General features: G+C 31.1%; 50 protein-coding genes. 43 read left to right on the top strand and 7 right to left on the bottom strand.

Translation table 11 applies throughout. The features are described 5' to 3' along the window. The first annotated feature begins 158 nt into the window (after positions 1-158). The 10 genes from RT714_RS11195 to RT714_RS11240 all read left to right on the top strand — a co-directional run bounded on the left by RT714_RS11195 (position 159) and on the right by RT714_RS11240 (position 9737). Entirely contained in the window at positions 159-1532 is a 1374-nt protein-coding gene (locus RT714_RS11195; protein WP_313757684.1) for an NCS2 family permease, read from the top strand. 67 nt (positions 1533-1599) lie between these two features. Continuing rightward, a complete protein-coding gene (locus RT714_RS11200; protein ID WP_072974056.1) occupies positions 1600-2463 on the top strand; it encodes a xanthine dehydrogenase family protein subunit M in 864 nt (287 codons plus the stop codon). After that, positions 2460-2933 (top strand): 2Fe-2S iron-sulfur cluster-binding protein, encoded by a 474-nt coding sequence (locus RT714_RS11205; protein WP_313757686.1) that lies wholly within the window; start codon positions 2460-2462, stop codon positions 2931-2933. The genes RT714_RS11200 and RT714_RS11205 overlap by 4 nt, the downstream gene beginning before the upstream one ends. Next, positions 2933-4204 (top strand): molybdopterin cofactor-binding domain-containing protein, encoded by a 1272-nt coding sequence (locus RT714_RS11210; protein WP_313757687.1) that lies wholly within the window; start codon positions 2933-2935, stop codon positions 4202-4204. Before RT714_RS11205 ends, RT714_RS11210 begins: the two co-directional genes overlap by 1 nt. Then, the gene (locus tag RT714_RS11215; RefSeq protein ID WP_313757689.1) at positions 4201-5196 is read left to right on the top strand and encodes a molybdopterin cofactor-binding domain-containing protein; all 996 of its coding nucleotides are present in this window, start codon (positions 4201-4203) and stop codon (positions 5194-5196) included. The genes RT714_RS11210 and RT714_RS11215 overlap by 4 nt, the downstream gene beginning before the upstream one ends. A gap of 25 nt (positions 5197-5221) precedes the next feature. After that, positions 5222-6799: a methyl-accepting chemotaxis protein gene (locus tag RT714_RS11220; protein WP_313757690.1), complete on the top strand. Its 1578-nt coding sequence runs from the start codon at positions 5222-5224 to the stop codon at positions 6797-6799. A 12-nt stretch (positions 6800-6811) separates the two neighbouring features. Then, a complete protein-coding gene (gene yqeC / locus RT714_RS11225; RefSeq protein ID WP_313757692.1) occupies positions 6812-7534 on the top strand; it encodes a selenium cofactor biosynthesis protein YqeC in 723 nt (240 codons plus the stop codon). Between the two features lie 10 nt (positions 7535-7544). Next, positions 7545-8123, top strand: coding sequence for a nucleotidyltransferase family protein (locus tag RT714_RS11230; RefSeq protein WP_313757693.1), 579 nt, complete (start codon positions 7545-7547; stop codon positions 8121-8123). 24 nt (positions 8124-8147) lie between these two features. After that, the gene (gene yqeB / locus RT714_RS11235; RefSeq protein WP_313757694.1) at positions 8148-8945 is read left to right on the top strand and encodes a selenium-dependent molybdenum cofactor biosynthesis protein YqeB; all 798 of its coding nucleotides are present in this window, start codon (positions 8148-8150) and stop codon (positions 8943-8945) included. Continuing rightward, entirely contained in the window at positions 8946-9737 is a 792-nt protein-coding gene (locus tag RT714_RS11240) for an XdhC/CoxI family protein (RefSeq protein ID WP_313757695.1), read from the top strand. A gap of 41 nt (positions 9738-9778) precedes the next feature. On the opposite strand, the gene RT714_RS11245 is transcribed toward RT714_RS11240, so the two are convergent. Together RT714_RS11245 and RT714_RS11250 are read right to left on the bottom strand one after the other, a co-directional pair. After that, positions 9779-11131, bottom strand: a complete 1353-nt coding sequence (locus RT714_RS11245; RefSeq protein ID WP_313757697.1) for a sigma-54 dependent transcriptional regulator — start codon at positions 11129-11131, stop codon at positions 9779-9781. A gap of 1 nt (position 11132) precedes the next feature. Further along, a complete protein-coding gene (locus RT714_RS11250; RefSeq protein WP_313757699.1) occupies positions 11133-12740 on the bottom strand; it encodes a transporter substrate-binding domain-containing protein in 1608 nt (535 codons plus the stop codon). A 232-nt stretch (positions 12741-12972) separates the two neighbouring features. Here RT714_RS11250 and RT714_RS11255 point away from each other — a divergent pair, with 232 nt between their 5' ends. From RT714_RS11255 to RT714_RS11275, 5 genes are read left to right on the top strand one after another with little or no spacing between them, the layout of a single operon-like run. Further along, positions 12973-14112, top strand: a complete 1140-nt coding sequence (locus RT714_RS11255; RefSeq protein ID WP_313757701.1) for an ABC transporter substrate-binding protein — start codon at positions 12973-12975, stop codon at positions 14110-14112. A 54-nt stretch (positions 14113-14166) separates the two neighbouring features. Then, positions 14167-15039 (top strand): branched-chain amino acid ABC transporter permease, encoded by an 873-nt coding sequence (locus tag RT714_RS11260; protein WP_312668112.1) that lies wholly within the window; start codon positions 14167-14169, stop codon positions 15037-15039. A 13-nt stretch (positions 15040-15052) separates the two neighbouring features. After that, positions 15053-16123: a branched-chain amino acid ABC transporter permease gene (locus RT714_RS11265; RefSeq protein WP_313757703.1), complete on the top strand. Its 1071-nt coding sequence runs from the start codon at positions 15053-15055 to the stop codon at positions 16121-16123. After that, positions 16104-16871 carry an ABC transporter ATP-binding protein gene (locus RT714_RS11270; protein WP_313757704.1) on the top strand — a complete coding sequence of 256 codons (768 nt, stop codon included), beginning with the start codon at positions 16104-16106 and terminating at the stop codon, positions 16869-16871. Before RT714_RS11265 ends, RT714_RS11270 begins: the two co-directional genes overlap by 20 nt. Next, positions 16871-17578 carry an ABC transporter ATP-binding protein gene (locus tag RT714_RS11275; RefSeq protein ID WP_313757706.1) on the top strand — a complete coding sequence of 236 codons (708 nt, stop codon included), beginning with the start codon at positions 16871-16873 and terminating at the stop codon, positions 17576-17578. Before RT714_RS11270 ends, RT714_RS11275 begins: the two co-directional genes overlap by 1 nt. 52 nt (positions 17579-17630) lie before the next feature. Here the strand turns inward: RT714_RS11275 and RT714_RS11280 are convergent, their stop codons facing one another. Together RT714_RS11280 and RT714_RS11285 are read right to left on the bottom strand one after the other, a co-directional pair. Next, complete coding sequence (locus RT714_RS11280) at positions 17631-18293, bottom strand: ABC transporter ATP-binding protein (protein ID WP_313757708.1); 663 nt, start codon at positions 18291-18293, stop codon at positions 17631-17633. Then, positions 18293-19501 carry an FtsX-like permease family protein gene (locus RT714_RS11285; RefSeq protein ID WP_313757709.1) on the bottom strand — a complete coding sequence of 403 codons (1209 nt, stop codon included), beginning with the start codon at positions 19499-19501 and terminating at the stop codon, positions 18293-18295. The genes RT714_RS11280 and RT714_RS11285 overlap by 1 nt, the downstream gene beginning before the upstream one ends. 229 nt (positions 19502-19730) lie before the next feature. On the opposite strand from RT714_RS11285, the gene RT714_RS11290 reads away from it, so the two are divergent. The 6 genes from RT714_RS11290 (at position 19731) to RT714_RS11315 (ending at position 24670) form a co-directional block, all read left to right on the top strand. Beyond that, positions 19731-20147 carry a DUF4418 family protein gene (locus RT714_RS11290; protein WP_313757711.1) on the top strand — a complete coding sequence of 139 codons (417 nt, stop codon included), beginning with the start codon at positions 19731-19733 and terminating at the stop codon, positions 20145-20147. Positions 20148-20206: 59 nt separating this feature from the next. Continuing rightward, on the top strand, positions 20207-21001 hold the full coding sequence (locus RT714_RS11295) for an ABC transporter ATP-binding protein (protein WP_313757713.1): 795 nt from the start codon (positions 20207-20209) through the stop codon (positions 20999-21001). Between the two features lies 1 nt (position 21002). Then, entirely contained in the window at positions 21003-22133 is a 1131-nt protein-coding gene (locus RT714_RS11300) for an ABC transporter substrate-binding protein (protein ID WP_313757715.1), read from the top strand. 46 nt (positions 22134-22179) lie between these two features. Continuing rightward, complete coding sequence (locus RT714_RS11305) at positions 22180-22953, top strand: ABC transporter permease subunit (protein ID WP_313757716.1); 774 nt, start codon at positions 22180-22182, stop codon at positions 22951-22953. A 65-nt stretch (positions 22954-23018) separates the two neighbouring features. Further along, positions 23019-24368 (top strand): acyclic terpene utilization AtuA family protein, encoded by a 1350-nt coding sequence (locus RT714_RS11310; protein WP_313757718.1) that lies wholly within the window; start codon positions 23019-23021, stop codon positions 24366-24368. A 2-nt stretch (positions 24369-24370) separates the two neighbouring features. After that, entirely contained in the window at positions 24371-24670 is a 300-nt protein-coding gene (locus RT714_RS11315) for a hypothetical protein (protein WP_313757719.1), read from the top strand. 150 nt (positions 24671-24820) lie between these two features. Here RT714_RS11315 and RT714_RS11320 read toward each other — a convergent pair whose 3' ends face one another. Continuing rightward, positions 24821-25351: a nitroreductase family protein gene (locus RT714_RS11320; protein WP_313757720.1), complete on the bottom strand. Its 531-nt coding sequence runs from the start codon at positions 25349-25351 to the stop codon at positions 24821-24823. A gap of 126 nt (positions 25352-25477) precedes the next feature. On the opposite strand from RT714_RS11320, the gene RT714_RS11325 reads away from it, so the two are divergent. The 9 genes from RT714_RS11325 (at position 25478) to RT714_RS11360 (ending at position 30901) form a co-directional block, all read left to right on the top strand. Next, a complete protein-coding gene (locus tag RT714_RS11325; protein ID WP_313757722.1) occupies positions 25478-25633 on the top strand; it encodes a hypothetical protein in 156 nt (51 codons plus the stop codon). Positions 25634-25920: 287 nt separating this feature from the next. Next, positions 25921-26481: a DNA-3-methyladenine glycosylase I gene (locus RT714_RS11330; RefSeq protein WP_313757723.1), complete on the top strand. Its 561-nt coding sequence runs from the start codon at positions 25921-25923 to the stop codon at positions 26479-26481. 48 nt (positions 26482-26529) lie between these two features. After that, a complete protein-coding gene (locus RT714_RS11335; RefSeq protein WP_313757724.1) occupies positions 26530-26661 on the top strand; it encodes a hypothetical protein in 132 nt (43 codons plus the stop codon). After that, a complete protein-coding gene (locus tag RT714_RS15970) occupies positions 26658-26867 on the top strand; it encodes a GNAT family N-acetyltransferase (protein WP_399326795.1) in 210 nt (69 codons plus the stop codon). The genes RT714_RS11335 and RT714_RS15970 overlap by 4 nt, the downstream gene beginning before the upstream one ends. A gap of 17 nt (positions 26868-26884) precedes the next feature. Further along, positions 26885-27046: a rubredoxin gene (locus RT714_RS11340; protein ID WP_313757726.1), complete on the top strand. Its 162-nt coding sequence runs from the start codon at positions 26885-26887 to the stop codon at positions 27044-27046. Between the two features lie 11 nt (positions 27047-27057). Further along, complete coding sequence (locus RT714_RS11345) at positions 27058-29181, top strand: stalk domain-containing protein (RefSeq protein ID WP_313757727.1); 2124 nt, start codon at positions 27058-27060, stop codon at positions 29179-29181. A 182-nt stretch (positions 29182-29363) separates the two neighbouring features. After that, complete coding sequence (locus tag RT714_RS11350) at positions 29364-29621, top strand: hypothetical protein (RefSeq protein WP_313757729.1); 258 nt, start codon at positions 29364-29366, stop codon at positions 29619-29621. 25 nt (positions 29622-29646) lie between these two features. Beyond that, a complete protein-coding gene (locus RT714_RS11355) occupies positions 29647-30180 on the top strand; it encodes a cysteine hydrolase family protein (RefSeq protein WP_399326745.1) in 534 nt (177 codons plus the stop codon). A gap of 106 nt (positions 30181-30286) precedes the next feature. After that, positions 30287-30901, top strand: a complete 615-nt coding sequence (locus RT714_RS11360) for a peroxiredoxin (RefSeq protein WP_313757835.1) — start codon at positions 30287-30289, stop codon at positions 30899-30901. 44 nt (positions 30902-30945) lie between these two features. Here the strand turns inward: RT714_RS11360 and RT714_RS11365 are convergent, their stop codons facing one another. Both RT714_RS11365 and RT714_RS11370 read right to left on the bottom strand, forming a co-directional pair. Beyond that, entirely contained in the window at positions 30946-31530 is a 585-nt protein-coding gene (locus RT714_RS11365; RefSeq protein ID WP_313757730.1) for an SOS response-associated peptidase, read from the bottom strand. 190 nt (positions 31531-31720) lie between these two features. Then, complete coding sequence (locus RT714_RS11370; RefSeq protein WP_072974103.1) at positions 31721-32263, bottom strand: GNAT family N-acetyltransferase; 543 nt, start codon at positions 32261-32263, stop codon at positions 31721-31723. A gap of 353 nt (positions 32264-32616) precedes the next feature. Here RT714_RS11370 and RT714_RS11375 point away from each other — a divergent pair, with 353 nt between their 5' ends. The 13 genes from RT714_RS11375 to brxC form a co-directional block, all read left to right on the top strand. After that, positions 32617-33303, top strand: a complete 687-nt coding sequence (locus tag RT714_RS11375; RefSeq protein ID WP_200778137.1) for a Crp/Fnr family transcriptional regulator — start codon at positions 32617-32619, stop codon at positions 33301-33303. Positions 33304-33365: 62 nt separating this feature from the next. Next, positions 33366-34427 (top strand): BMP family ABC transporter substrate-binding protein, encoded by a 1062-nt coding sequence (locus RT714_RS11380; RefSeq protein ID WP_313757732.1) that lies wholly within the window; start codon positions 33366-33368, stop codon positions 34425-34427. 79 nt (positions 34428-34506) lie between these two features. Further along, a complete protein-coding gene (locus RT714_RS11385) occupies positions 34507-36045 on the top strand; it encodes an ABC transporter ATP-binding protein (protein ID WP_313757733.1) in 1539 nt (512 codons plus the stop codon). 1 nt (position 36046) lies between these two features. Then, complete coding sequence (locus tag RT714_RS11390; protein ID WP_313757734.1) at positions 36047-37123, top strand: ABC transporter permease; 1077 nt, start codon at positions 36047-36049, stop codon at positions 37121-37123. Next, positions 37116-38039, top strand: coding sequence for an ABC transporter permease (locus RT714_RS11395; protein WP_313757736.1), 924 nt, complete (start codon positions 37116-37118; stop codon positions 38037-38039). Before RT714_RS11390 ends, RT714_RS11395 begins: the two co-directional genes overlap by 8 nt. After that, positions 38032-39369 (top strand): NAD(P)/FAD-dependent oxidoreductase, encoded by a 1338-nt coding sequence (locus tag RT714_RS11400; RefSeq protein WP_313757738.1) that lies wholly within the window; start codon positions 38032-38034, stop codon positions 39367-39369. The genes RT714_RS11395 and RT714_RS11400 overlap by 8 nt, the downstream gene beginning before the upstream one ends. Further along, positions 39366-40103, top strand: coding sequence for a nucleoside phosphorylase (locus tag RT714_RS11405; protein ID WP_313757740.1), 738 nt, complete (start codon positions 39366-39368; stop codon positions 40101-40103). The genes RT714_RS11400 and RT714_RS11405 overlap by 4 nt, the downstream gene beginning before the upstream one ends. A gap of 117 nt (positions 40104-40220) precedes the next feature. Further along, the gene (locus RT714_RS11410) at positions 40221-40535 is read left to right on the top strand and encodes a diguanylate cyclase (protein ID WP_313757741.1); all 315 of its coding nucleotides are present in this window, start codon (positions 40221-40223) and stop codon (positions 40533-40535) included. Between the two features lie 384 nt (positions 40536-40919). After that, complete coding sequence (locus tag RT714_RS11415; RefSeq protein WP_313757743.1) at positions 40920-41351, top strand: hypothetical protein; 432 nt, start codon at positions 40920-40922, stop codon at positions 41349-41351. Between the two features lie 101 nt (positions 41352-41452). Further along, the gene (locus RT714_RS11420) at positions 41453-41671 is read left to right on the top strand and encodes a TIGR04540 family protein (RefSeq protein ID WP_313757745.1); all 219 of its coding nucleotides are present in this window, start codon (positions 41453-41455) and stop codon (positions 41669-41671) included. A 13-nt stretch (positions 41672-41684) separates the two neighbouring features. Then, positions 41685-42275 (top strand): DUF1819 family protein, encoded by a 591-nt coding sequence (locus RT714_RS11425; protein ID WP_313757747.1) that lies wholly within the window; start codon positions 41685-41687, stop codon positions 42273-42275. A gap of 20 nt (positions 42276-42295) precedes the next feature. Continuing rightward, positions 42296-42868, top strand: a complete 573-nt coding sequence (locus tag RT714_RS11430) for a DUF1788 domain-containing protein (protein WP_313757748.1) — start codon at positions 42296-42298, stop codon at positions 42866-42868. A gap of 12 nt (positions 42869-42880) precedes the next feature. Further along, a partial coding sequence (brxC, locus tag RT714_RS11435; protein WP_313757750.1) for a BREX system P-loop protein BrxC occupies positions 42881-44398 on the top strand: 1518 nt, incomplete at its 3' end.

Below are 44398 nucleotides of genomic sequence, written 5' to 3' on the forward strand. Positions count from 1 at the left end.
TAAGGGGCTTATTGATGTAAACAATTTCAACATTCTATCTCCAGTTATTAAATAAGAATTCAGTATAGTTATCCTTGAAAATTTAGTATAATAACTAAATAGAAGTATTAAAAGAAAGGAGGATAGTTTTTTTAATAAAATCAATAAGGAGGAATATTATGTCTAGTGAAAAAGCTTCAAATGTTGGATTTTTTGAGAGGCGATTTAAGCTAAAGGAACACAATACAGATGTAAAAACAGAAATAATGGCGGGGATTACTACATTTATGACCATGGCCTATATCTTGGCAGTAAATCCAGGGATACTTTCAGATTCAGGTATGGATTATGGTGGAGTATTTACAGCAACTGCACTTTCCGCATTTATTGCTTGTGTGATGATGGCATTCTTAGCCAATTATCCTTTTGCACTTGCACCAGGTATGGGACTTAATGCATTTTTTACTTATACAGTAGTTTTTGGTATGGGACATTCTTGGCAATTTGCTTTAACAGCAGTATTTCTTGAGGGGATTATATTTATAATATTATCATTTTTCCAGGTAAGAGAGGCAATTTTTAATTCAATCCCTATGAATCTTAAAAAGGCTGTATCTGTAGGTATAGGTCTATTTATAGCATTGATTGGGTTAATAAATGCTGGAATAGTAGATACAGGAAAAATGTTCATGGAAAATGGAGTTAATGTATTAAATGAAGGAGGATTAATAATTACTCTGGGAAATTTAAAATCTCCTTCAGCATTATTAGCATTAATAGGTCTTGTTATAACAGGAATTCTTTTAGCTAAAAACATTAAGGGAGCATTGTTCTTTGGTATAATAATAACCACATTGATTGGAATACCAATGGGAGTAAGTTATATGCCTAATGGAGAATTTCTAGGTATATTTTCTCTACCTCCATCTCTTAAGGATGTAGCATTCCAATTTGAATGGAGTAGAATATTCTCATTTGATATGCTTATAGTAGTATTTACATTCTTATTTGTTGACGTATTCGATACTGTAGGTACTTTAATAGGAGTATCATCAAAGGCTGGAATGCTTGATGAAGAAGGGAAACTACCTAGAGTAAGACAAGCCCTATTAGCAGATGCTATAGGAACAACTTTTGGTGCATGTTTAGGTACATCTACAGTAACTACTTTTGTAGAGTCAGCTTCAGGTGTTTCAGATGGTGGTAGAACTGGACTTACTGCTTTATCAACAGGAGTTATGTTTGCATTAGCATTAATATTATCCCCACTATTTGGTATGATACCAGGAGCTGCAACGGCACCAGCATTAATTTTAGTTGGATTATTTATGATGAGTCCAATTAAGGAAATTGACTTAGATGATTTTACAGAAGCGATACCAGCATTTTTAACAATAGTTATGATGCCTTTCGCCTATAGTATAGCAGAAGGTATTGTATTTGGTATGGTTTCATATGTAGTATTAAAAGTATTAGCAGGAAAGCAAAAAGATGTATCACCAATTATGTACGTATTAGCATTTCTATTTGTATTAAAAACTATATTTATGTAACAACTACTAGCCGCCTTCTCTATGGAGGCGGCTTTCTAAAACAAAAAATCCTATGTGAGGTGTAAATATGACCTTAAATCAAGTATATAATGGAAATAATATTGATGAAGTAGTAGAAATTCTTGGCAAATATGGTAGAGATGCAAAAATAATAGCTGGAGGTACTGATATTGTAATTGCCTTGAAAAATGAGAAAATATCACCTAAGGTGTTAATAGATATTACTAAAATTGCAGACTTGAAGGACATAGAGGATGATGGGGAATATATTAAAATAGGTGCAGGTGTGACCTTTACACAAATTATTAGAAATCCTTTATTTCAAGGGAATTTATATGGATTGTATAAGGCGTGTAGAATGGTAGGCTCACCACAAATAAGGAATAAGGGAACCATAGGAGGAAATATTGCAAATGGATCTGCAGCAGCAGATTCAATACCACCACTAATTGCATTAGGAAGTAAGGTTAAACTTTTAAGTATAGATGGAACTAGGGAAATAGCAATAGAAGACTATTACAATGATCCTATAAAAGAAAATGAAATACTTACAACTATTACATTTAAAAAGCCAAAGGAAAATCAAATTCTTACCTTTGCTAAACTTGGACTTAGAAAGGCATTAGCCATATCAAGGCTCACTTCTGCTACTTTTATTGAATTTGATGATGAAGATTTTGTTAAATCCATTAGGGTTGCTAGTGGAGCATTGGGGAAATACCCTATGAGAGAATATGAAGTGGAAAAATATTTAATTGGAAAGAAAATTGAAGCAAAAACCATAGAAGGAGCTATAGGTACAATACAGAGTTCCATGGATGAAAGATTAAAGGGTAGAGCCACTTTGCCATATAAAAGAGTTGCCATATCTGGCATATTGAAAGAAGCTATGGAATTAGCAGTAAAAAATAAAGGTGGTGTAAAGGAATGATAGATATTAGTCTAAGGGTAAATGGTGAATATTTTGAAGTTTCTATAGAGGAAAATTTAAGATTAATAGATTTATTGAGAGATGAACTTAAACTTTTAGGTACCAAGGAAGGTTGTGGAGAAGGGGAATGTGGGGCTTGTACTGTTATTATGGATGGGGAGACAGTTAATTCTTGCCTTATAATGGCATTTCAAGCTAATGGAAGTAATATTTTAACCATAGAAGGAATGGAGAAAGATGGCAAGCTTCATCCAATACAACAAGCATATATAGATGCAGGGGCAGTACAATGTGGATTTTGTATTCCGGGAATGGTTTTATCTACTAAAGCATTGTTAGATAAAAATCCTAATCCTACAAGGGATGAAATTAGAGAAGGTATATCTGGAAATTTATGCAGATGTACAGGATATAATAAAATGCTAGATGCAACTGAAAAGGCTATAAAATATATGGAGGGGGAAAAGTAATGGAGCTAAATGTAATAGGAAAAAGTATAGTCAGAGTAGACGCATATAGTAAAGTTACAGGTAAGGCAGTTTATCCTCAAGATATATATTTAGATAATATGGCATATGGGAAAACCTTAAGGTCAAAAAAACCTCATGCTAAAATCACAGTAGATATCAGTGAGGCAGAGAAGGTTGATGGGGTATTAAAGGTATTCACATATAAAGATGTTCCAAGAGAAAATAGCCATGGAGTAGTGTTTAAAGACCATGAAGTATTTGCAAGTGAAAAGGTTATAAGAATAGGAGAGCCAATAGCATTTATAGTAGGAGAGACCCAAAAAGCTTGTGATGAGGGTTATAAAAAAGTTAAAATTCATTATGAAGAAATACCTGCAGTATTTGATCCAATAGAAGCTATGAAGGAAAATTCACCAAAGGTACATGGAGATTCTAACATTATATTTCATTATAAATTAAGGCATGGAGATATAGAAGAAGGAAAGAAGAAATGTAGATATATAGTAGAGAATATATATAAATCACCAATGGCAGAACATGCTTTTTTACAACCAGAAGCAGGAGTTGCTTATCTTGAAGAAGATGGAACAGTAGTTGTGGCTGTAGCTACTCAGTATCCGCATTATGACAGAGAGGAAGTAGCTATAAATTTAGGTTTGCCAGAAGAAAAGGTTAAGATAATAAATACAGCAGTAGGTGGAGCCTTTGGAGCTAGGGAGGATATATCGCCACAGATTCATTTGGCATTAGCAGCTATGGTATTAAAAAGACCAGTAAAGGTTATATATTCAAGGGAAGAATCGTTTTTGACACATTCAAAACGCCATCCGATGATTATGAAGTATAAAACTGGTGCAGATGAAAATGGGATTCTTCAATATATGGAAGCAGAGATAATAGGTGATTCAGGAGCCCACTGCTCTTGGGCAATAAATGTACTAAGAAAGGCAGGAGTTCATGCTACTGGACCCTATGTCATACCAAATGTAAAGGTAGATACCTATGCAGTATATACCAATAATCCATTTACTGGAGCCATGAGGGGGTTTGGTGCAACTCAGGTACCTATGGCTCATGAGCAACAAATAGATATGCTGGCAGAGAAACTAGGCATGGATCCCGTTGAAATTAGGATGAAAAATATATTTAGAAAAGACTCCATGACGGCAACAGGTCAGATACTTACAGATAGTGTTCCTTTAGATAAATGCATTGAAAAAGTAGAAGAAGATTTTCAGTTCTCAAGAAGATTTGAGGAGGTGCTTGCATGAAAAAAAGAGGTATAGGTATGGGAGTTTCTTTTTATGGAACAGGCTATGGTAATGGATTTCCAGATATATCAAGGGCGATTATTAGGCTTCTTCCAGGTGGGAAAATAGGAGTATATTGTGGAGTAACAGAGGTAGGTCAAGGAGCTAAAACAGCTATGAGACAAATAGGTGCTGAGGTACTAGGTCTAAATATAGAAGATATTGAATTAGTTCATGAAAATACATCTTTGATGCCTGATTCTGGAACTGCAGCAGCAACTAGGCAAACATATAATACAGGCAATGCTATAAAAATAGCTTGTGAGAATATGAAGAATGAGTTATTTGACAAAGCTAAAATAGAGCTAAACTTAAACTCCACAGCAGGATTAATATTAAAAGACGGTGAAATAGTGCTAAGCTTTTTTCCCCAAAAGAGAATATCCTATGCTAAATTGGCGGAAATATATAATGGTGATAATACAATAGAAGCTAAGGGAGAATTTATTGCCCAAACCACTGAAATGGATCCAGAGACAGGACAAGGAGCACCTTATTGGCCTTATACATTTAATGCTTGTGCAGTAGAAGTGGAAGTGGATACGGAAACAGGAATAATTAATCTCATAAGATCTACATTTGCACAAGATGCAGGTCGTGCAGTAAACCCAAAGATATTAGAAGGTCAAATGGATGGGGGATTTGCCATGGGTCTTGGATATACATTGCTTGAAGATTTGAATCTTGAAAATGGAATAATGAAGAATAATAAATTTTCAAAGTACCTAATACCAACAGCTATGGATATGATAGATATAAATAATATTATAGTTGAAGATCCAGAAACTACTGCTCCTTACGGAGCAAAGGGGATTGGGGAACCTGTTATGATTCCAATGGCTCCAGCAATACTAAATGCAATATACGATGCTACGGGAGTTAGGATTACAGAAATGCCTGTTACACCAGAAAGATTTATTAGAGCTTTAAAGGAGGCAGAAGATAAAAAATAAGATAAGGATATGGGAGGTAGCATTAGTGAAAAAAGGAATTAGAGATTTTTTAAATATATTCATAATTTCTATTGTATTTATGGGAATGAATTATTTTTCAAATTTATATTTTACAAACCCAATTATACAAATTAGTCTAATTTTTCTATTTTCAATAGGATTATCTCTGGGAGTATTAAAAATCAAAAGCAACAGGGGAGTAGACGAGATAATAAAATGTCTATCTAATATTAATGATTTGGACTTTTCTTTGTCAGAAGATGTGAATATACCTATGGAAGCAAAAGAAAAGATTAATAAAGCTTGTCAAGAAATAAGAGGAAATTTAAAAACTCAAGTAGAAATATCCACTGAAATATTTAATATATGTGAAAGTTTAAGCATATTAGCTACGGAGTCCTTATCTAGTTCAGAACTAATAGCTTCTTCAACAGAATTAGTTGATACCAATGCATTACAGCAAAGCAAAATGCTTAATGAAACTAATAATTTAGCTGAGAGAATTTATCTATCTATGGAAAGGATAGACAAGGATATAATTGATAAAATTCAATTTATATCAAATTCTATTACCTCAGCTCAAAAAGGAATTGAAGAAATAGGTCATATAGAAGATAGAATAATAAATTCTAAGAATATGGTAGAGAAAAGCTCTAAGAGAATAATGGAGTTGCGAAATTATTCAGATGAAGTAGGAAAGCTTATAGATTTTATAAATGCAATATCTAATCAAACCAAAATGCTTTCATTAAATGCATCTATAGAAGCAGCTAGAGCTGGAGAGCATGGTAAAGGATTTTCCATAGTTGCTATGGAAGTAGGTAAATTAGCTAATGAAACAGAGGTTGTATCTAAAAAAATAGAAGAAGTAATTTATAAACTACAAGATGAAATAGTTCTTATCTCAGAATCTATGGTAGAGGAAATGAAATATATGGATGAAAATTGTGAAATCATTGAATTTACAAATAGAGAGTTCATATCAATAATAGAGACTTTAAGTTTAGGTAAAGAAAGTTTAGAGGGAATAAAAGAATTCACCAGCGAAAATAACACTATGATAGAGGAAATAGCTACAAATATAACCAAAATTGCTGAATTTTCACAGGAAACAACTGCTCAAATAGAATTAACTACAGAGAAAACAGCAGAACAGCGTAATATAGCAAGAGACTTAAATATGGTAGTAGAGAAAACAAGAGGACATGTATATAATATGCAGCAATTTGTAGTAGGTAAAGTAATGGAAGAAAAAATGTTAAAGCAAGCCTATGCAGTAAAAGAATATTTTAAGAGAAATCAAAATGTAACTGATAACATGATAAATGAATTTATTAAAGAAGTAGGAGTAGATGCAGTATATATTACTGATGAATCAGGAGTAGTGAAATTTACCAATGAGAAATCCGCTGTAGGTTTGAATTTATATGAAGCAGACCATAGCTTTTTACAACTTAAAAGAGGTAAAACGGAATATATAGTAACTCCAGTTAAGAAAAGAGTAGAAGATGGAAAATTATTTAAGTTTCTAACTCTTACAGACGAAATAGGGAGACTATATGAAATAGGTCTTGCATTAAACTCAATGATAAAAAACATATAAATGGTGACTGAAATGTTTATATATGAAGCCATGGAATTGAATATAGATGATAAAGAGATGATTTCTTTCGTTGGAGGTGGAGGGAAGACCACTACGATTTTTCAATTAGCTAAAGAATTTATATTTTTAGGTAAAAAGGTACTTATATCCACTACTACTAAAATAGGTGTACCTTTAAAGGATGAATATGATTATCTCTTTTTAAAAGATATAGATCATAATTTCAATCCACAAAACTCTACTATTACAATATTAGGTGAAGAAATAAAAGATAAAAAGCTAATAGGTATTTCTCCAGAGAAGTCAGATGAGATTTTCGGAAGAAATATATTTGATATCATTCTAATAGAGGCAGATGGTGCCAATAGAAAAGCTATAAAAGCACCAGCGAGTCATGAACCAGTAGTACCCATAAGTAGTACTAAAACCATAGGGGTTATAGGTTTAGATTCATTGGGAAAGTCAATAGATAAAAATAGGGTTCATAGGGCAGAAATATTATCAGCAATAGTAGGAAAAGCATTATTAGATATAATTGATGAAGAAACTATTATAAAACTTGTTTTAGATGAAAATGGATTATTTAAAAATACATATGGAAATAAAATTCTATTGCTGAATAAAGCTAATGATGAAATAAGAATTTTTAGGGCAATAAAAATTAGAAAGATATTAAAGAATAATGGATTTAAAGATGTAATTATATCAAATATCAAAAAAAAGGAATTTTATTAGGTGAATAATCATGATAACAGGAATTATCTTAGCATCAGGTTTTTCAAGAAGAATGAAAAAGGATAAGCTATTAATAAAAGTAGATGGAGAAAGTATAATTGAAAGAGTAATAAAAGCCTGTATAAATTCAAAATTAGATAATGTAATTTTAGTCTATAGAAGTAAGGAAGTAAAAGAAATAGGAGAAAAGTATAATATAAAGACTATTTATAATAAAGATGCTTATCTAGGACAATCACAGGCACTAAAACTAGGTATGAATGAAGCCATAGAAGCAAATGATTATATGTTTTTAGTAGGGGATCAGCCTTTTCTTACATCAGAAATTATAAATATACTAATAGAAGAATACAATAATTCACACTTACCTATTTTAGTGCCTTATTATAATGGAATTAGAGGAATGCCTATGCTTATTTCTTCTATCTTTAAAGAAGAACTTCTAAAAATCACAGGAGATAAAGGTGGAAGGGATATAGTAGAAGATAATATTTTTAGAGTAAAAAAAGTTTATATAAAAGAAGAAAAGCTAGGTATGGATATAGATAGACCAGAAGATTTAGATTTATTAAATATGAATAAAAAATGATAAGTTCTAAGTAGGTGTTAATATATGGATACAATAATTATTCGTGGTGGTGGCGATATAGCTACAGGTATAGGACATAGATTATATATGGCAGGATTTAAAGTAGTGATGTTAGATATAGAAAAACCATTAGCCATTAGAAGAAAAGTATCATTTTGTGAGGCTATATACATGGGAGAAATTGCAGTAGAAGGGGTTAAAGCCGTTTTAGCAAAAAATTTAGACGAAATTTATAATACTATTGATATAGGAGCTATCCCAGTATGTGTAGATGAGAAGGGTGAGATAATAAACAGATTAAATCCAATGGTAGTAGTAGATAGTATACTTGCTAAGAAAAATCTTGGAACTACAAAAAATATGGCTCCAATAACCATAGGAGTGGGACCTGGATTTGAAGCAGGAGTAGATGTGGATTTGGTTGTAGAAACTAAGAGAGGTCATTTTTTAGGAAAAGTAATACATAATGGAAAAGCGGAAAATAATACTGGGATTCCAGGGGATGTTATGGGATATAAGGAAGAAAGAATAATTAGGGCTAGTGCTAATGGAATATTTAAATCGTATTATGATATAGGCAGCAAGATTGAAGCAGGAGAAATAGTAGGTGAAACTGGAGGGATAAAAATACCAGCAAAAATCTCTGGTATATTAAGAGGCATTATAAAAGAAGGACTTTATGTAAAGGAAGGATTAAAAATAGGAGATATAGATCCTCGAGGAATAGAGGATTATGCCTATACAATATCTGATAAAGCTAGGGCAGTAGGAGGCGGAGTCTTGGAGGGAATAATGTATCTAATGAGAGGAAGGAGATTTTAAATGGGAGATTTTTTAGTAATGAAAAAAGTATTAGAGGAAATAGATAATGGAAAAGAATTAGCAGTAGCAACTATTACAAAATCAGAAGGCTCGACTCCAAGAGGTCTAGGTACTATGATGGCAGTCTTAGAAGATGGCTCCATACATGGAACCATTGGGGGTGGAGCAATGGAAAGGCATATTATAGAATTATGTATTGAAGCTATAAAGGAAGGGGGGAGTAAAACCATAGATTTACCACTGGATGCAGATGGTGTGGAGATGATTTGTGGTGGAAAGGTTGAAGTATTTATTGATGTATATAAGATAAAACCAAAACTTCTAATAATTGGTGGAGGACATGTTGGATATGCAATATATAATATTGCCTCTTTACTTAGTTTTGATATTTCAATATTTGAAGATAGAGAAGAATTTCTAACAAAGGAAAGATTTCCATTAGCAAAGGAATTAATACTAGGATCTATCGATGAAAGACTTAGGAATTATAAAATAGATAACAATACATATATAGTTATAGTATCCCGTGGTCACAAATCCGATGAAAGAGCATTATTAGAAGTAATCAATTCTAGTGCAAAATATATCGGTGTTATGGGAAGTAAAGGAAAGGTAATGACTATGATGGATAAAATAAGAAATGTGGGGGTAACTGAAGAAAAAATAAACAAAGTATATGCACCAATAGGATTAAAGATATCTTCCGGAAGTCCTGAAGAAATAGCCATGAGCATTATGGCAGAAATATTATTGATAAAAAATAATGGAACCCTTAAACATATGAAGCAATAACTGTAGAAAATGGTGCCTGGCACCATTTTCTACAGTTATTGTTATATTACATCATATTGGTTTAGTTTATTATAAAGATGTCTTTCACTCATACCTAGCATTTGAGCAGTTTTTCTTTTGTTGTTATCGCAATATTCCAATGTGGCAAGGACTAGCTTTTTTTCAGCAGTTTCTATAGTATCACCAATGTAGACGGGAACGCTTTCACTTAATAAAACCCTATGAGTGTTAGGTATAATTTCGCTTGGTAAATCCTGTACTTGAATAGTGCTTTTGTCCGCAAGGGCTACTGCACGTTCGATGATATTTTGAAGTTCTCTAACATTACCTGGATAATCATGATTTTCTAATACATCTATAGCAGCTCTGCTTATACCAGTAACTTCTTTATTAAAAGATTTACTATATTTATTTATAAAATGCTTTGTAAGTGCAGGAATATCTTCTTTTCTATTTCTTAAAGGAGGAGCTTCTATATTAACAACATTTAATCGAAAAAACAAATCCTCTCTAAAGTTTCCTTTTTTAACCTCAGCACTAAGGTTTAAATTTGTAGCTGCTATTAGTCTAAAATCAACGGGTATTGATTTCTCACTTCCAAGAGGAGTAATAGTTTTTTCTTGTATAACCCGAAGGAGTTTTGCTTGTAATTGTATATCCATGTCTCCAATCTCATCTAGGAATAAAGTGCCCTTATCTGCTAGTTCAAATTTTCCCTTATATTTATTATTGGCACCAGTAAAGGCACCCTTTTCATATCCAAATAGTTCGGATTCCAGTAGATTATGAGGAATTGCCGCACAATTTATTATTTCCATATTTTGATCTTTTCGTCTGCTTGTTTCATGAATTGCTCTAGCAATAAGTTCTTTTCCTGTTCCAGATTCCCCTGATATAAGAACCGTAATATCTACATCTTTTACCCTATCAATCATTTTAAAAACTTCATTCATAGCATGACTTGAAGAAACCATCTTCAAGCTAAATTTATTTGCATTGACTTTCCTAGTTAAATCCTCCACTTGATCGGAAAGAGACTGATAATCAAGAGCCTTATTTATTAAAGAGATTAATCCATTTATATCTAGGGGTTTAGTAATATAATAATAAGCACCTCTTTGAATTGCTTCAATAGAATCTTCAATGGAACCATAAGCAGTCATTGCAATTACAATTACCCTTGGGTTTTCAGATTTTATTGTATTTAATACTTCAAGGCCTTTATAATCTCCAAGGTATTGATCAAGTAAAACTAAATCTATATTTTTAGAACTGATCATATCTAAACCTTCCAATACATCTGGTGTTGTATATACATTAAAGTGATCTTCAAGGGCAAATCTTAATGCTGTAAGAATTGAGATTTCATCATCTATAACTAAAATATTATGCATATTATTTCTCCTTCCTATCAAGTGGCTCAGTAGGTACATAAATTGTAGCCGTAGTACCTTGACCATCTGTACTTTCCAATGTTATTTCTCCATTATTCTCTCTTATTAATCTTTCTGTTACAGAAAGTCCAATTCCATATCCAGTTTTCTTAGAGGAATAAAAAGGGTCAAACAATTTATCTAACATTTCCTCTGGGATTCCAGAACCATTGTCTTTTATTATAATGGAAGCTTTCATATCCTTAATATTACTATTTAGATCTATTCTCCCATTTTCATCAACAGCATCAATACTATTAAGTAGAATATTGATTAGTATTTGTTTCATTTGTGATTCATCGGCATAAATAGAAATATCTATATTTCCTATATTTACTTTAACCTTCTTCTCTTGAAGTCTTTGTTTTAATAGTGTTAAGATATCAGAGAATATTTCAGATAATAAAATTGTTTCAGGTTTTGGGTTTTTTGGTTTTGAATAATTAAGTAAGGAACTAACTAAATCATTTAATCTTTTTATTTCACTAGGAACAATTTTTATTAATTCGTTTCTAAAATTCTTATCATCTATTTTCAAAGGAATCAAATCAATAAAAGCATTAATAGATGTCAAAGGATTTCTAAGCTCATGAGCAATACCAGATGATAATTTTCCCAAGGCTTGCATTTTATCGTTATACATAGCAATATTATTTAATTCAATAATTTCTTTTGTTCTTAACTCTACTTCTTGTTTTAGCCTCTTATTCCAATAATAAACTATATAAATAAATATTATGGAGATTGAAAGTGCAACTAATAATATTGAAAGAAGTTCCTTCCATTTCTGGTTAATATCTAAAATAGTTTCTCCAAACCATTTCCTATAGATTTTATCATATGTTCCATTGGCTTTTATTGCTTCTAAGCCTGAATTTAAGATATTTAATAATTCAGTATTTCCTTTTTTTACAGCTATAGCATATTTAGTGGAATAAAGAGGTTCTCCTACAATTTTTACAGATTCTGTTAAACCCAAGGCTTGTACATAATAAATTCCCGTTAATCTATTACCTACATAAGCATCAGCCTCGCCAGATAATAATGATTGAAGGGCTTCCAATTGATTTGTTTTTTGTATTACAGTAATATTAGGAATTCTTTTTGTAATTTCCTTAGAAACGTCCTCAGATTGAATAGATACTTTTATTCCAGACAAATCGTTTATGTTATGAATTAGGCTAGAGTTTTTTAATACAAATATATTTTGAGAATTCATCACTATCTCTTGGGTAAAATCATAAACTTTATCACGTTCTGGTGTAACGGTCATGCCTTGAACAGCATCAACTTCCCCATCTTTCAAGAGTTCCATAGTATCTTCCCAACTATTTGGAATCAATTCAATTTCCAACCCAAGTTCTATAGCAATAGCTCTTATAATATCTATATTGAACCCCCTAAAATTGTTATTATCATCTAGAAATTCGTAGGGTGGATAATTATTATCTCCACCTATTTTCAGAGGTTCCACATTAATATCTTGCAATTGAGCGGAAACACTAGGGATAGAAGAATGTAAAAAAATCATGATAAGCAAACAAATAGATGAAATTCTTCTTCGAATCATTTTACACCTCAGTTTTTAAATTTTATTATATATCATTATATCACTTGTATGAAAAAATTTCATAGTATGAATTAATTTCATAGTTATTTTCTATTATATTTTAGTAATTTTTCTAGTTACAAATGATATGTAGTAGTTTATTCATGATTAAAGATATAAAAAATTCTGGCATACTATTTGCATTAATAGATGTCATCAAAATAAAGTTTATAAAAACAAAGGAGGATTTTTAATGAAAAGGAAGGCTTTTTTAGCAGTTTTATTAGTTTTAAGTATAGTTTCACTTACTGCATGTGGTGGTGGTGGAGGAAATTCTAACTCTTCTGAATTATATATAGCAGCAGCTAACCCTATGACAGGGGATTCAGCTCAATTTGGTGATATGAAAGCTAAAGCAATTCAATTAGCATTAGATGAAGTAAATGAACAGGGTGGAATTGATGGAAAACAGGTAAAATTAATTATTGGTGATGATACAGGAAATCCTAAAGAAGCACCAAACGTAGCTCAAAAATTTGCAGGAGATGATAAAGTTTTAGCAGTAATTGGTCACTGGAACAGTTCCTGTACACTAGCAGCTAGGGGAATTTATGAAGCAGCAGGTATACCAGTTATTACAGACTCAGTTAATAAACAAATAACAGATGGAACTACACCTCATTTATACCGTATTTCATTAACTGATACTACTCAAGCTAAAAATTTAGCACAATATGCTTACAATGTATTAGGCAAAAAAAATGCAGCTATTTTATTTACAGCTAATGACTTTGGTACAGGACTTAAAAATGATTTTACAGAAGAATTTGAAGGTCTAGGTGGAAAAGTTGTTGCAGCAGAAACATATTTTGAAGGACAATCAAAAGACTTTAGCCCTCAACTTACAAAGATTAAAGGTGAAAGCCCAGATATAATGTTTATTGCAGGTTATTATGTAGAAACAGCTTTAATTGCACAGCAAGCAGGATCAGCAGGATTAAATGTACCAATGATAGGAACAGAGGGAATTAGTTCAGATGAATTAATAAAATTAGGGGGACAAGCTGTTGAAGGAATAAGATTTGCTGCTTTCTTCCATCCAGATGTTGAATTCCCTGGAACAAAGGAATTTGTAGAATCTTTCAGATCAAAATATAATAAAGAACCTGATAACTATTCAGCTTTAGCATATGACTCAGCAAAGCTTATTCTTGAAGGCATGAAGAAAAATGGAGCAACAAGAGAAGGTATAACGAAGTTTTTACAAGAGGTGAAGGAGTTCCCTGGAGTAGCAGGTCCTATATCTTTTGAAGATAATGATGTAACAAGAAATATTCTAATACTAGAAGTTAAAGATGGTAAAATCGTTTTATCAGAAGACCAACTAAACTAAAAACATTAGGGAGCCTTTAAAGGCTCCCTAATAGACAAAGGGAGAGTGAAAGATATGTTTATGGAGCAATTAAGTAATGGTATAGCTCTTGGAAGCATTTATGCTCTAACGGCTATAGGCTTTACAATGGTCTATGGAATCATTAGACTGATAAACTTTGCTCATGGAGATGTGTATATGATAGGTGCTTTCTTGACATATACAGGACTGACAATATTTAATATGCCAATAATGCTGGCATTCTTGTTTGGAATGATCGGGGCATCTATTTTTGGGATACTTATCGCAAAGTTTGCTTATAGTCCTGTATTTAAAGCACCAAAAATAAACTTATTTCTATCTGCAGTTGGAGTAGGGATATTTTTAGAGAATTTTGCAATGCTTATATGGGGGCCTGAAACTCAATCATTTCCAACTGTAATAAATAATAAAGTATTTAGTTTTATGGGCATTAGAGTTAATACTATCCAATTGATAATCTTAGGTACAACAATTGTTTTAGTAGCATTATTAACTTATATAGTACAATATACAAGGATTGGTAGAGCTATGAGATGTGTATCTCAGGATATGGATGTTTCAAGACTTATGGGAATCAATACAAATAAGGTAGTATATTTTACCTTTGCCCTTGGTTCTTCTCTAGGAGCTGCTGCAGGTACTCTAGTTGCAATATATTATAAAGCAGCATATCCTATGATGGGTTACGTACCAGGACTAAAGGCTTTTATTGCGGCAGTAATAGGTGGTATCGGCAGTATTCCAGGTGCAATGCTTGGAGGACTTATAATGGGAGTATCAGAAAGTTTAGGTGCAGCATATATATCTTCTGGATACAGAGATGCCATAGCTTTTATAATTTTGATAATCATACTTATCCTAAAGCCAGATGGATTATTAGGTAAGGGCATTAAAGAAAAGGTATAGGAGGTGGATAACGATGACTAATATTTCAAAGGTTTTATTCAATCTAATATTATATTCAGGTATATTATATTTAGGAATTATTGTACTTTCAAAAATATTTGATATAAGTACTAAGAAATTTATGAATTTAGATAATAAAAAAAGAAAAGCTACAACCTATATATTTTTAGTATTAGGAGCATTATTACCTCTAATTTTAGCTAACAATACTTATGCCCTTAGGACAAGTGTATTAGTGTTGATATATATAGTACTAGCACTTAGCTTAAACTTCGTTCTTGGATTTGCAGGACAACTTTCCATGGGGCACTCTGCATTTTATGCTGTAGGGGCATATACCACTGCTATTTTAACAGTGACTTATCATGTACCTTTTTGGATAGCATTAGTATGCAGTGCAATTGTTTCTGCAATATTTGGATTGCTCCTAGGGGTTCCTACTCTAAGATTGAAAGGGGATTATTTAGCTATTACAACAATAGGATTTAGTGAAATACTAAGACTGGTTCTAATAAATTGGGCATCCTTTACAAGAGGACCTGCTGGGATACCAGGTATTCCATCTCCTAAGATATTTGGTTATACCATAAGCAGTAATATGGGATATTATTATATTCTATATATCCTAGCTCTTTTAACTATCTTTATATCCTATAGACTATTACACTCTAGGCTAGGGAGAGGGTTAGTAGCAGTAAAAGATGATGAGGTAGCTGCAGAAGCAATGGGAATAAATCCAACATTTTTAAAAATACTTGCATTTGTTCTAGGTGCAGCTATAGCAGGACTAGCTGGAGGTATATTTGCTTCATTTATTCATTATGTAAATCCTGATAACTTCACATATATGGAATCCGTAGTAATGCTAACAATGGTAGTATTAGGCGGCGTAGGAAGTGTGCCTGGTATCATTGTAGGAGCCACAGTATTGACTATATTGCCTGAGGCATTAAGAGGTATATCCACATATAGATATGCAATATACGGAATATTATTAGTAATGATGATGATAGTAAGACCTCAAGGAATGATCAGCATGTCTAGTCTAAAGGGAGGTGGAAAAAATGAGAATTCTCGAAGCTAAAGGAATAACAATGTGTTTTGGCGGATTAACTGCTGTAAACAATGTGGATTTTCATATAGATGATAGTGAGATAGTAAGCTTAATAGGACCTAATGGAGCAGGGAAAACTACTTTTTTTAATGCTATTACTGGAATATATGAGCCAACAGCAGGAGAAGTTACATTTTTAGGAGAAAAAGTAAAAAAATCTAAACCATATGAAATAACAAAAATGGGTATCGGTAGAACCTTTCAAAACATAAGATTATTCAGTACCATGACAGTGCTTGAAAATGTAATGGTTGGACAGTATTGTAGAACATCATCAAATTTATTGGCTACCATATTAAAATCTCCCAAGCTTGTAAAAGAAGAAAAGGCAGTTGAAGATAAAGTAATGGAGATATTAGATTTCTTGGAATTAACTCATTTAAAAGATGAAATAGCCACTAGCCTACCCTATGGATATCAAAGGAGAGTTGAAATTGCAAGGGCTTTAGCCACAGAACCAAAACTACTTTTACTTGATGAGCCAGCGGCAGGTATGAATTCAGGTGAAAAGGTTGAAATGACAAATTTAATAAAGAAGATTAGAGATAAAGGAAATACTATTTTAGTTATTGAACATGATATGAAACTTGTAATGGGTATATCAGACAGAATTTCAGTACTAGAATATGGGAATAAAATAGCAGAAGGATTACCACAAGAAATTCAACAAAATCAAAGGGTAATAGAAGCTTATCTAGGTAAAGGAGGTGCTAAATAATGTTGAAGGTTGAAGACTTAAATGTATATTATGGAGGAATTCATGCATTACAAGGATTATCCTTTGAAATAAAAAAGGGAGAGATAATAACTTTAATTGGAAGTAATGGTGCAGGAAAATCTAGTACCCTGAGAGCCATATCTAATCTAGTAAGATCTAAAGGAAGTATAAAATATAAAGATGAAGAAATAAATGAGTTAAGTGCGGAGAAAATAGTGGCTAAAAGACTTATTCATGTTCCAGAAGGAAGACGAATATTTACGGCATTAACTGTAGAAGAAAATCTTCTTATGGGAGCTTATTTGAGAAGAGATAAGGAAAAAATACGTGAAGACCTTGAATTTGTATATAAATTATTTCCTAGATTAAAGGAGAGAACTAAACAATATGGAGGAACCTTAAGTGGTGGAGAGCAACAAATGTTAGCCATAGGTAGAGCCCTTTTATCAGATCCAGAATTACTAATGCTGGACGAACCATCAATGGGGTTAGCACCAATAGTTATTGAGGAAATATTTGAATCTATCAAGGAGATAAACGAAAAAAGGGGATTAACATTTTTATTTGTTGAGCAAAATGCCAATATTGCATTACAAACAGCAGATAGAGGATATGTAATAGAAACAGGCAAGATCTTATTCTCAGGTGATGCTAAGGAATTATTACATGATGATAGAGTAAGAAAGGCTTATTTAGGGGAGGAATAAATAAAAAGGAGAAGTCAAGGACTTCTCCTTTTAGATCATAATTTTAAATATTCTATTTTGGATAAAGTATACCTTTATTTAAAATAAATCTTTTTTGTGCTTTATCAGCCCATTGTTCATTATGAGTTACGAGGATTACAGCTTTACCCATATTTACATATTCATATAGTATATGTAAGATTTCTTCTGCCCAATATTCATCTAAATCATTTGTAGGTTCATCAGCTAATATCAATAATGGCTCTTTAATTATGGTACAGGCTATCATAGCTCGTCTTTTCTGACCGCCACTTAGCTCACTAGGTAGAAAATTTCTTCTTTCCCAGAGACCTAATCGAGTTAAAAGTTCTTTTACTTTATTAAGATTTTTTTTCTTATGACACATAGACTGTATAAAAATTAAGTTTTCCTCAATAGTAAGAGCCTGTATTAAGTGAGTATCTTGGAACAAAAATCCTATCTTATTTCTACGCAGATTTGTAAGCTCTTTATCCTTCATAGTAGTTATATTGTTACCATCTATAAATACATTTCCAGAAGAGGTATTTAGTAATCCGCCGATTATGTATAGAAGAGTGCTTTTTCCTACACCAGAAGGGCCTTCAATACATATGAAATCTCCTGAGTTTATGGATAAAGAAACTTGTTTTATAGGAGTAACTTTTTCATCGGATCCATAAGTTTTTTTTATGTTTTCCAAACGGCAAATTTCCATTATCGAACATCTCCTTTCGCAATTGCTTCTTGAGGTTCTAGATTAGAGTTTTTCCAAGCAGGATAGATAGAAGCTAAAAATCCTAATAAAAGAGCAGAAACTATACCTATTATTATAGCTATTATACTTAGAGATAATGACCAATGGCCTTGTGGAATTATAATAGATTTGCTAATCATAGATAAAAGTGGCTTTACTAATATTGCTCCAAAAGTACTTCCTATAATACCAGCAATACCAGCTATAATCCAAGATTCTAGGATTATCAATTTAAATATTTCTTTCTTTTTCATCCCCATAGCTCTTAAAAAACCAGTTTCTTTTTTTCTTCCTTCCGCAAGTGAAGTAAACCTACCTATAAGAGCTAGAGATGAAACTGACAATAAGACCAACCATAGAGATAATATTATCTTAGAAATAGAATCCAGCTGTTGTTTAATATTAGTTATAGAACTTGAGATAGATACAGCCTTTATACCTAAATTCAGATTATTTATTTTATTTACAATATTTTCCATATCTGTTTTCTTAGAAGAAGTTTTTATCAAAATGGAGGAAATTAAATCTTCTGGGTTGTCCATTTTCCAAAGGTCAGTAGGATATTTATCTTTAGCTAATAATCTAGATTTATCAATATTCATAAATATGGTATTATCCATACTGCCTCCAGTAGTATATAAAGTACCTACTACTTTAAATATATCTCCTAATATAGATACTTTGTTACCCAATATAACTTGAATATCGCTACCTATAATGACTTCGTCATCTTTTAATGGACTTAAATTATATTCTTCAAACCAAGGTTTTAATATAAAATCGGAGTTGTGATCAATTCCTACAATACGTAAGGTTTCACCATAGCTACAGCAGCTAGAGTTTTCTATAGTAGCTGTAAAAAATTGAGGTGTAGTTTTTTCTATTCCTTCAATAACCTTAATCTTATTTTCTATATCTTTTGGCATATATATATTTTGCTCCGCACCAGTAAAAAGGGTTTCTGAAAAATCTAAATCTGCCTTATTTGGAATTACAATTATATCAGCACCTAGTCTTTCACTTGTGAGGATTAGTCCATCTTGTACTATAAAAAAAATGGAAAAGACCAATACAAATGAAAGAATAGTTATTGATGCTATAATTCCTGTAAGTAAGGACTGAGATTTTCGTCTTACTACATTAAGATAGGCTAACTTCAATATACTCATTAAATCATAACACCTCTCATTAAAATATTATTAACAACTAAGTAGTATATCATAGAAATTATATTAAATTGTAAAGATTATATATTATAGATAAAAATAATCAGAGCTTTACAAGTATTAAAAATACTTATTTGAAGTATAAAATTTCTTACTGTATAATGCTATATGATATAGAAGAATTTACAAAAATCGACAGAATTATAAAACGTTGAAAGGAGAATTTGTTTATATGAAATTAAGAGTTTTAAGACTTTTAAATCTTATCTTAATTTTTACAGGACTCATTATAATAGGCTCAATACTTATATGGGCTCCAGTCTGTGAAAACCTTTTAGAGCTTGCCAATGGTAATATGGTACATATGAAATGCTATTATACAGGGCAAGCATCAATATTATTATCTATAATATTGGTAGTATCTGGAATAGAATCTCTTCTTACAAAATCAAGTCATCCTTGGACCTTTATAGCCATAGGTATAATGGTTACTATTATTACTTTTACTTCAAAGTTAGGGATTGGTATATGTATGAAAGAAACCATGAGTTGTCATGATACTGCTATTTGGATTCGCGGGGGTGGTATAATTACCGTAACATGTGGACTTATATCTTTATTTATAGGGACAAGAAAAATTCAAAATTAGAAAAATAAACATTGTGATTTAGTATTTATTGTATCTAAAATACAATGGGAGGACTGCCAATGCAAGATATTAAGGTTGAAAATATTGTGTTTTCATATGACAAAGAACTTGTTCTTGAGAATATAAGTATGGAAATTGAGGCAGGAGATTTTGTCTGCTTACTGGGACAATCTGGTTGTGGGAAGAGTACATTTCTTCGTCTTATGGCAGGGTTGTCAGAACCAGACTCAGGTACTATTTTTGTTGGTGATAAGCTAATACAGGGAGCAAGTCTTGATAGAGGGGTGGTATTTCAAGATTATAGTTTATTTCCATGGCTAACTACTGGAAAAAATATTGTTCTATCTTTAAAACAAAAATTTAAAGATGAGGGCAAAAAGCAATTAAAAGAACGTGCTCTTTATTATTTAGAGAAAGTAGGATTAGATGAAACTACTTTTAACAAGTACCCGAATGAACTTTCTGGAGGAATGAGACAGCGATGTGCAATATGTCGCTCATTTGCCTTAGATCCGCCAATTCTTCTAATGGATGAGCCATTTGGAGCCTTGGATGCGGTAACTCGTGCTAAACTGCAAGATATGGTATTGGATCTTTGGAGTAAAGATAAAGTAAACAGAAAAACTATTTTTTTTGTAACTCATGATGTAGATGAGGCTTTATTACTTGCTACTAAAATATTTGTTTTTGGATCAAGTCCTAGTAAAATAATATACACTCATTCTTTTAGTAAAGAGGAAAAGGTTAGTAGAGAGTTATTGTTTGAAAATAAAAAAACCATTGAATTACGTAACAAACTTATTCATATTTTGAATAAAGATATTAAAGAAAAAATAGGTTATGGAGGAGAATAAAATGAAAAAAAGACGGATTAGATTAGCCTCATTCACATTAGTTGTGATTTTATTATTAAGTCTTACTGCAGGGTGTGGTAACAAAGATTTAAAGAATACTGAAACTGGTAGCAATACAATTGATGAAACAATAGTAGAAATAGAAAAGTCTGAAGCTAAAGAACCTGAGAAGATAAGTGTTGCATACAATCCAGGGACGGGAAATATATTGGGGTTCATTGCCATTGATAAAGGTATTGATAAGGAAGAGGGAATTGAGATAGAACTTGTTTCGTTTTCTAATTCAACAGATGCATTGACAGCTTTGCAGGCAAAAAAAGTTGATATTGCTGTTTCTTTTGGAACTGCTGCTCCACTAACCTATGTTACAAAAGGTGCAGATTTTAGTATTTTTGGTGGATACTTATCTGGTGGTATGCCTGTTTATGCTTCATCTGACTTAGAATATAAGGGACTTGAGTCATTTGTAGGAAAAAAGGTTGCTACAGCAAGAATGTATACTCCTGATATTGTATGGCGCGGTGCTATGATGGAAGCAGGCTATGATTTAGAAAAAGACGTTACTATCCTTGAGTTTAAAAAGCCGAGTGAGGTATTAGAAGCCGTTAAATCTGGTAATGCAGATATTGGAATAGGTACAAATTCCACATATCTTCAATCCTTAGAAGCAGGTCTTAGGACTATTGCTTGGAGTAATGATTTCTGGGATCCAGTACATGTATGTTGTAGGCCAGTTGCTAATACTGCATGGATTAATGAAAATAAAGATGCTGTAAAAGGTTTTTTACGATCATATATACGTGCAGAAAAGATATTAAATGAAGATCCAGAATATGCAGTTAAGCTAAATATGAAATATCTTGAATTAGATGAAGAAAAGTCAAGAGCTCTTCTACTTGAGACTAATCAAATTTTTGATACAGATCCTAAGAGTGATGGCGTTCGTTATATGTGGAACCGTTTAATTGATATGAAATATATTGATCCAGCAGATATAGATGTAAATGACCATATTAATATTAAACTATATAAAGAAGCTTTAGATGAACTTACAGCAGAAAATCCTGAAGATCCTTTTTATAAAGAGCTTCAAGAAAAGTTTGCAAACAACAATTCTGAAATGTTAAATTAACTTTGGAAGGATATAAAAATGTATTTATTATAGTGGGTGAATTTAAATGTTAAAAGGCAAAAAAAATATTAGAAATTATACGGGGACTATAGTAATTTTGATTATGATATTTTTACTTTATGTATTAGCTACTGATATCTATGGTATGCTTGATCCTTTGTTATTTCCAGGTTTTTTGAAAATTGGACCTAGTTTATATGCTTCAATGCCAAAACTTTGGGAAAGTCTTATTAGTTCCTCAAAACTTCTTATACCAGGATATTTTGGTGCGGCTTTTAGTGGTATTTTATTGGGAATTTTAATAGGCACTAATCCAAAATTAAATAAAAATTTAAAGCCAATTATATTCGCTTTAAACCCAATTCCACCATCAATGATGACACCTTATCTTATTGCTATAATGCCCACTTTTTATTTGTCATCGGTAGCGGTTATATTTATAGGATGCTTTTGGCCATTTCTTAATGGTACTATAAATGGAATTGTCCTAATTGATCAAAAATATTTAGATAATTCCAAGGTTTTAGAATTAAGTGGATTTAAAAAATTGTTTAATGTAATATTACCTGCTGCTGCCCCATCTATATTAGCTGGGGCAGGTACAGCACTAAATTTTGCATTTATTTTACTTGCAATAGCTGAAATGTTTGCAACAAACTCTGGACTTGGATATTTTATTCAGTATTATGCAGATTTCTCAGATTATGCAAAAGTAATTGCAGGATTATTATTTATGGGATGCTTTATTGTTATTGTTATGCTTTTATTTGAGAAGTTAAAAAAGAAGATATTGTTCTGGACTCTTAATGAAAATAAATAAAATATGAATGTAGCCACAGTTGATTTGCTTTGACTGTGGCTGTGTTTAAAGAAGGGAGCTTATGTATGAAAAAAGTCAGAATTGGCTGTGGAGCAGGATGCTCATATGATAGATTGGAACCTGCAATAGAACTTGTAGAAAGAGGAGATATTGATTATATTGTATTTGAATGTCTTGCAGAAAGGACAATTGCCAATAACCAACAACAAAAACTAAAGGATCCTTCAAAAGGATATACTCCTATGCTTGAGGCAAGGATGAGAGGTATCTTAAGACAAGCTAAAAAAAATGGAATAAAAATAATCACAAACATGGGGGCAGCAAATCCCAATGCTGCTGTTGAACTTATCTTGAAAATTGCAAAAGAAATGAATATTGTTAATCTTAAAGTCGCTATGGTTTCAGGTGATGACATAACTAATGAATTAGATAAATATAAAGATATCGTCATGTGGCAAAGTAAAAAAACTCTTGGTGAACTTGATGCTGAAATAATATCAGCAAATGTATACTTAGGTGCTGAGGCAATAAGAGAGGCTCTTAACAATGGAGCTGATATTGTAGTTACAGGGCGTGTTGCCGATGTGGCATTATTTGTAGGTCCTATGATGCATGAATTTGGCTGGACAGAAAATGATTTGTATGAGATAGGGCAATCAACTTTATTAGGACATCTTTTAGAATGTGGTGGACAAATAACAGGAGGATATTTTGCTGATCCTGGATATAAAGATGTAGAAAACCTACATATTTTAGGGCATCCGATTGCCGAAATAGATGAAACAGGAAATTTTATAGTTACAAAGGTAAAAGGTTCTGGTGGAGAGGTATCTCTTCGAACCTGTAAGGAACAACTATTATATGAAATAACAGATCCATCATGTTATATTACTCCAAATGCTATAGTTGATTTTACAAATGTTGTTTTTAAACAGATGGAAAAGGATGTTGTACTTGTAACTGGTGCTGTATCAAGGGGGATACCTTATACCTACAAGGTAAATGTTGGATATTCTGATTGTTATATTGGAGAAGGAGAAGTAAGTTTTGGTGGATTAAATTCTCTTCCTCGTGCAAAAATTTGTGCTGATATAATTGAAAAGAGATTAAAGATTGTGGGGGCTAATATAGATGAGTACAGAACTGACTATATAGGTTATAATTCTTTGTATAAAACAAATATTTCAGATAACTTTGCGCCTGAGGAGCATAGTGAAATAAGACTTAGAGTAAGTGGGAGAACAAAGACCTTTGAGGATGCAATGCTCATAGCTCAAGAGTTAGACTATCTTTATACAAATGGACCAGCAGGTTCTTCAGGAATAGAATCTAGAGTAAGACAAGTATTGTCTATTGGTGCAATTATTATTCCTAAAGATGATATCAATACTGAAATTACCTATTGGGAGGTATAAAAATGAAACTTAAAGAAATAGCACATGCTAGAACTGGGGATAAAGGCAATATGTCAAATATTTCTGTTATTCCATATGAAGAAAGAGATTATCCTATACTTAAAGAAGTCTTAACTGCAAAAAAGGTAGAAGAGTTTTTTTCTGAAATATGTTTTGGAGGAGTTAGAAGATATGAACTTGACAATATCTGTGCATTTAATTTTGTGCTTGAAGCATCTTTAGGCGGTGGAGTTACAAGAAGTCTTGCTATAGATAAACATGGAAAATCTCTTGGAATGGCTCTTCTAGAGATGGAAATATAATGGCAATAAAAAGGATTGTTATTTATTTAAAAGGATCTTTGTGAGCTGACTCATGTCAAGTAGACAGGTAATTTAATTAAATATTATGCACATTTGGATGCATGGTTACGATATTCTAAAGGAGCCATGCATCCTAGTCTTTTTTGAAATTTATTTTACTGCATTAAATCCATTATAATGTACTTTATCATAAGGCAAAGTTTCAAGATCATGATGACTTTTTTCTTCATCAGGATAACCTATGGAAATTATAGTTTCTACATTGTATTTTTCAGGAATATTTAAAAGTTTTTTTACATAATCCTCCACACTTTGATCATCTTCAGTTAATCTATTCCTTACTTGAATCCAACAAGAACCAAGTCCTAATGACTCTGCTGATAATTGTATTACAGTAGCCATAATAGAAGCATCTTCTATCCAAGTATCTGTAATATTAGGATCTACTAAAACTGCAATTGCTAATTCAGCATTTGATATAGGCTGTGAAGCTCCACCTCTAGAAGCCCCTAAATTTTTAAGTAGTTCTTTATTGTTTACTACAACAAGTTCCCAAGGTCTTTTATTTTTTCCAGAAGGAGAGGTTAAAGCTCCTTGCAATATTTTATCTAAGATTTTTTCTTCTATTTCTTGATTTTTATATTTCCTTATGCTCCTTCTTTTCATCAATAAATCTAACATATTAACCCTCCTATTTTAAATTTTTCATATATATTATATCATAAAAATTAGGAGAGTTTAGGACAAACAGAATATAAGTTATTTTATAACTTTATCTATTGACTAAATTGTTGTTATTATATCTTTATGAAGGGTAAAACTATAACATATTCTCATAATGCAGGTGATTTTGGATTGTTCTTAGTAGGAACTGCACCTGAATATGCATTAACAGAGGAAGGATTAGCTACTTATAAAACTGATGAACCTATTATATTACCAGTAAAATTATTAGAAAAGTAGGATTATTTTATTTGGTTAAGGAGCAGTATAATCTTTAGAAAAATTTTGATTTAAATAATATATTGAAATTTAATTAATAACAATTTCTATAATTAAGTTAATACTCTTTTTTGGCGAAATAAAAAGCCATGAAAGAGTATTATATTAATAAAAAATAGTTAATTAATAACTTATATTAGGTATAAATTGATGTGGAAATGTAAATGTGATATTATAAAATTAGTGTTTAATAGTTTAAGCAGTAAAAATATATTTGATAGGGAAAAATAAATATAAGGGGAATTAGTATGGAAGTCAAGAGATGTTCTTGGGCAAAAAAGGATGTAGATATAGTATATCATGATAATGAATGGGGGAAGCCAGTTCATGATGATAATCTATTGTTTGAAATTCTTATTTTAGAAGGTATGCAGGCTGGATTAAGTTGGACTACGATTTTAAATAAGAGAGAAAGTATGAGGATAGCCTTTGATGGTTTCAATCCCCAAATAATTGCTGAATACAGTACAGAGAAAAAGGAGGAGCTATTACTTAATCCTAGTATTATTCGAAATAAGGCTAAAATAAATGCATTAGTAACTAATGCAAAGGCATTTCTACGTATTCAAGAAGAATATGGTACTTTTAATAATTATATTTGGAAATTTGTTGATAATCATCCAATAGTGAATACATGGACAGATCCATCTCAAGTTCCTGTAAGTACGGAGATTTCTGAGAGAATAAGTAAAGATTTATATGCTCGTGGATTTAAATTTATAGGTTCAACCATTTGTTATGCTTTTATGCAGGCCGTAGGCATGGTTAATGATCATATGGTATGGTGCGAACAATATTCAAAATCTTAGTTCAACTATATACTATTATTAAATTAAAGTTTTCAGGAGGAAAATGAAGTGAGTTTAAGATTTCAATATGATTGTTCAAATATAGATTGGGAAAATGTAGTTAAAATACTAAAAGAAGTTGAAATGGATTTGGTCGAGCAATTTCAGATGGAGTATATCAGGCTGCAATTTATGATATAGCAGTATCTTCTGAATATCAAGGAAAGAGCATAGGAAGAATTATTATAGAGAAGATTTTAGAAGGACTACCTAATTGTAATTGTATTTTATATGCTTCACCAGGAAAGGAAACTTTTTATGAAAAGTTTAACTTTAGAAAGATGAAAACAGGAATGGCATTGTTTAATAACCCAGATAAGATGAAGGATAAAGGATTTGTACAATAATAAAAGGAGATGATAGGATGAATAATTATAAGTGTACAGTATGTGGCTATACCTATAGACCAGAAAAGGGAGATAAAACACATGATATAGAGCCTAACACAACTTTTGAAGATTTACCAGATGATTGGAAATGTCCAACCTGCAATCAGTCTAAAATGGCTTTTGAGGAAATAAAATAACCTTTATACATTTGAATAAGAAAGGAGAAAAAATGAAAGCAATAAATAAAGTATTTAAGATAAAAACAATTATTATTTTGATGATTATATCAATAATAGGACTTAGAGGTAATGATAAATCTTTAGCCTCGGGAAATATTAAATTGGTAGTAGATGGAAAAGATATAACCTCTAAATCAATGCCAATAGTAAGAAATGGTAGAACTTTAGTACCTGTACGCTTTGTATCAGAAGAATTGGGAGCAACAGTTACTTGGAACAACGATGACAGGACTGTAAAAATTGAAAAAGGTAACAGTATAATATCTTTAAAGATTGATAGTCGATTAGTTCAGTATATAGATAAGGAAGAGAAATATTTTCTATCTGATGTAGCACCTGTAATAATAGATGGTCGTACCTATACACCCTTACGATTAGTAAGTAATGCTTTAGGTATAGGAATTGAATGGGATGGAATTAATAGTGTTGTTAATATTAATTCTAATATTTCATCAGATTTTACTCCATTTTTTCAAGAAAAAATTTCAATAGTTAATCAAACTATCAATGGGAAAATGGATTTACAGATTATATTACCTAATGGTGCACCTAAAAATGCAGTAGAAATAAAATACCTATTAATGGATCCTAAAACAGCTAAGGGAAAAGTTATAGCTAGAGGAAATGATTTAGGTGGAAAATATACCTGGCTGCCAAATATAAAGGATAATGGAAAGAAAGTTCTTGTGGCTGCTATATATGATAATAAGGGGAACTTCCTTTCAGGTGATGCAATACCTGTAAATATGAATATAATTCCTAATGTATTTTTAACGGGAGTAGAAAACGGACAAGTAGTAAATGAAAATATAGTTTTAAATCCTAATGTTAATTTTGTAGCTTCCTATGTAAAATATGAAATAGTTAATCTAGATAAAAACAAGACCAATTTAACAACAGAATTGGATCCACAAGGTTCATATAATTGGTCGCCTATGGTAGATGATAATGGAAATTATTCTATAAAGGTAATTGCTTATGATGAAAATAACAATTCCTATCCAAGTGAAGCCATTAATATTAAAATAGAGGTTCCATATATTTTAGGTTTCTCAGGAGTTAAAAAGGATATGATAATAAATAAGCCAGTTAACTTATCTGCTTCTAGAAATTTTAATGTTATAGAAACAGAATATATTCTAAGGGATCCAAATACAGGAGTGGAAGAAGTCCTTAAAAAGCAAGGATATGGAAGTTATAAATGGTTTCCAAGTCCAGAGTATGAAGGAGATAAAGAGCTTCTAGTTAGAGTAAAAGATACCCTTGGAATAGTACACCAGACTAAAGGTATTCCTGTTAAATTACCTGGTAAGCCTAGCCTGCTTATTGAAGGAGTGGGACCGAAACAAGTAATTACATCGGAAGTAAAACTAAAAGCTTTAAGTAATATTGGCTTAAATAGTGTTGATTATATCCTAACAAATCCAACTAAAGGAACTAATAAAACTTTAGCATCTGGACAAAATCCTTCTATAGAATATAAATTTACACCAACTAAAGGAGAACTAAGTTATAGTCATATTAAAGCAGTAGGCGTATATAATGGCAAGACTATAGAAAGTGAAGAAATTCCAATTAAGATTTATTTGGGGCAGACCTATGGACCAAAACCAATTGTTGCAAAAGATAAGTTTTTAGGGGTAGCATCTAATCTAGCAAAAGAATCTTGGGGAAATACAGGGATGTCTGCTGCTTTACAAACAGCACAAGCTATATTAGAAACAGGATGGGGACAATCTGTACCTGTAGATAAATATACTGGAAAAGTCTCTAATAATCTCTTTGGAATTAAGGGAAAAGGCACAGCAGGTTCAGTTGTATCCAACACATGGGAAGAGTACAATGGAACTAAATTTAGAATTGATGCAGAGTTTAGAGCTTATAACAATATCAATGAAAGTTGGTTAAATCACAAAGAGCTACTCTTAAAAGGTGAAAGGTATGGTATATTTAGGGATGTAATGCATGATAGTACTCAAGGTGCTTGGGCACTAAGAAGAGCAGGATATGCAACGGATTCTCAATATCCTATAAAACTAATGAATATCATTAAACAATATAAATTATATGAATTGGATGAAATAGGAATATAAATAAAGACAAGCCCATTATTAAAGGGCTTGTCTTTTGTATATTAAGGAATTAATATTTGACTTGTTGTAGATATATCAATATTAAAAAACTTTAAAAGTAGAAATCTTAAAAAAGAAGGAATTTCATAACTTATAGCGAATATATTAAATGGGCTTTATAAAGGGTAAAGGGGGAGAATATTTTGTTTAATGATTATAATTATAATAAGTCTTGGGAAAGTCCAGGGTCTAAAAATAATGATGATGTAATGACCGTTGGAGAATGGATAACTGTATTAATTGTATTTGCTATTCCAATTATAAACATAGTTATGTATTTCATATGGGGATTTGGAGGTAATGCAAATAAGAATCTTCAAAATTTTTGTAGAGCAACTTTAATAATAGCTGCTGTAGGTATTGTGTTTGGCCTATTATTTGCGGGATGTTCACGTATTTAGAAGACTAAGATAAAAAGAAAGGAAGATGAAAGTGAGTAAAATGTTAATAGTTGTTGATATGCAAAATGACTTTATAGATGGAGCATTGGGTACCAAGGAAGCAATAGATATTATTCCAAATGTAGTCCGAAAAATAAAGAATTTTCAAGGGAATATAATATATACAAGAGATACTCATAAAGAAAACTATCTATCTACACAGGAAGGTAGATATTTACCAGTAAAACATTGTATAGAAAATACTCATGGATGGGAGTTACATAAGGATATTCAAAATTTAATAAGGGATACTAAAACTAATATTTATAATAAAGATACTTTTGGCTCTAAGGAATTAGTTCAAGAACTAATGGATATTAACAAAAAAGAACCAATAGAGGAAATTCAGATAATAGGTCTTTGTACAGATATTTGTGTTATCTCAAATGCATTATTAATTAAGGCGTTTTTACCAGAAGTAAAAATATCAGTAGATGAAAAATGTTGTGCAGGTGTGACTCCAGAAAGCCATAAAAATGCAATAAATGCAATGAAGATGTGTCAAGTTGTTATTGTATAAATAAATCCAATAATTCACCACTATAGTATAAGATTCATATGATATATAGAACGATAAAAATAATGGTGGTGAGAAAATGAGTGAAAATACATGTTTAACTTTAGGAATGAAAGCACCAGATTTTGCTGGACTGTCAACATTTGGACCTGTGAAATTATCTGATTATACAGGGAAATGGGTAATATTGTTTTCTCATCCAGGAGATTTTACTCCTGTGTGAACCACGGAATTTATTGCCTTTGCAAGGCAATATGATTCTTTCCTTGAGAGAAATGCCCAGCTTTTAGGAATAAGCTTAGATAGTAATCCATCCCATCTTGCATGGGTTTATAATATATATCAAAACACAGGTATTCAGATTCCTTTCCCAATAGTAGCAGATAAAGACATGAGTATTGCTAAAATGTATGGAATGATTGCTCCAAATATAAGTACAAGTACAACAGTACGGAATGTGTTTATCATAGATGATAAACAGATTATTCGTGCGATATTAGTATATCCTTTATCTAATGGTAGATATATACCAGAGATATTAAGACTACTGATTGCATTACAAACTACAGATAGGTATGGCGTAGCAACTCCAGCAGATTGGCTCCCAGGGCAGCCAGTAGTAGTACCGGCACCTACAACCTATGAAGAGCTTCTTAGAAGAGTAGAAGGAGAAGACGGATATTATTGTGTAGATTGGTATTTATGTTATAAAGATATTAATTAGATAATTTTAATAAAATAGTCTAATAAGTTTAGATTTCAAACTTATTAGACTATTATTATTTTCCCATCATATGGTTTCATTATAGATTTTATAATATCTAAATCTCCAGAACTTGTATCTAACCAGTACTTTTCCATTTCTCTAGGTAAAATAACAGGCATCCTTTGATGGATTTCTTTCATAGTTTCATTAGCATCTGTTGTAATTATAGTAAAAGATTCATATTCTTTACCATCTGTATCTCTAAAAACATTATATAATCCAGCTAAAGAGAAGATGTTTTCATTTTTCACAGATATTTTTCTTTTTATTTTCTTTCCGTCTATATTCTGCCATTCAAAAAAACTGGTTACGGGAACTAAACATCTTCTACTGTAAAATGAATTTTTAAATAAGGGTTTAATATCTACTGTCTCAGCCCTTGCGTTTATTATGGGCTTTTTAGTAAATGCAGGCATAAATCCCCATTTCATTACTTTCAGTTCGTTATTGTTATTATTTATTACAATAGGAACCATATTTGTAGGAAATACTTCCTCTTGAGGATTAAATCTTCCTACAGTTTTTATAGCTTTATATCTTTCTATTAACATATCTATATTTGTATCTAGAGAAAATCTACCACACATAATATCACCTAATTAAATATTTTATAATGTTATTATACCCAGAAAGATAACGAAAGAATAGAGCAAAAATAGTATTTGAATATTATATAGAAAATAAATGCTTTTGTTCTACTATTGTAGAAGTATAAGCTAAAGAAAATTCACGAAAAATGCTTTTATAAGAATTAATTAGAAGGAGTAGTATGGGGAATTACATTTCTTTATATTCTTTCTTCAATATTCCCATAAATAAAGTATCAGTATATTTTCCATCAACAAAGAAATTTTCTCTTATTCTGCCTTCTTCTTTAAATCCACATTTCTCATAGCAGGAGATAGCCCTTTTATTATATGCTCTTACTTCTAAATCTAATTTATGAAGATTTAATTTATTAAAAGCAAATTCTTGAATGAGTTTAATTGCTTCGCTGCCATAGCCCTTACTTAAATTATCCTTAGTGCCTATTACAATGCCTAATGTTCCAACTCTGTTAACCCAATCTATCCTTATTAAATCAATTTGACCAATGTATTCTTCAGTGTCTTTATGAGCTATAACAAAACCTTTAAAGTTAGAAGCACCTTGCAGAATATTATTTAAGAAGTTTTCAGTTTCATTTAAAGTATGGGGATATAAAAATATATTGCTCAAATATTGGGTAATCTCAATATCATTTACCCATTTTCTCATATATGGTAAATCTTCTTTTCTATACTCTCTTAATACTATCCTATCACCAATTAATCTAGCCAATAATATCACCTCTTATTTTTATAGTACATTATATCATAGAGAATATAATAACAATATAAGTTTTTGGAATGAATTCATTAATTATTATAGGATAATATGAAAGAAAGATATAGAATTATCATAATCATAAAACTACGCAGTTTGTAACTCAGCAGATAAAATGATTAATACTTAAAAATAAAAAGGGAAGCCTAGAGGAAATTTAGGTAAATATTTTTATCCCAATAAATAGTAGGACACAATTCCCAGTTTTTCTTTAATATGATATAATTTATAATAAATTTCTAAGTTTTTAGGACGGATGTCCTTCATTAGAGTATGAATTTTATTATATACTTTAAGGAGTGGGAACTTTGCATATAATTGAAATCATTGAATCAAATAAAGGAATAAAAAAGATATTAAGAGACTGTCCCTATGAGATTTTAAAAAAATGGGAATTTAAGGAATACTCTAAGGGGCAACTAATATGTCATCAAGATATGCAATATGAGTATTTCTATATTATAGTCAAAGGTTATGCTAATATATCTTTAACAGCTGAAAATGGAAAAAAGTATTCTCAGGCCATATATAAAAATGGAGATTACTTTGGGGAATTGGAGATATTTGATAATAAGCCATATATTTGCTCTATTGAAGCTTTAACAGATATTCAGGTAATTCGTATAGGAAGAGAAAATTTTCTAAAATGGATTGATAAGGATAGAAGTTTTTCTTTACATATAATGAAAACATTATGTGATAGTTTTTATAAACTATCAAAATTAGCAGGTGAAAACACTTTGTATTCTTTAAAGTATAGATTATGTAATTATCTATTATATAGATTGGATTCAGGAGTTAAATCAAGTAGTGGTATAGAAATAAATGTAAACAAAGAGCAATTAAGTGAACAGTTTGCAGTTACATCTAGGAGCATAAATAGAATACTTCAGCAATTAAAAGAAAATGGTATCATAGACGTATCAAATAATTCAATTAATATTATTGATATAAAAAGACTGAGAGAGGAAGAAATCCTAAGTCGAAAGGAATAATTATGTCAATAAAATCGAGAGAAATCGATTTTATATATTAAAATAATAAGGGGGAGTTTTCTTTGAAAAAGAAACTTTTAATTTTATTATCACTAATGTTGATAGTATCCACAGTATTAGCTGGATGTAAAAAAACTGATGTACCAACAACTTCGGATAAGCCAGCTACTAATGATGCATCAGATATTGTTGAAGCAACAAAGGTAGGATTAGTATTAGCAGGTGGATTAGGAGACCGTTCATTTTATGATTCATCTCACGAAGGTGTAGAGCAAGCTAAGAAGGATTTAGGCATTGAGTACAAGGTATATGAATGTAGAAATGATTCATCATTATTAAATGACCAATTAGTACAAGCTTCTCAATATGCTTCAATCGTAGCAGTTGTAGGTTTCGAGTTTTATGATGTAGTTCAGGAAGTAGCAAAGGAATTCCCAAAAGTTTCATATATCTATGTAGACAATGAAATCGAAGGAATTGATAATCTAATCACTATATCCTATGCAGAAAATGAAGGTTCATTTTTAGCAGGTGCTTTAGCTGCCATGCTTACAACTGAAACATCTATAGAAGGCATAGATGAGGGTAAATTAATAGGTATGGTTGGAGGAATGGATATTCCTGTAATAAGAAACTTCCAAGCAGGCTATGAAGCAGGGGCAAAATACATCGATCCAGAAGTTAAAGTTGAAACCATATTTGCAGAAGATTTTGAAGATCCAGCAAAGGGTAAGGAAAGTGCAACAGCACTTTATTCAAGGGGAGCAGATATTATATTCCAAGTAGCAGGAAAAACAGGAGAAGGTGTATTTGAAGCTGCCAAGGAAATGGGCAAATATGCCATAGGAGTAGATACTGACCAACGTTATATAAATCCAGAAGTTATAGTTGCTTCCATGGTAAAAAAAGTAGGTAAATCAATTTATGATACTATAGAAAATATACAAAACGATAAAATAGAAAAAGGTAAAGTAGTTCATTATGGCTTATCTCAAGATGGTGTAGAAATGGGATATGGTTCAAGCAATATGACTCAATTTGCAACAGAAGATATGAAAGCAAAACTTGAAGATATAAAGGCAAAAATCATTAGTGGAGAAATAGAAGTACCAACAGGTAAATAAGATTTAATGGAGAAGTAGACAGCTACTTCTCCATTTTACAATAACTATGGTTATATAAGATAACGAGGTGAGAATTTAAGTGGATGATAAAGTTTTAGAATTAAAAAATATATCCAAACAATTTCCTGGGGTATTAGCAAATGATAATATTAACCTTGAAATAAAAAGAGGAGAAATTCATGCAATAGTTGGAGAAAATGGAGCTGGAAAGTCTACTCTTATGAATATATTATATGGACTTTATGAGCCTACTACAGGAGAAATTTATTTTAATGGTAAGGCTGTAAAATTCATGAGTCCTTTAGATGCAATAGAATTAGGAATTGGTATGGTACATCAGCATTTTATGCTAGTACCTTCTTTTACTGTGGCAGAAAATATAGTATTGGGTACCGAACCGAGGAAAAATAAAATGTTTGTAAATAAGGAAAAGGCAATTGAAGTTACAAAGGAATTATCCAATACCTATGGATTAATTGTTGACCCAATGCTGAAAGTGGAGTCATTATCAGTAGGAATTCAGCAAAGAGTTGAAATATTAAAGGCGCTTTATAAGGGTGCTGATATATTAATATTAGATGAACCAACGGCGGTTTTAACACCTCAGGAAACAGAAGAATTATTTAAAGTCATAAGAAAACTAGTAAATGAATTAGGTAAAACAATAATAATAATTACCCATAAGCTTCAAGAAGTATTATCCATATCAGATAGGGTAAGTGTTATGCGTCAAGGAAAGATGATAGGAACTTTAAATACTAAAGATGCCAACGAGCAAATATTGGCGGAAATGATGGTCGGTAGGGAAGTTTTATTTCATAAACTAGATAAGAGGAACACTGAAAATAAGGAAGTGCTAAGAGTAGAAAAATTAAGTGCAAAGAATAATAGAGGACTCTTAGCTATAAAGGATATTAGTTTTAACTTAAAATCTGGTGAAATTCTTGGCATAGCCGGAATAGAGGGCAATGGACAATCTGAGTTAGTAGAAGTATTAACAGGTCTTAGGGAAAAGGAAAGTGGAGAGTTTTTTATAAAGGAAATAGAATCATCAAACAAATCCCCGAGAGATATTAGAAAATTAGGCATTGCACATGTACCAGAGGATAGATTGGCAATGGGATTATCTAAAGATGCCACTATTTCTGAAAATATCATTATGGGTTCTCAATATAAAAAACCCTATGCAATTAGAGGGCTTCAGTTAAATAAATCAAAGATTAGGGAAAAAAGTAAAGAACTTATAAATCGATTTGATATAAGGACGCCTTCAGAAGAAGTTTTTGCTGGAAATCTATCAGGTGGCAATATGCAGAAAATGATTATTGCTAGAGAATTTACTTTCGATACCCCAATATTAATTATATCTCAGCCTACTAGAGGAGTAGATATAGGAGCAATTGAGTTTATTCATAAAGAAATAATAAAAAAGAGAAACGAAGGATGTGCTATTCTATTAGTATCTGCAGAATTAGATGAAATATTTAGATTATCAGACAGGATAATGACTATTTATGAGGGAAGTATAACTGGTGAATTTGATGAAGGAACTATATCAAAGCAAGAAATAGGTCTTTATATGACTGGAAAAAACATGAGCTTGGGAGAAGGTGTATAGGATGAAAAAAATAATTGAAAAAAGAAATTTAGAGTATATAATTTCCCTTTTTATATCTATATTTGCTTCATTATTAATAGGTGCTTTAATTATGATGGCAAATGGGAGAAGTCCTTTAGTTGGATACGGTGCTTTAATAAAAGGTGGGTTCGGCTCCAAATATAATATAGCTACAACATTTGCTAAAACTGTTCCATTGGTATTAACTGGATTAGCAACAGCCATATCCTTTAGATCAGGAATATCAAATATTGGTGGAGAAGGACAACTTTATTTAGGTGCATTTGCTGCAGCCTATGTTGGTATAACTTTCACCGGTATTCCAGGCTCTATTGGTATAGTATTAGCAATTTTGGCAGGAGCTTTTATAGGGGGAGTTTATGCGTTTTTCCCTGCTTTACTTAAGGTAAAGTATAAGGTAGATGAAGTTATAACTACAATAATGTTAAATACAGTGGCTACTTTATTTACTGGATATTTAGTTAATTATCCTTTTGCTACAACTAAGGGAAAAATGGGAGGTACAGAGATTATAGCAGAACAATTTCAACTTTCTAGATTAGTAAGATTATCTACCTTAAATACTAGCATATTTTATATGGGAATTATTGCCATAGTAATGTATTATTTAATGGAAAAAACTTCTTTTGGATACGATTGTAAAATGGTAGGACAAAACTCCTTATTTGGAAGATATGGAGGAATAAAGGATAAGAAACAAATGGTAATAGCCATGGTAATATCAGGAGCATTATGTGGTATTGCTGGAGTATTTGAAGTTATAGGAGTACACTATAGGTTTTTACAACATATATCTCCAGGATATGCCTTTGATGGTATGTTAATAGCTTTAATAGTGAGAAATAATCCTATAGGCGTAGTAATTATGTCCATATTCTTTGGTGCTTTAAAAACAGGCTCCATTTCTATGGAGAATGCTACGGGAATACCATCAGAATTAGTATTAGTTATTCAATCCATAATAATTTTATTCATTGCAGGAGAAGCAGGATTTAAAAATATATATAAAAACTGGCGTTTAAAAAAGGTTGGGAGAGTAGGTGAAAAAAATGTTTAGTGAACTTTTTAATTTAGCATTGATACAACATACCATAAGAACTGCTACGCCACTTATATTAGCAGCATTAGGAGGATTACTTACTCAACAAGCAGGAATACTCAATATAGGTATGGAAGGTATGATTCTTTTAGGAGCATTTTTTGGAGTAGTGGGAAGTTATTTCTTTGGCAGCTCATTTATGGGAGTATTTTTAGCAGCTTTTATTGGTTTATTAATAGGTCTTTTATTTGCTTTATTTGTTATAGATTTAAAGTCAGATGAATTTGTAATAGGAATAGCTATAAATATTTTTGCAGGAGGATTAACAGTATTTTTACTTAGAAGTATATTTGGAGTTAAAGGAGCTTTTTCTTCACCAGATATAGTACCCTTACCAAGACTTAACTTTCCAATGCTCAATAAGATTTCTTTCTTAAATACTATTTTTAATAATCATACAGTATTTATTTATATTAGTTGGATTTTAGTAGTATTAACTTATATATATCTATATAAAACCCCGCAAGGAATTTGGCTTCGTGCTTCTGGAGAATATCCTGATGCTTTAGAAACAGCAGGTATTAGTCCAAGAAAAATGAAATATATTAGTTCAATAGCCTGTGGGATATTATGTGGTTTGGCTGGAGCTCATCTTTCCTTAGGATATTTAACTTTGTTTACAGAAAATATGAGTGCTAATAGAGGGTTTATTGCTTTAGCTGCAATAATATTTGGTAAAGCTAATCCAGTAGGTACATTTTTTGCAGCTTTATTATTTGGATTTTTCGATGCCCTAGGTATTAGATTACAAGTTGTAGGAATTCCTTCTCAATTTACTCAAATGATTCCTTATGTAGCAACTATATTTGCATTAATTATTGTAACTAAAAGGCAAATAGCTAAGAAAGATAAAGGTAGGATAAGCAATGTATAAAGTTAAAAAATATGATGTGGTAGTTATAGGTGGAGGAATAGGAGGATATTACAGTGCAAGGGCCTTAAAAAGGGAAGGAAAGGTCGTAGCTCTAATAGAGAAGGATACCCTAGGAGGTACTGCCCTTAGATGGGGTGCATTGCCAGTAAAGAAGATTTTAGATTCTTTTAAAGGTGTAAAAAAAGAGCAAATAAAAGAAATTAGGGAAGATATCATAAAAAAATGGGATGATGATTTAAAGAAATTAGAAAAGAAAATTATAAACAATTTATTGGATGATGAAATAGATATATACTATGGAGATGGTGAATTCATAAATTCTAAAAGATTTAAATTAGGATCTCAAATAATAGAAACCAATTATTTTATTGTGGCTACAGGAACTAAACCTGCTAGCATAAAAGATATTCCCATTGATGAAGTAAATATAATTACTCATAAAGAGGCTATAGATTTAACAAATATGCCTAAGAGTATAATAATTTTAGGTGGAAATGTAGAAGGTATAGAATTTGCAGCTTTATATGCCAAGATAGGTGTAGAAGTTATGGTTATAGAAAAAGAAGAAAGTATTTTACTTGGAAATGATGAAGATTTAGTATTTCCTATAGAAGAATATCTTAAATCTTTAAATGTAAAGATTATAAAAGGTATAGGTGCTAAAAAGGCAGAAACAGGTGAAAATCGAGTTAATGTATTATTAGATGATGGAAGTATTGTTTCTGCAGAAAAGGCTTTAATTACCTTTATGAGAGTGCCAAATTTTCCAAAGGGAATTGAAAACACCAAAATAAAAACTAGCAAAGATAGAATTATAGTTCGTGAAAATTTATTAACTGATGAAGAAAATATTTTTGCCATAGGTGATATTAATGGAATTTTAGGCATGGCTCATGCGGCTATTCAGCAGGGAATAAAAGTTTCAGATTATATATTAAGAGATATACCAATAGATATATCCTATGAGGTTTTGCCTAGAGCAGTGTTTACATTACCAGAAATGGCTGGAGTAGGGAAACAAGAGTGGGAATTGAAAAAGGATAATACCCCATATAAACTAGGAATTGCCTATTTTAAAGATAGTTGGAGAGGTTGGGCAAAGAATATAGAAGAAGGATTTGTAAAAACCATAATAGGCTTAGATAATAAGATTTTAGGTATATGGATGGTAGGAGAGAATGTATCGGAATATATTGGATTAATGGGGCAATTAATAAAGGAAGAAAGAACAGTAGATGAAATACTATCTAATCTAATCATCCATCCTAGTTTAACGGAAACAATATTAGAAGCTTTACTGCAATCAAAAAATGAGAAGGTGATAGGATGAAACAGCCTCATATATTATGTGAAGAAAAGGATATATCAGAGTATGTAATACTCCCAGGAGATCCAGCTAGGGTATTGAGAGTTGGAGAATTTTTAGATTCTTATGAAGAAATAGCGTATAATAGGGAATTTAGAACAATAAGGGGATATTACAAAGGTGTACCTATAACAGTTGCTTCTACTGGCATAGGAGGTCCATCTGCTGCAATAGCTATAGAGGAGTTGATATCTTGTGGAGCAAGATATCTCATTAGAATTGGGTCAGCAGGGGCAGTCCAACCCAATATTAGATTAGGGGATTTAGTTATTTGTTCGGCAGCTGTGAGAGAAGATGGAACTACCAATATGTATGTTTCACCAAATTATCCTGCAGTATCAGATATTAAATTTACAAATTTAATTATAAATACATGTGAAGAATTAAAATATAGATATCATTGTGGATTAGTTAGATCTCATGATTCATTCTATATTGATGAAGAAAATGAAATTATGGAGAAGTGGAATAAGAAAAACGTATTAGCATCAGATATGGAAACTGCATCCTTATTTGTGTTGGGACAAATTAGAGGCGTAAAAGTTGCTAGTATATTAAACAATGTAGTGGAGTATAAATCTGATACAAAGAAAGGTATAGTAGATTATGCTATGGAAAGCATAGGTACAGTAGAAGGAGAGAGAAGGGAAATTATTTTAGCATTAGAATCTTTAAAAAAGCTTTATGATCAAAGATAAATTTTTAAATCTGCAGAGGCTGTCCTTTTCTATGGACAGCTTTAATGTTAATATATAACTATCTATAGAGAAGGAATGATGAGATATAAGTAATGGAGGGGTTATCGTGAGTAGAGATTGGGAAAGAAAATTACTAGGAATAATAAAAAAACGGATATCAAGAGTGTTAGATTAGAAAAAGAACTGATTTTAGATTTGGGAACAGGGATATTTAATAAGAAACAAGGATTTATAAAATTAAAAAGGCAAATAGAAAGATGTAATATAGAAAAGAAATCAATTTCCATTGCATTTATAGATGTAGATAAATTAGAGAATATCAATGATAAATTTGAACATCGTGAAGGTGATAGATTAATTAATGGGATAGCTACTATTATAAAAAAGAATATAAGAAAAGAAGATTTTGTATATAGGTACGGTGGAGGTTAATTTATAATAGTTTTTAAAAATGCTAATATAAAAGAAGCAAAAGAAATATGGAATAGAGTAGACAAAAAGTTCCATGAAGAAAATAATAAGGGAAAGCTGACTTATAAAATAAGCCTAAGTGTAGGTTTTGTAGAATATAATGGAAGTATTAGGCTAAGAGAATTAATAGAGTATGAGGATAAAGATATAGATAAAGAAAATAATTGGTTGTCAAGGATACTTGAGCTAATTAGATATGTGAGACTATAGAAATAAAATCTTCTTAATATTAGGAGAAGGAGATTTTTTGATAGTAGAAGAATTTAGAAAAAAGAAGGACTTTAGTCTTATTTGTCGAATATATATAAGGTAAAGGTTAGGGATGAGATGATAGGAGGGGTTTTTATGGAACTAAATAAAAAGGGTCTTTTGGAGGAAATTAAAGCTTGTAAAGTTTTTTCTAGTGTATTTTATAAAGCTAGTGAGCAATTGCAGGATATATTGATTAAGTTTGTTATTGAGAGCTCTAGATATTCTTGTAACAAAGAAAGCTATGTAAAGAATATGAGAGAAACTAGTATTAGATTCCAGAAACCGTATATTGAAGGAAGAAAAAATCAAAACTATTGTATGTTCACACTACATCCACATCTTAATAGAATACTTGTGGATTTAAGAACAGATGGAATAATACTTAATTCAAGTCAAATAGAAATAGCGAATCTTGGAAATTACTATAATGGAGGATTTGAATGGATTAGATTTAGAGTAACCAAGGAAGAAGATATAGATGAAGCAATAAAATTAATTTCTCAATGCTATAAAGGATTAGGGTAATAGATTGTGAACTTTACATTGCCTTACTCAAAAAGTAAGAATACAATATAAATACAGTAAATATTTAGTCAAAGCTGTGAGGTGACTATATGGAGGTAAAGATGTTCTACAAAACCCAAAGAGAAATAGCTGAAGTTATCAATCAAATAATTGATGGATATTGGAACGATGAGATTCCAGAAAAAGCTATGATAGAAAAGATAAAACTTCTTTATGGTAATAATGAATCAAAGATTATAAAAGATGATGATTTTACGACCATATTAAAACAACAATGTGGGAAGAGAAGATTAGAAGTAGTTGAAAAGCTAATAAAATAGAAAGAGGTTAACGATGGTAGGAAAAAAATACAGTGTCAATTTAACAGGTGCATGGTTCTTGTTCTATGAGATAAAACAAGTAGCAGAACTAATAAATAAAGGATTATCAGAAAAAGAAATAAAGTCAAAAGTAGTAGATGAAAATCTATTTCAACATAAGAAAATATCTAGTGTAACTAGAGCATTACCTACAGTATATAGAAGAGCCAATTTATTATCCGAATCTTTAAGAAGAATCTTATTAGAAGATAGTATAGATAACGGGAAATTAATAAATCTATATGCAATTATGGAAGAAGACCTATTATTTAAAGAGTTTATGATGGAAATTATAGGCGAAAAATATAAGACAAATAATTTGTTCTTAGAAAGAAAGGATATTAACGGATTTTTTACTCAGAAGAGAGAGCAAAATGAGGGATTTTCAAAGTTTAAAGAAGGAACGATAAATAAGCTAAGACAAGTATATCTAAAAATACTTATAGATGCAGGAATAATGATAGATCTGAAATCTGGAGAATTAAATAGAATATTAATTGATCCTCATGTTAGAGAGATATTAGAAATAAGTAATGGAAAATATTTTATAGAGATATTTAAGTAGCTAAAGATCGGGGTGGAAGAATGACAAAACTAAAAGAAAGAATAGAATTAATAATACCCAAAATAAAAGAAGAAAAGTTCCTACAAGGGAGAGGACTAGGGAACGAAATATCTTTTTATGTATTTGATTATGATCCAAAGGAAGAATTATTTGTAAGAGATTATATAAAACATATAAAAAAAGAATTCGATAAACCTAGTTCCAATATTAAAATAATAGAATTTGATTTGTACAATATGATGCTAGACCTAGCAAAGGAAATGGATGTTTTTGACAGTATATTTGAAATGGAAGAAAATGAAGGAAAAGAAGCCTTATATGAAGGTATGGAATTATTCTGCGAGCCAACGGCATTTATGGATAAAATTGAAAGAGAGTCTAGAGATTATAATCTTATATTTATAACAGGAGTAGGGAAGGCATTTCCATTTGTTAGATCCCATACCATATTAAACAACTTGCTAGTTAGACTTGATAAAAAGCCACTTATAATGTTTTATCCAGGGGTCTATGATGAATTATCATTACAATTATTTGGAAAGTTAAAAGATGATAATTATTATAGAGCATTTAGATTAATAGATATGAAATAAGGGGGTAGACCAATGAAGATTAAGGATATGTTTTCTAAAGACATTGAACGACCAATTAGTGGAGTAATTAAAGTAGGCCAAGATGAAAACGAAAATATCAAACAAGAATTAGAAGAATATGTAGTGACTGGAGAAATAAACAAACATTTAAGCAAATTCTATAGTAACTACAACAAAAGTATTGATAGACCAACTGATAAAGTTGGAGTATGGATTTCTGGATTTTTTGGATCAGGTAAATCACATTTTTTAAAGATCCTTTCATATTTATTGGAAAACAAAGTAGTTGAAGGGAAAGAGGCAATAGAATTTTTTGATGATAAGATACAAGATAAGATGTTCCTTGAAGAAATACGAAGAGCAGGTAAGGTAGATACTGAAGTTATACTTTTTAATATTGATGCTAAATCTCCTATAGCGGGTAAATCTGAAGAAGAAACACTCTTAAAAATATTTTTAAAGATGTTTCACAACCATCAAGGATTTTATGGAGATAGTCCAGGAATAGCATATATGGAAAAGTATTTAACAGAAGAAGGCAAGTACGAGAAATTTAAAGATAAATTTAGAAAATTATCAGGGGCTGAATGGGAAGAAAAGAGAAGAGCTTTCTTCTTTATAAGAGATCATGTAGTTAAAGCACTATCTCTTTCAACAGGTATGTCTGAAGAATCAGCAAGAGAATGGCATAAAAACGGATCAAAAGAATTCAACATAGATATAGAAGGATTTTCTAAGGAAGTTAAAGAATATCTAGATAGCAAAGGAAAAGACACTAGGCTAGTATTTTTAGTTGATGAGGTAGGACAATACATAGGAGACAATAGCTCCCTGATGTTAAACCTTCAAACAATATCAGAAGAATTAGGAATCCATTGTGGTGGACGGGCTTGGATTGTAGTTACCTCTCAAGAGGCAATAGATGAGCTATTTAAAAAGATAAAAGACTATGATTTCTCAAAGATACAAGGGAGATTTGATACTAAGCTTTCCTTATCCTCTATTTCAGTAGATGAAGTAATAAAAAAACGTATATTAGACAAAAAAGACTATGTAGAGGAAAGATTAAAGCAAATATATTTTGAAAAGTTAGCTGTCCTAAGAAATTTAATCAATTTTAATGGAGCAAGAGCAGATTTTATCGGCTATAAAGATGAAAAAGAGTTTGCAGAAGTGTATCCATTTGTACCTTATCAATTTAAACTACTTCAAAATGTATTCGAACAAGTAAGAAAGCGTGGCAGTACAGGAAAGCATCTATCAGAGGGTGAAAGATCCATGCTGTCAGCTTTTAAAGAATCTGCAATACATTATAAAGACGAAGAAGAAGGAATACTAATTCCATTTTCAGCTTTTTATGATACAATATATGAATTTTTAAACCCTTCCATTAGAAGGGTAATTAATGATGCAGAAAATAATCCTAAGTTAAAGGATGATAAATTTAATATAGATTTATTAAAAGTATTATTTATGATTAAATATGTAAAAGAATTACCAGCTAATGTAGATAACTTATCAGTCTTAATG

The organism is Tissierella sp. (assembly GCF_032104385.1).
GTDB lineage: Bacteria > Bacillota > Clostridia > Tissierellales > Tissierellaceae > Tissierella.

Excerpts from the sequence above, each read along its gene's own strand:
- RT714_RS11215 (WP_313757689.1), top strand. The coding sequence starts at position 4,201 with ATGAAAAAAAGAGGTATAGGTATGGGAGTTTCTTTTTATGGAACAGGC.
- RT714_RS11295 (WP_313757713.1), top strand. The coding sequence starts at position 20,207 with ATGCAAGATATTAAGGTTGAAAATATTGTGTTTTCATATGACAAAGAA.
- RT714_RS11285 (WP_313757709.1), bottom strand. The coding sequence starts at position 19,501 with ATGAGTATATTGAAGTTAGCCTATCTTAATGTAGTAAGACGAAAATCT.
- RT714_RS11205 (WP_313757686.1), top strand. The coding sequence starts at position 2,460 with ATGATAGATATTAGTCTAAGGGTAAATGGTGAATATTTTGAAGTTTCT.
- RT714_RS11300 (WP_313757715.1), top strand. The coding sequence starts at position 21,003 with ATGAAAAAAAGACGGATTAGATTAGCCTCATTCACATTAGTTGTGATT.
- RT714_RS11310 (WP_313757718.1), top strand. The coding sequence starts at position 23,019 with ATGAAAAAAGTCAGAATTGGCTGTGGAGCAGGATGCTCATATGATAGA.
- RT714_RS11240 (WP_313757695.1), top strand. The coding sequence starts at position 8,946 with ATGGGAGATTTTTTAGTAATGAAAAAAGTATTAGAGGAAATAGATAAT.
- RT714_RS11260 (WP_312668112.1), top strand. The coding sequence starts at position 14,167 with ATGTTTATGGAGCAATTAAGTAATGGTATAGCTCTTGGAAGCATTTAT.
- RT714_RS11230 (WP_313757693.1), top strand. The coding sequence starts at position 7,545 with ATGATAACAGGAATTATCTTAGCATCAGGTTTTTCAAGAAGAATGAAA.
- RT714_RS11275 (WP_313757706.1), top strand. The coding sequence starts at position 16,871 with ATGTTGAAGGTTGAAGACTTAAATGTATATTATGGAGGAATTCATGCA.
- RT714_RS11315 (WP_313757719.1), top strand. The coding sequence starts at position 24,371 with ATGAAACTTAAAGAAATAGCACATGCTAGAACTGGGGATAAAGGCAAT.
- RT714_RS11255 (WP_313757701.1), top strand. The coding sequence starts at position 12,973 with ATGAAAAGGAAGGCTTTTTTAGCAGTTTTATTAGTTTTAAGTATAGTT.
- RT714_RS11200 (WP_072974056.1), top strand. The coding sequence starts at position 1,600 with ATGACCTTAAATCAAGTATATAATGGAAATAATATTGATGAAGTAGTA.
- RT714_RS11365 (WP_313757730.1), bottom strand. The coding sequence starts at position 31,530 with ATGTGTGGTAGATTTTCTCTAGATACAAATATAGATATGTTAATAGAA.
- RT714_RS11210 (WP_313757687.1), top strand. The coding sequence starts at position 2,933 with ATGGAGCTAAATGTAATAGGAAAAAGTATAGTCAGAGTAGACGCATAT.
- yqeC (WP_313757692.1), top strand. The coding sequence starts at position 6,812 with ATGTTTATATATGAAGCCATGGAATTGAATATAGATGATAAAGAGATG.
- RT714_RS11430 (WP_313757748.1), top strand. The coding sequence starts at position 42,296 with ATGACAAAACTAAAAGAAAGAATAGAATTAATAATACCCAAAATAAAA.
- RT714_RS11270 (WP_313757704.1), top strand. The coding sequence starts at position 16,104 with ATGAGAATTCTCGAAGCTAAAGGAATAACAATGTGTTTTGGCGGATTA.
- RT714_RS11340 (WP_313757726.1), top strand. The coding sequence starts at position 26,885 with ATGAATAATTATAAGTGTACAGTATGTGGCTATACCTATAGACCAGAA.
- RT714_RS11195 (WP_313757684.1), top strand. The coding sequence starts at position 159 with ATGTCTAGTGAAAAAGCTTCAAATGTTGGATTTTTTGAGAGGCGATTT.
- yqeB (WP_313757694.1), top strand. The coding sequence starts at position 8,148 with ATGGATACAATAATTATTCGTGGTGGTGGCGATATAGCTACAGGTATA.
- RT714_RS11395 (WP_313757736.1), top strand. The coding sequence starts at position 37,116 with ATGTTTAGTGAACTTTTTAATTTAGCATTGATACAACATACCATAAGA.
- RT714_RS11325 (WP_313757722.1), top strand. The coding sequence starts at position 25,478 with ATGAAGGGTAAAACTATAACATATTCTCATAATGCAGGTGATTTTGGA.
- RT714_RS11425 (WP_313757747.1), top strand. The coding sequence starts at position 41,685 with ATGGTAGGAAAAAAATACAGTGTCAATTTAACAGGTGCATGGTTCTTG.
- RT714_RS11290 (WP_313757711.1), top strand. The coding sequence starts at position 19,731 with ATGAAATTAAGAGTTTTAAGACTTTTAAATCTTATCTTAATTTTTACA.
- RT714_RS11265 (WP_313757703.1), top strand. The coding sequence starts at position 15,053 with ATGACTAATATTTCAAAGGTTTTATTCAATCTAATATTATATTCAGGT.
- RT714_RS11400 (WP_313757738.1), top strand. The coding sequence starts at position 38,032 with ATGTATAAAGTTAAAAAATATGATGTGGTAGTTATAGGTGGAGGAATA.
- RT714_RS11390 (WP_313757734.1), top strand. The coding sequence starts at position 36,047 with ATGAAAAAAATAATTGAAAAAAGAAATTTAGAGTATATAATTTCCCTT.
- RT714_RS11420 (WP_313757745.1), top strand. The coding sequence starts at position 41,453 with ATGTTCTACAAAACCCAAAGAGAAATAGCTGAAGTTATCAATCAAATA.
- RT714_RS11305 (WP_313757716.1), top strand. The coding sequence starts at position 22,180 with ATGTTAAAAGGCAAAAAAAATATTAGAAATTATACGGGGACTATAGTA.
- RT714_RS11415 (WP_313757743.1), top strand. The coding sequence starts at position 40,920 with ATGGAACTAAATAAAAAGGGTCTTTTGGAGGAAATTAAAGCTTGTAAA.
- RT714_RS11245 (WP_313757697.1), bottom strand. The coding sequence starts at position 11,131 with ATGCATAATATTTTAGTTATAGATGATGAAATCTCAATTCTTACAGCA.
- RT714_RS11250 (WP_313757699.1), bottom strand. The coding sequence starts at position 12,740 with ATGATTCGAAGAAGAATTTCATCTATTTGTTTGCTTATCATGATTTTT.
- RT714_RS11320 (WP_313757720.1), bottom strand. The coding sequence starts at position 25,351 with ATGTTAGATTTATTGATGAAAAGAAGGAGCATAAGGAAATATAAAAAT.
- RT714_RS11355 (WP_399326745.1), top strand. The coding sequence starts at position 29,647 with ATGAAAGTGAGTAAAATGTTAATAGTTGTTGATATGCAAAATGACTTT.
- RT714_RS11280 (WP_313757708.1), bottom strand. The coding sequence starts at position 18,293 with ATGGAAATTTGCCGTTTGGAAAACATAAAAAAAACTTATGGATCCGAT.
- RT714_RS11405 (WP_313757740.1), top strand. The coding sequence starts at position 39,366 with ATGAAACAGCCTCATATATTATGTGAAGAAAAGGATATATCAGAGTAT.
- RT714_RS11330 (WP_313757723.1), top strand. The coding sequence starts at position 25,921 with ATGGAAGTCAAGAGATGTTCTTGGGCAAAAAAGGATGTAGATATAGTA.